Here is a 57,671-nt window from a genome sequence, read left to right as displayed (position 1 = left end):
GCCTGCGCGTAACGTTCCAGCTCGGCTCGAGTGACATCCAGCAACGGGCGAATCAACATGCCCTGCCCCACTGGCCTTTGCTGCGGCATTCCCGACAATCCGCGCACTCCCGCACCACGCAGCAGCCGGAACAGCAGTGTTTCCGCCTGATCATCACGGTGCTGACCAGTGATTAACGCCTCATTAGCTTGGGTCAGCGCACTGAACACGGCGTAACGCGCATCCCGCGCCGCCCGCTCCAGACTCGCGCCTGGTTGCACCGTCACCTGCTCGATCAGCAACGGCACTCCCAGCGCATCACACACGGACTGGCAATGTTGCGGCCACGCATCAGCCGCAGCCTGAAGGCCGTGATGGATATGGATAGCGCTTAGCGCGGGGATGGATTCGGTTTTTGCCAGATCGGCAAGCAGGTGCAGCAGGACGGTGGAATCGAGACCACCGGAAAACGCGATACGCCAATGAGCGGCATTGCGCCAAGGCTCAAGGTTGTGCAAAAGCCGTGAAGGCAAATCAATCATGGACTGCCCCATATTTAACTCTTTGCCCCAAAACAAATGTAGGAGTGAGCCTGCTCGCGATAGCGGTGTGACAGCCAACACATTGGTTGAATGTTACGCCCTCATCGCGAGCAGGCTCACTCCTACAGGGGTATTGCGCTCGACTTAGAGACCATAGCTCATCAGTCGATCATAACGGCGCTTCAGCAACGCTTCGTTATCGAACTTCTTCAGCATCGCCAGTTGCGAGCTCAGCTCGGCACGGATCGATGCAGCCGCAGCCGCCGGATCACGGTGCGCGCCGCCCAGAGGCTCGCCAATCACCTTGTCGACAATGCCCAGGCCTTTCAGACGCTCGGCGGTGATGCCCATTGCTTCAGCAGCATCCGGCGCTTTTTCGGCGGTTTTCCAGAGAATCGAAGCGCAACCTTCCGGCGAGATTACCGCGTAGGTCGAGTACTGCAGCATGTTTAGCTGGTCGCAGACGCCAATGGCCAGTGCACCACCGGAACCACCCTCACCGATAACGGTGGCGATGATCGGGGTCTTCAGGCGCGACATCACGCGCAGGTTCCAGGCGATCGCTTCGCTCTGGTTACGCTCTTCAGCGTCGATGCCAGGATAGGCACCCGGGGTGTCGATGAAGGTCAGGATCGGCATTTTGAAACGCTCGGCCATCTCCATCAGACGGCAAGCCTTGCGGTAGCCTTCCGGACGCGGCATGCCGAAGTTACGGCGCACCTTCTCACGGACTTCACGACCCTTCTGGTGACCGATGATCATCACCGGCTGGTCTTCCAGACGGGCGATACCGCCAACGATGGCCGCGTCGTCAGAGAAGTGACGGTCACCGTGCAGTTCGTCGAACTCGGTGAAGATATGCTCGATGTAGTCGAGGGTGTACGGGCGTTTCGGGTGACGCGCCAGGCGTGCGATCTGCCAGCTGGTCAGCTTGCCGAAGATGTCTTCGGTCAGCGTTTTGCTCTTGTCCTGCAGGCGGGAGATCTCATCGCCGATATTCAGCGAATTGTCATTACCGACCAAGCGCAACTCTTCGATCTTGGCTTGCAGGTCGGCGATCGGCTGTTCGAAATCTAGAAAATTCGGGTTCATAGGCGTCCGTCTTGGGTCGTGTCCCAAATGAGCTTGGGCCGGCCGGTTGTCTATTCGCGCCCTACCTTAAGGGAGAGGCGCGCTGAGGTCGAGATTAAAAATTCAGGTTGCGGGCAAGCGCCATGATGGCACTTGCCGGTCAACGGTATTGGAGGAAGACGTTGTCTCGCCCGAACTGGTCACGCAGGGCTTGAATCAACGCATCCGCCGGATCGATCCGCCAGGTCTCGCCGAACTGCAGCAAGGTCTTCGCATCCGGGCTGGTGTACTCCATGGTGATCGGGCACGCGCCGCGATGACGCTTGAGCAAATCCCCCAACCAGCGTAGCTGATCGCCTTTGAGATCCTGGGTTTGCAGCTTCAGGCGCAGGCTTTCGGCCAGATTGGTGCGCGCGTCTTCCATGCTCATCACACGTTTGACCCGCAGGCGCAGGCCACCGGAGAAGTCATCGTTGCTGACTTCGCCTTCGACCACCACCATCGCGTCGGTCTGCAACAACGACTGCGCAGAATGGAACGCATCGGCAAACAGCGACGCCTCAATCCGCCCCGAACGGTCGTCGAGGGTGATGAAACCCATCTTGTCGCCCTTCTTGTTCTTCATCACCCGCAGGGCAATGATCATCCCCGCCACGGTTTGCGTATCGCGCGCCGGCTTCAGGTCGATGATGCGCTGACGGGCGAAACGGCGGATCTCGCCTTCGTATTCGTCGATCGGGTGACCGGTCAGGTACAGGCCCAAGGTGTCTTTCTCACCTTTGAGGCGCTCCTTGAGAGTCAGCTCCTTGGCCTTGCGGTGCGACGCATACACGTCGGCGTCTTCCTCGACAAACAGCCCGCCAAACAGGTCGGCGTGACCAGAGTCGTGGGTACGCGCGGTCTGCTCGGCCGCCTTGATCGCCTCTTCCATCGCTGCCAGCAGCACGGCGCGGTTGCGGTCGATGTTGGCCTGATAAGCCTTCTGTTCGTCATGGAAGTACGGCCCCAGACGATCCAGCGCACCGCTGCGGATCAAGCCGTCGAGGGTACGTTTGTTGATGCGCTTGAGGTCGACCCGCGCGCAGAAATCGAACAGATCCTTGAACGGACCTTCCTGACGCGCCTCGGTGATCGCCTCAACCGGGCCTTCACCAACACCTTTGATCGCGCCCAGGCCGTAAACGATGCGGCCGTCGTCGTTCACCGTGAACTTGAACTCCGAAGTGTTCACGTCCGGCGCATCGAGGCGCAGCTTCATCGTGCGCACTTCCTCGATCAAGGTCACGACCTTGTCGGTGTTGTGCATGTCCGCAGAAAGTACCGCTGCCATGAACGGCGCCGGGTAGTGAGCTTTCAGCCACGCAGTCTGGTACGAGACCAGGCCGTAGGCGGCGGAGTGGGATTTGTTGAAGCCGTAACCGGCGAATTTTTCTACCAGGTCGAAAATGTTACCGGCAAGGTCGGCGTCGATGTTGTTGGTCGCGCAACCTTCAATGAAACCGCCGCGCTGCTTGGCCATTTCTTCGGGTTTTTTCTTACCCATCGCCCGACGGAGCATGTCCGCACCGCCAAGGGTGTAACCGGCCATGACCTGAGCAATCTGCATCACCTGTTCCTGATACAGGATGATGCCGTAAGTCGGTGCCAGAACCGGTTTCAAACCTTCGTACTGGTAATCCGAGTGCGGATACGCCAGTTCGGCGCGGCCGTGCTTACGGTTGATGAAGTCGTCCACCATGCCGGACTGCAGCGGGCCCGGACGGAACAGGGCCACCAGTGCGATCAAGTCTTCCAGGCAGTCGGGCTTGAGCTTTTTGATCAGCTCTTTCATGCCGCGCGATTCAAGCTGGAACACCGCGGTGGTTTCAGCTTTCTGCAACAGCGAGTACGTCGGTTTGTCGTCCAGCGGGATAAACGCGATATCCAGCGGCGGCTCGTTGACCTTGGCGCGATCACGGTTAATGGTTTTCAGCGCCCAGTCGATGATCGTCAGGGTCCGCAGACCGAGGAAGTCGAACTTCACCAGACCGGCCGCTTCAACGTCGTCCTTGTCGAACTGGGTCACCAGACCGTCACCGGCCTCATCGCAATAGATTGGCGAGAAGTCAGTCAGTTTGGTCGGCGCAATAACCACACCACCGGCGTGTTTACCAACGTTACGCACAACGCCTTCGAGCTTGCGCGCCATTTCCCAGATTTCCGCAGCTTCTTCATCAACCTTGATGAAGTCACGGAGGATTTCTTCCTGCTCGTAGGCTTTCTCCAGGGTCATGCCGACTTCGAACGGAATCATCTTCGACAGACGATCCGCCAGGCCGTAGGACTTGCCCTGCACCCGCGCTACGTCACGCACCACCGCTTTTGCGGCCATGGAACCGAAAGTGATGATCTGGCTTACCGCGTTGCGGCCGTACTTCTCGGCCACGTAGTCGATCACCCGGTCGCGACCGTCCATGCAGAAGTCGACGTCGAAGTCGGGCATGGATACCCGTTCCGGGTTAAGGAAACGTTCGAACAGCAGGTCGTATTCCAGCGGATCGAGGTCGGTGATCTTCTGTACATAAGCCACCAACGAACCGGCACCCGACCCACGGCCCGGACCTACCGGCACGCCGTTGTTCTTGGCCCACTGGATAAAGTCCATAACGATGAGGAAGTAACCGGGGAAACCCATCTGGATAATGATATCCAGCTCAAAATTCAGCCGGTCGACGTAGACCTGACGCTTGGCTTCGTAGTCTTCGGTGGTGTCCTTGGGCAGCAGCACCGACAAGCGTTCCTCCAGACCGTCGAAGGAGACTTTGCGGAAATACTCGTCGATGGTCATGCCATCGGGAATCGGGAAGTTGGGCAGGAAGTGAGTGCCCAGTTTCACTTCAATGTTGCAGCGCTTGGCGATCTCGACGGTGTTTTCAATCGCGTCGGGAATATCGCTGAACAGCTCGATCATTTCCTCGGCGCTTTTCAGGTATTGCTGATCGCTGTAATTCTTCGAGCGCCGTGGATCGTCGAGGGCACGGCCCTCACCGATGCACACGCGGGTTTCGTGGGCGGCGAAGTCTTCCTGCTTGATGAAACGCACATCGTTGGTCGCCACCAGCGGCGCGCCGAGCTTGTCGGCGAGGGCGACGGCACCGTGCAATTGTTCTTCATCGTTGGGACGGTTGGTGCGCTGGATTTCCAGATAGAAACGATCCGGGAATACCGCCATCCATTCGCGCGCCAACGCTTCAGCTTCAGCCGGGTTGCCGCCGATCATGGCCATGCCGATCTCGCCTTCTTTGGCGGCGGACAGCATGATCAGGCCTTCGTTGGCTTCAGCAACCCACTCGCGCTCGACGATGATCATGCCGTTGCGCTGGCCTTCGATGAAGCCGCGCGAGATCAACTCGGTGAGGTTGCGATAGCCCTTGGCGTTCATCACCAACAGGCTGAGCCGGCTCAGCGGTGCGTCCGGGTCCTTGTTCGACAGCCACAGGTCGGCGCCGCAGATCGGCTTGATGCCCGCGCCCATGGTGTTTTTGTAGAATTTGACCAGGGAACACATGTTGTTCTGGTCGGTGACCGCGACCGCCGGCATGTTCATGGCCGTCAGTGCCTTGACCAGCGGCTTGATCCGCACCAGCCCGTCGACCAGGGAGTATTCAGTGTGCAGGCGTAGATGAACGAATGAAGCCGGCATAGTGATCCTGTCCAGTTACATAGAGACAACAAGGCCCGGATTGTACCGGGCCTCGAACAAAACATCAGCCTTGCGACTAAACCTGCGTCAGACCTTCCAGCGCTTCGTAAGCCAGACGCACCGGGGCGAACGAGCGCCGGTGAATCGGCGTCGGGCCAAGACGCGACAAGGCTTCCAGATGAACGGGCGTCGGGTAGCCTTTATGGCCACCGATGCCGTAACCCGGATAGATCAATTCGAAGGCAGCCATTTCGCGGTCGCGGCTGACCTTGGCCAGAATCGACGCAGCAGCAATCGCCGGCACCTTGCCGTCGCCCTGCACCACCGCTTCGGCGCGCATCGGCAGTTGCGGGCAGCGGTTGCCGTCGATCATCGCCAGTTTCGGCTGAATGTGCAGGCCGGCCACCGCGCGCTGCATGGCCAGCATGGTCGCGTGCAAGATGTTCAGCTCGTCGATTTCTTCGACTTCGGCGCGCGCAATACACCAGCTCAAGGACTTTTCGATGATTTCGTCGTAAAGCTTTTCGCGCTTGGCCTCAGTGAGTTTCTTCGAGTCGTTGAGACCGAGGATCGGCCGGTTCGGATCGAGGATCACCGCCGCCGTCACCACCGCACCGCACAACGGGCCACGACCGACTTCATCAACGCCGGCCACCAGCTCTTCAACTTCGGCGACCAGGGTGAAATCCAGGCCCATCTGCATGCTTGTCTTGCTCATCGCGTTTGACCGATCAGGTTAAGGACGGCGTCCGCCGCCTGATTGGAGGCATCCAGCCGTAACGTGCGGTGGATCTCGTCGAAACCACGGGTCTGTTCTTCGCCACCTTCGATCAGTGGCGACAGGGTCTGTGCCAGCGCGTCGACTGTCGCATCATCCTGCAACAATTCCGGGACCAGCAGGCGCTGGGCCAGAAGATTCGGCAAGGACACGTAAGGGCTCTTGACCATGCGTTTGAGAATCCAGAACGTCAACGGCGCCAAATGGTACGCCACCACCATCGGCCGCTTGTACAACAGCGCTTCGAGAGTGGCGGTGCCGGAGGCGATCAACACGGCATTGCACGCTGCCAAGGCCAGATGGGATTTGCCGTCGAGCAAGGTCACCGGCAGATCACGCCCAACGAGCAGTTCTTCAAGTTGCGCACGGCGTTCAGGATTGGCGCACGGGATGACGAAGCGCAAACCCGGGCGCATCGCACGCAGACGTTCGGCGGTGTCGAGGAACAATGCCCCCAGACGGGAGACTTCGCCGCCGCGACTGCCGGGCATCAACGCCACCAGCGGGCCGTCGGGCAGGCCCAGCTCGGCACGCGCCGCAGCGCGATCAGCTTCCAGCGGAATGGTATCGGCGAGGGTGTGACCGACGAACCGAACCGGCACGCCCTTTTCTTCGTAAAATTTTGCTTCGAACGGCAGCAACGTCAACATCAAGTCGCAGCCTTCGCGAATCTTCAGCACACGCTTCTGCCGCCACGCCCACACCGACGGGCTGACGTAATGCACGGTCTTGATCCCGGCCTGACGCAGCTTGAGTTCGATATTGAGGTTGAAGTCCGGCGCGTCGATACCGATGAAGACATCCGGTTTCTCGGCGACCAGCGTGGCGATCAGATCCTTGCGACGCTTGAGCAACTCACGCAAACGGCCGAGAACCTCCACCAGGCCCATGACCGACAAACGTTCCATGGGAAAGTAGGACATCAGACCTTCAGCCTGCATCAACGGGCCACCGACGCCGATGAACTCGACGGCCGGATGCTGAGCCTTGAGCGCGCGCATGAGGCCGGCACCGAGAATGTCACCGGAAGCTTCACCCGCCACCAGCGCAATACGCAGATTGGCCATGATCAGCGCGTGATACCGCGAGTCGACGACTGGATGGAGTCGCGGAATATCGCAACTTCCGGGTATTGCGCAGCAGGTTCAGCCAGTTCGGCCAGCGCCTGCTCAACCGTCAAACCTTGGCGATAGACGGTTTTGTAAGCGCGACGCAGGGTATGAATCGCGTCTTCGCTGAAACCACGACGGCGCATGCCTTCGAAGTTCATGCTGCGCGCTTCTGCGGGATTGCCGAACACGGTGACGAACGCAGGAACGTCCTTGCCGATCGCAGTGCCCATACCGGAAAAGCTGTGAGCGCCGATGTGGCAATACTGGTGAACCAGGGTGAATCCGGAAAGGATCGCCCAGTCATCCACGTGCACATGCCCGGCCAACGCGGTGTTGTTGACCAGAATGCAGTGATTGCCGATGACGCTGTCATGCCCGATGTGGGCATAAGCCATGATCAGGTTGTGATCGCCCAGCGTGGTTTCCGAACGGTCCTGCACGGTGCCACGGTGAATGGTCACGCCTTCACGGATGACATTGTGGTCACCGATCACCAGGCGAGTTTCTTCGCCTTTGTACTTCAGATCGGGCGTGTCTTCGCCTACCGAGGAAAACTGGTAGATGCGATTGTGCTTGCCGATGCGGGTCGGGCCTTTGAGGATTACATGCGGCCCGATCACGGTACCCTCGCCGATTTCCACACCTGCGCCGATGATCGACCACGGGCCGACCTCGACGCCATCAGCCAGAACGGCCGACGGATCGATGATTGCGCGAGGGTCAATCAAACTCATAGCTTGCGTTCCGCGCAGATGATTTCAGCCGAGCAGACCGGCTTGCCATCAACCGAGGCCTGGCATTCGAACTTCCAGATCTGACGCTTGCAGCTGATGAACTTGGCTTCGAGGATCAGTTGATCGCCCGGCAACACAGGCTGGCGGAAGCGCAGCTTGTCGGAACCGACGAAGTAGTAAAGCGTGCCGTCGGCAGGCTTCACATCAAGCATTTTGAAACCGAGGATCCCGGCAGCCTGAGCCATCGCTTCGATGATCAGTACGCCCGGCATGATTGGATGCGCAGGGAAGTGACCATTGAAGAACGGTTCATTGATGCTGACATTCTTGTAGGCGCGAATGCGCTTGCCCTCAGTGTCCAGTTCCACCACCCGGTCCACCAGCAGGAACGGGTAACGGTGAGGCAGGTATTCGCGAATCTCGTTGATGTCCATCATTTCGGGGGGAAGCCTATGTAAAGATTGGGAGCGCGACTGACGCGCACTCCTCTAGCAAATCAAGGAGGCAGTCTAGAGGCTGTGCACACTTGATATGGAAATGGTATCAGCCATCAGATGAAGCATTGCCGTCAGGGGTCACTTCCCCTACGCGCTTTTCCAGCTGTTTCAAACGCCGCGCGATGTCATCGAGCTGACGGATGCGGGCCGCGCTTTTGCGCCATTCGGCCGCCGGTTGCATGGCTGTGCCGGAAGAATAGGCACCCGGCTCGGTAATCGAGTGAGTCACCATGGTCATCCCGGTCAGGAAAACGTTGTCGCAAATATCAATATGGCCGACCAGGCCAACACCGCCGGCCAGCATACAATGCTTGCCGATTTTGGTGCTGCCGGAGATCCCGACGCAGGCCGCCATGGCAGTGTGATCACCGACCTGAACGTTGTGGGCGATCTGGATCTGGTTGTCGAGCTTCACGCCATTGCCAATGACGGTATCGGCCAGCGCGCCGCGATCGATGGCGGTATTCACGCCAATCTCGACATCGTCACCGATGGTCACGCCACCGATCTGGGCAATCTTCTGCCAGATGCCTTTTTCGTTGGCAAAGCCGAAGCCTTCACCACCGAGCACCGCACCGGACTGGATCACAACACGCTTGCCGATGCGCACGTCGTGATACAGCGTCACGCGTGGGGCGAGCCAGCCGCCTTCACCGATTTCGCTGCGGGCACCAACAACGCAATGTGCACCCAGTGTCACCTGCGCGCCAATTCGCGCACCGGCTTCGATCACCACAAAAGGGCCAATGCTGGCGCTTGGATCAACCACCGCGTCCGCCGCAATCACCGCTGACGGATGGATACCCGCAGAGGCTTTTGGCTTGGGATCGAACAGGTGGGAGATACGCGCGTAAGCCAGGTAAGGATCAGGCACCACCAACGCATTACCGGCAAAACCTTCGGCATCGGCCTCTTTGAGCAACAGTGCTGCCGCCTGCGAGCCCGTCAGGTATTTGCGATATTGAGGATTTGCCAGAAAGCTCAACTGAGCTGGGCCAGCCTCTTGCAAAGTGGCTAGCCCAGTAATTTGCTTCTCAGGGTCGCCACGCAGGGTGGCGCCGAGGAACTCGGCCAACTGGCCGAGCTTGATAGTCACGGTCATGGGTTACTTCAGCTGATTCATGCGCTCGATTACCTGGCGCGTGATGTCGTACTGAGGCTTGACATCGATCACTGCGCCACGCTCGAACACCAGGTCAAAACCACCTTTCTTGATGACTTCTTCCACTGCGCTATCCAGTTTCGGCTTCAGTTGCTTGAGCATTTCGCGGTCGGCAACGGCCTTGGCTTCGTTCAGTTCCTTGGACTGGAACTGGAAGTCACGGGCCTTTTGCTTGAATTCCAGCTCCAGACGCTCGCGCTCACCTTGCTGCATTTTGTCACCACCGGCCATCAGACGGTCCTGAATGCCCTTGGCGCTGCTTTCCAGCGTCTTCAGCTTGGTCAGTTGCGGACCGAACTTCTTCTCGGCATCAACGGCGTATTTCTTGGCCGCATCGGATTCGAGCAAGGCCATCTGATAGTTCAGAACAGCGATTTTCATGTCGGCAAATGCCGGGCCTGCCACCATCAAGGAGGCCAGGAGAACCAATTGAGTCAACTTACGCACGATGCACTCCTACAAAATCCATTGTCGTTATCTTGGGTCAGACGCTTAGAACGTCTGGCCGAGGGAGAATTGGAACACTTGAGTTTCAGCCTCATCCGGCTTCTTGATCGGCATGGCCAACGCGAAGCTCAGAGGACCCAGTGCGGTGACCCAGGTCACACCCACACCCACGGAACTGGCCATGTTGCTCAGGCTGATGTCGTTGCACTTGGTGTTCGACGTCGAGCCGTTCGCATTGGTAGTGTCCTTGCACTGCGAGTCAAATACGTTACCCACATCCCAGAATACCGAAGTACGCAGGGAGCGCTGATCTTTTACGAATGGCAGCGGGAACAGAACCTCGACACCACCCTGGATCAGGACGTTACCACCGAACGGCAGCGGATCCTGGTCGGGGTCAGCCAGCGTGCCCGGGTTGGTACCACGGCTCGGCGTACTGCGTGGGCCGAGGGTGCTGTCCTTGAAGCCACGAACCGAGTTGAAACCACCAGCATAGTAGTTTTCATAGAACGGCAAGCCGTCAGTCCCGCCGTAACCGTCGCCATAACCCAATTCGGTGTGCAGACGCAGGGTGTAGTTCTCGCTGATCGGCTGGAACAGCTGACCGCGGTAATCAAGTTTGTAGAACGACAGGTCACTGCCCGGAATGGTGGATTCCAGAGTCAGGCTCTGGGAACGGCCACGGGTCGGCAATACACCTTTGTTCAGGGTGGACTCGGACCAGCCGGCCGACGCCTTGAAGTTCAGGTACTTGTCGCCTTCCTTGTTAACGAAGTCGAAAATCTCGTCAACGGTGTAGGTACCGGTCTTGATCTCGTCCTGTTGAACCGACAGGCCAAAGGTCAGACGCGAAGTTTCGCTGATCGGGTAGCCAACGTTGACGCCGGCACCCAGGCTGTCTACCGCATAGCTAGCTACATCGACGTCGAGGTCTTTGTAGTCAGTGGTGCGATAGAACGCGTTGTAACCCAGGCTCACGCCATCGGCGGTCCAGTACGGGTCAACGTAGCCGAAGTTGTAGCGGCTCTGGTATTCGCTGCGAGTCAGGCCGATGCTGACGCGGTTACCGGTACCGAGGAAGTTGTTCTGGGTGATCGAACCACCGAGGATCAGACCGGCGCTCTGGGCGAAACCGACGCTTGCGGTAATCGAACCGGAAGCCTGCTCTTCAACGCTGTAGTTAACATCTACCTGGTCGTCGACACCCGGAACAGCCGGGGTTTCAACGTTGACCTCTTTAAAGAAGCCCAGACGCTCAAGACGGGTCTTGGACTGGTCGATCAGGTAAGTCGAAGCCCAGCCGCCTTCCATCTGACGCATTTCACGACGCAGCACTTCGTCTTCGGACTTGGTGTTGCCACGGAAGTTGATGCGGTTGACGTAGGCACGCTTGCCCGGATCAACAGCGAACAGGATATCGACGGTGTGATCTTCATCGTGCGGCTGAGGTACGCCGTTGACGTTGGCGAAGGTGTAACCCTCGTTACCCAGACGACGGGTGATCAGCTCGGACGTGGTGGTCATCAGTTTGCGCGAGAACACCTGCCCCTTCTGCACGAGCAGCAGGGACTTGACCTGATCTTCAGGGACTTTCAGATCACCACTGAGCTTGACGTCACGAACGGTGTACTTCTCGCCTTCGGTAACGTTGACAGTGATGTAGACGTGCTTCTTGTCCGGGGTGATCGACACCTGGGTCGAAGCGATATCCATGTTGATATAGCCACGATCCAGGTAGTAGGAACGCAGACGCTCCAGGTCACCGGACAGTTTTTCACGGGCGTACTTATCATCGTTCTTGAAGAACGACAGCCAGTTGGTGGTCTTCAGTTCGAACAGGTCGGTCAGGTCTTCCTCAGGGAAAACCGTGTTGCCCACCACGTTGATGTGCTGAATCGCCGCAACGGTGCCTTCGTTGATCTTTACCTTCAGACCCACGCGGTTACGCGGTTGCGAGACCACTTCGGTATCAACGGTAGCCGAGTAGCGACCTTGCGCGACGTACTGACGCTGCAGTTCGTTACGCACGCCCTCAAGGGTGGCACGCTGGAAGATCTCGCCTTCGGCCAGACCGGACTGTTTGAGACCTTTCATCAAGTCTTCAGTGGAGATCGCCTTGTTGCCTTCGATCTCGATACTGGCGACCGACGGGCGTTCAACGACCGTGATTACCAGAACGTTGCCTTCGCGGCCCAGCTGGATATCTTGAAAGAAACCGGTTTTGAACAACGCACGAGTGGATTCCACCAGGCGACGATCATCCGCCTGCTCACCGACGTTCAACGGCAAGGCACCAAAGACGCTACCCGCGGAGACCCGCTGGAGGCCATTGACGCGAATATCAGAGATAGTGAAGGACTCGGCGTGAACTTCGGCGATCATCAATACGGTGAGAACCGCAGTTAGCAGCAGACGTTTCATGAAGTCCTTTCTTATTCCAACTGGCAATAAACAAACTGCCGCAAAATGCGGCAGATTCGCAATTCAGCGAAGCGTTACAGACGACCCAGATCGTTGACCAGAGCAAGCAACATCACCCCGACCACCAAACTGATACCGATCTGTATCCCCCAACCTTGCACCCGATCCGACAAGGGGCGACCACGCGCCCACTCGATCAGATAAAACAACAAATGCCCCCCATCCAGTACAGGAATGGGCAGCAAATTCAGAACGCCCAGGCTAATACTCAGATAAGCAAGGAAATTCAGGAAATCAGCGACGCCCGACTGGGCAGAAGCGCCCGCCACTTTAGCAATGGTTATCGGTCCACTCAAGTTTTTTACCGAGAGCTCGCCGAACAGCATTTTCTTCAGAGAATCGAGCGTCAGAATGCTCATGGTCCAAGTGCGACGGGCACCCTCACCAATCGCGGCCAACGGACCATAACTGACTTCGCGAATCATCTCCGGTGGCCAGTCGACAGCTTTTACGCCAGCCCCCAGATATCCGCTGGGCGATTTGCTCTCACCGCGCGCCGCAAGGGTCACAGGGACGTCGATTTGAGCATTGTCGCGCTCAATGCGCAGCATGATTTTGGTATCAGGGCGCGTACGTACCGTATCAACCACTTGCTGCCAGTCATTGAGCACCTGACCGTCGAGCGCCAACAGACGATCGCCGGTCTTTAGGCCGGCCGCCTGGGCCGGGCCTTTCGGATCAAGCTCGGCAAGCACCGGCGGCAAGGCCGGGCGCCATGGACGAATCCCCAGAGAGCGAATCGGATCCGGTTCATCTGCGCCTTTGAGCCAGTTATCCAGCTTCAGTTCTCGTGGTGAATCGACAGTCGTGCCCTGTTCGCGCACCAGCAACTGCAGGGAACCGCTTTCACCAAGGCGCCGGACCAATTGCAGATTGACGGCAGCCCAACCGGTAGTCGGCTCACCATCGACAGCAACAATTTCCTGACCAGCGTTCAAACCGGCACTGGCGGCGATACTGCCGGACTCAACTGCACCAATGACCGGGCGAATCTGCTCGCTGCCGAGCATGGCCAATACCCAAAAGAACACCAACGCCAACAGGAAGTTGGCAATGGGCCCGGCGGCAACAATGGCGATACGTTGACGCACGGATTTGCGGTTGAACGACTGGTCAAGCTGATCGACTGGCACTTCGCCTTCGCGCTCATCGAGCATCTTGACGTAGCCACCCAACGGTATCGCCGCGATTACAAATTCGGTGCCTTGCTTGTCATGCCAGCGCAGCAACGGCATGCCGAAGCCTACGGAAAAGCGCAGAACCTTGACGCCACAGCGACGCGCGACCCAGAAATGGCCGAATTCGTGAAAGGTGACCAGCACACCCAAGGCGATCAGGGTGCCGGCAATCATATAGAGCGCGCTCATCTACTTTCTCCGCAATCCTGTTCAGTGCCGCGTGTAGCCATTGTGTTGCAAATTTTATCGAGCGTGACGCTTCAACCATTGCTCAGCCAGGACTCGCGCCTTGGCATCAGCCGTAAACACGGCCTCGAGATCTGCCAATGCAACAACCGGCTCGAGGTTCAAGACTTCCTCGATGATACTCGCGATTTCCAGGTAACGGACCCGTCCGTCGAGAAACGCCGCCACCGCCACTTCATTGGCCGCATTGAGCATCGCCGGAGCGCTGTCGCCAGCCTCGGCAGCTTGCCGCGCCAGACGCAGGCAAGGGAAGCGCTCTTCATCCGGCGCCTCGAAATCCAGACGCGCGACGGCGAACAGATCCAGCGGTGCTACACCGGAATCAATGCGCTCCGGCCAGGCCAGGGCATTGGCAATCGGCGTACGCATATCGGGATTGCCCAACTGCGCCAGTACCGAACCGTCGACATAATCGACCAGCGAGTGAATCACGCTCTGCGGGTGAATCACCACCTCGACCTGCGAAGGCTTTGCATCAAACAACCAACAAGCCTCGATCAGTTCAAGACCTTTATTCATCATGCTGGCCGAATCGACCGAAATCTTGCGCCCCATGGACCAGTTAGGGTGCGCACACGCCTGATCAGGTGAAACATGCGCCAATTCACTCATGGGCGTCTGTCGGAACGGACCACCAGAGGCCGTGAGTAAAATCCGACGGACACCGACCGAGCTCAATCCACGAGCAAAATCCTGTGGCATGCACTGGAAAATCGCGTTGTGTTCGCTGTCGATCGGCAGCAGTACTGAACCGCTCTTGCGCACCGCTTGCATGAACAAGGCGCCGGACATCACCAGCGCCTCTTTATTGGCCAGAAGAATCTTCTTGCCCGCTTCAACGGCCGCCAAGGTCGGACGCAGCCCTGCTGCACCAACGATTGCTGCCATCACCGCGTCGACTTCCGGAGCAGCAGCGACCTGACACAGGCCCTCCTCCCCTACTAATACGCGGGTCGGCAAACCGGCGGCACGCAAATCGTCCTGCAAACTGCGCGCGGCAGTTGCCTCGGGCACCACAGCGAATTGCGGCACGTGGCGCACGCACAAGGCGAAAAGCTCGCTCAAACGCGTGAAACCACTCAACGCGAAAACCTGATAACGCTCAGGATGACGAGCAATGACATCGAGCGTGCTCAGGCCGATCGAGCCCGTCGCACCCAAAACGGTAATCTGTTGTGGGCGACTCACGGTGCAGCCATCCACAGCAGCACGGCGAAGACCGGAATGGCCGCGGTCAGACTGTCGATACGATCAAGCACGCCGCCATGACCGGGCAACAGATTACTGCTGTCCTTGATACCGGACTGACGCTTGAACATGCTTTCGGTCAGATCGCCAACCACGGAGATGAAGACGATCAGCGCAGCGCCAATCAAGCCTTTAAGCAACTCGGCGACGGTCCAGTCGCGGACAAACGCGACAATGGCGGTAATCAGCAGACTCAGCACCAGACCACCGTACACGCCTTCCCAGCTTTTACCCGGACTGACTTGCGGGGCGAGCTTGCGCTTGCCGAATTTGCGCCCGGAGAAGTAAGCACCAATATCGGCACCCCAGACCAACACCATCACCGCCATGATCAGCCAGTTACCTAGCGGGTACTGCTTGATCTGCACCAAACCCTGCCAGGCCGGCAACAGAATCAGCAAGCCAATGACCAGTTTGGTGGCAGCCGTGGACCAATGCTCGCTGGAACGCGGATACGTCAGCACAAGGTAAGTCGCCACCGCCCACCAGAGCACCGAAGCCCCCAGCACCCACGGTGCCAGGCCCGGCAGTACATACATGACGAACAACATCAATGCGACGACCGCAGCATACCCGACGCGGAACGATTGAGCGGTAAATCCCGCCAGACGCGCCCATTCCCAAGCCCCCAGACTCACGACCAGACCGATGAACAGGGCAAAACCCGAACCTTCGAGCAAGAAAAAACCGCACAAGGCGATCGGCAGCAGGATCAGCGCAGTGATGATTCGTTGTTTAAGCATTAAACCCGGGCTCCAGCTTCGACCTGTTCGCTCGTTTTACCGAAGCGACGCTGGCGCGAAGCGAAATCGGCCAGCGCATTACGCATGGCATCGTGTTTGAAGTCCGGCCAGAACAGGTCGGAGAAGTACAACTCGGCGTAAGCCAGTTGCCACAGCAAGAAGTTGCTGATGCGGTGTTCGCCACCGGTACGGATGCACAGGTCCGGCAATGGCAGATCGCCGGTCGCCAGACAGGTTTGCAGCAGATCCGGGGTGATGTCTTCCGGGCGCAGGTGCCCAGCCTGAACTTCACGCGCCAGACGCTGGGCAGCCTGTGCAATATCCCACTGACCGCCGTAATTGGCGGCGATTTGCAGGATGAAACGGTTGGCACCCGCCGTCATCGCTTCAGCTTCACGCATTGCTGCCTGAAGCTCCGGATGAAAGCGTGAACGATCGCCAATGATGCGCAGGCTAATGTTGTTGTCGTTGAGGCGCTTGGCCTCACGACGCAATGCCTTGAAGAACAGATCCATCAAGGCACTGACTTCATCGGCCGGGCGCTGCCAGTTTTCACTGGAAAACGCGAACAGGGTGAGCACCTCGACCTTGGCCTCGGCGCACACCTCGATGACGGCCCGCACAGCATCCACACCCGCTTTATGCCCGGCGACACCCGGCATAAAGCGTTTTTTCGCCCAGCGATTGTTGCCATCCATGATGATCGCGACATGGCGCGGCACCGCGGACGGCGCAGTCTGCTTGGTCTTGTCCATTAAAAGCTCGAACCTTATACGGCCATCAGATCCGCTTCTTTTTGCTTGGTAGCCGCGTCGATATCAGCTTCAGCCTTGTCGGTGATTTTCTGAATATCGGCAGCAGCACGACGTTCTTCGTCTTCGCTGATTTCTTTGTCCTTGACCAGTTTCTTCAGCTCACCCAAAGCGTCACGACGAATGTTGCGCACGGCAACACGCGCGTCTTCGGCAGCACTGCGCGCCTGCTTGGTGAAGCCCTTGCGGGTTTCTTCAGTCAGGGCAGGCATGGAGATCAGCAACAACTCGCCCAGGTTGGTCGGGTTGAGGTTCAGACCAGCGCTCTGGATTGCCTTGTCGACTGCGGCGAGCATGTTGCGCTCGAAGGCAACGACTTGCAGGGTGCGCGAGTCTTTTACAGTGATATTGGCCACTTGGGTGATGGAAGTGTCTGCGCCGTAGTACGGCACCATCACGCTACCCAGAATGCTTGGGTGAGCCTTGCCGGTACGAATCTGACCAAAGGCGTGGATCAGAGAGTCCAGGGATTTCTGCATGCGCTCTTGAGCGTCTTTTTTGATTTCGTTGATCATTGTTGACCTTCCTCGATCAGGGTGCCTTCAGCGCCGCCATGGACGATGTTCAGCAGGGCACCGGGCTTGTTCATGTTGAATACGCGCAGCGGCATTTTGTGGTCGCGGCACAGGCAAATAGCGGTCAGATCCATAACGCCCAGCTTGCGATCCAGTACTTCATCATAAGTCAGATGATCGAACTTCTCGGCATGCGGGTCTTTGAACGGGTCAGCGGTGTAGACGCCATCGACCTTGGTCGCCTTGAGCACGACATCGGCATCGATTTCGATTGCACGCAGGCAGGCTGCCGAATCCGTGGTGAAGAACGGGTTGCCGGTACCGGCAGCGAAGATCACGACGTCTTTGGAGTTCAGGTGACGCATGGCTTTGCGGCGATCGTAGTGATCGGTCACACCCACCATGGAAATCGCCGACATCACGATGGCCGAGATGTTGGCACGTTCCAGCGCATCGCGCATGGCCAGGGCGTTCATCACAGTGGCCAGCATGCCCATGTGGTCACCCGTCACCCGATCCATACCGGCTTTGCTCAGGGCTTCGCCACGGAACAGGTTGCCACCGCCGATCACCAGACCGACCTGTACGCCGATGCCGACCAGTTGGCCGACTTCCAGCGCCATCCGATCCAGCACTTTTGGATCGATCCCGAACTCTTCCGAGCCCATCAGGGCCTCGCCGCTAAGCTTGAGTAGAATGCGTTTATAGCGAGCCTGATAACCACTGCCCTGCTGAGCCATTGCGAATCTCTCCTGCGGCGTATTTAAAAATTCTTTGCGAGCTGTTTACAGCTGGCGTTCACTCTAGCTTGGCGCTGCTTCAGCGCCATCGGAACATGGCTTTGTAAGTCAGTTCCAAGTGGAAACCAATTAAAAATTGGCAACCCCATCTGAAAAGAGGCTGCGCGCGTAAGCGGGCAGCCTCTTTCGGGCGACAGTTGAAAAACCGTCTTATTGCTTGGCGGCAGCCAGCTGGGCAGCAACTTCTTCAGCGAAGTTGTCGACCGGCTTCTCGATGCCTTCGCCTACTTTGTAGTAAGTGAAGGAAACGATTTCTGCGCCGCCTTTCTTGGCCAGCTCGCCAACCTTGATTTCAGGGTTCTTGACGAACGCCTGCTCAACCAGGCTTGCTTCTGCCAGGAACTTGCTGATACGGCCTTTGACCATGTTCTCAACAATGTTTTCTGGCTTGCCTTTGATCTTCTCTTCGTTCAGCTGCAGGAACACAGCTTTTTCACGCTCGATCGCTTCAGCCGAAACTTGCGAAGGCAGCAGGAACTCAGGGTTGCTAGCAGCGACGTGCATCGCGATGTCTTTGGCCAGCTCGACGTCACCGCCTTTCAGAGCCACAACAACACCGATCTTGTTGCCGTGCAGGTACGAACCTACAACGTCACCTTCGATACGGGTCAGACGACGGATGTTGACGTTCTCGCCTACTTTGGCAACCAGCGCTTCACGAGCAGCTTCTTGCGAAGCGATCAGCGGAGCAGCGTCGGTCAGCTTGTCAGCGAAGGCTTTTTCAACGCTGGCAGCAACGAAGTTTTTGAAGTCGTCTTGCAGGGCCAGGAAGTCGGTCTGCGAGTTCACTTCCAGGATAACGGCAGCTTTACCGTCGTCCTTGATTGCGATTGCGCCTTCAGCGGCAACGTTGCCAGCCTTTTTCGCAGCCTTGATCGCGCCCGAAGCACGCATGTCATCAATGGCTTTTTCGATGTCGCCGTCAGCCTTTTCCAGGGCTTTCTTGCAGTCCATCATGCCTTCGCCGGTACGCTCGCGCAGTTCTTTAACCAACGCTGCAGTAATTGCTGCCATTTTCAAATTCCTCTTGGATAGGTTTTCAACCATTCCACCCGATCGAACGGGCGTTCAATTCTTCCCGAGCCCCACCTTGTAGCTGCTGCACGTTACAGGAGCTGTAGCTGCGCTGCCGACAAATGGTTTTCGAGGTGGCAAAAAGGGGGCCAAGCCCCCTTTTTGCTTACTGAGTTAACGCCAGGGCGCTAATTACTCAGCTGCAGCCTGAGTTTCTTCAGCTGCGAATTCTACAGTGCCGCCAGCAACATTGTTGCGACCACGGATCACTGCGTCAGCCATCGAACCCATGTACAGCTGGATAGCGCGGATTGCGTCATCGTTGCCTGGGATGATGTAGTCAACGCCTTCCGGGCTGCTGTTGGTGTCGACAACGCCGATTACCGGGATGCCCAGCTTGTTGGCTTCGGTGATCGCGATGCGCTCGTGGTCAACGTCGATCACGAACAGTGCGTCTGGCAGACCGCCCATGTCCTTGATGCCGCCCAGCGAACGATCCAGCTTTTCCAGGTCACGGGAGCGCATCAGCGCTTCTTTCTTGGTCAGCTTGGCGAAAGTACCGTCTTCGGCTTGAACTTCAAGGTCACGCAGACGCTTGATGGAAGCACGAATGGTTTTGAAGTTGGTCAGCATGCCGCCCAACCAGCGGTGATCGACGTACGGCGAACCGCAACGTGCTGCTTCTTCAGCAACGATCTTGCCAGCGGAACGCTTGGTGCCGACGAACAGAATCTTGTTTTTGCCCTGGGCCAGACGCTCTACGAAAGTCAGAGCTTCGTTGAACATTGGCAGGGTTTTTTCAAGGTTGATGATGTGAATCTTGTTACGCGCGCCGAAAATGTACTTACCCATTTTCGGATTCCAGTAACGGGTTTGGTGACCGAAGTGCACACCGGCCTTCAGCATATCGCGCATATTGACTTGGGACATGATAGTTCCTTAATAAGTCGGGTTTGGCCTCCACGTATCCCAATGACCAACCAATGGCATAAAGCCAAAAGCACCCAGGTCATCGTGTCGACACGTGTGTGGATTTAAGCTTTTCGGGGTATCCCCGGAAAGCGGCGCATTTTATACCACAGGGTGCGCAGAAACGGAACCCGGAATCTGTATTCGCACCAAGGACATGGGCGCAGCCCCCTTGGAATCGGCCCCGAACGCACCATTGTATAGAGAGAAGCGATACACGCGGGCGCTGAATTGCGCCGTGCGTCTGTTAGAATCGCGTTTTTCAGGGTCGCCAATCGAACACTCGCCACCCTATCCGTATCAGCAAGCGCCGCCGAGCGCAGAGAGAGCCTGTATGACCGTCAACCTCAAAACTCCCGAGGACATCGCTGGCATGCGTGTCGCCGGCAAACTGGCCGCCGATGTGCTGGAAATGATTGCCGAACATGTCAAGCCGGGCGTCACCACCGATGAGCTGAACCAGATCTGCCACGACTACATCGTCAACGTGCAGCAAGCCATCCCTGCCCCGCTCAACTACAAGGGCTACCCGAAGTCGATCTGCACCTCGATCAACCACGTGGTCTGCCATGGCATCCCGAACGACAAGCCGCTGAAAAACGGCGACACCCTGAATATCGACGTTACCGTGATCAAAGACGGCTACCACGGCGACACCAGCCGCATGTTCCACGTCGGCGAAGTGCCAGTCTGGGCCGAGCGTCTGTCGCAGATCACCCAGGAATGCATGTACAAGGCGATCGAGATCGTCAAACCCGGCTGCCGCCTCGGCGACATCGGCGAAGTGATCCAGAAGCACGCCGAGAAGAACGGTTTCTCGGTGGTTCGCGAGTTCTGCGGTCACGGCATCGGCAAGGTCTTCCACGAAGAGCCGCAGATCCTCCACTACGGCCGCGCGGGCACCGGCATGGAACTGAAGGCCGGCATGACCTTCACCATCGAGCCGATGATCAACCAGGGCAAGGCCGACACCAAAGTACTGGGCGACGGCTGGACCGCGATCACCAAGGACCGCAAGCTCTCGGCACAGTGGGAACACACCCTGCTGGTCACCGACACCGGCTACGAGATCTTCACTCTGCGCGCCGATGACACCATCCCGCGCGTCTCGGCCTGATCCAGACAACGCTCCCAGCCTTATAGAAGGAAAGCCAATCGATGCCGCAGGTGGATCCCGAACTCTTCGACCGCGGCCAGTTCCAGGCTGAACTGGCCCTGAAAGCGAGTCCTATCGCGGCGTTCAAGAAGGCGATCCGCCAGGCTCGCGAGGTGCTCGACACGCGTTTTCGCAATGGCCGCGACATCCGCCGCCTGATCGAAGACCGCGCCTGGTTCGTCGACAACATCCTGCAAAAGGCCTGGGAGCAGTTCAACTGGAGCGAAGACGCCGACATCGCGCTGGTCGCGGTCGGCGGCTACGGTCGCGGTGAGCTGCACCCGTATTCCGACATCGACTTGCTGATTCTGCTGGACAGTGCCGACCACGAAGTTTTCCGCGACTCCATCGAGCGCTTTCTGACGCTGCTGTGGGACATCGGCCTGGAAGTCGGTCAGAGCGTGCGCTCGGTCGACGAATGCGCCGAAGAGGCCCGTGCTGACCTGACCGTCGTCACCAACCTGATGGAAAGCCGCACCATCTGCGGTCCCGAGCGTCTGCGTCAGCGCATGCTCGATGTCACCAGCACCGCACACATGTGGCCGGCCAAAGAGTTCTTCCTCGCCAAGCGCGCCGAACAAAAGGCACGCCACCACAAATACAACGACACCGAATACAACCTGGAACCCAACGTCAAAGGCTCGCCCGGCGGCCTGCGGGATATCCAGACGATTCTGTGGGTGGCCCGGCGTCAGTACGGCACCCTGAACCTGCGCGCTCTCGCCGGCGAAGGCTTCCTGGTCGAAAGCGAAAACGCCCTGCTCGCCTCCTCTCAGGAATTCCTCTGGAAAGTGCGCTACGCCCTGCACATGCTGGCGGGACGATCGGAAGACCGCTTGCTGTTCGATCACCAGCGCACCATCGCCGGGCTGCTCGGCTTTGAAGGCGACGATGCCAAACAGGCCGTCGAAAACTTCATGCAGCAATATTTCCGTGTGGTGATGAGCATTGCCCAACTCAGCGACCTGATCATCCAGCATTTCGAGGAAGTCATTCTCGCGCCGGAAGACGAAGCTGCGCCGCAGCCGATCAACTCACGCTTCCAGTTGCACGACGGTTATATCGAGGCACGCAACGACAACGCGTTCCGCCGCACGCCATTCGCCATGCTCGAGATCTTCGTGCTGATGGCCCAGCAGCCGGAAATCAAAGGCGTGCGTGCCGACACTATTCGATTGCTGAGGGAAAACCGTCACCTGATCGACGACAACTTCCGCAACGATATTCGCAACACCAGCCTGTTCATCGAGCTGTTCAAGTGCAAGTTCGGCATCCACCGCAACCTGCGCCGGATGAACCGTTACGGCATTCTCGGGCGTTATCTGCCCGAATTCGGCTTTATCGTCGGGCAGATGCAGCACGACCTGTTTCACATCTATACGGTCGATGCGCATACGCTGAACCTGATCAAGCACCTGCGCAAATTGCAGTACACCCAGGTCTCGGAGAAATTTCCGCTGGCCGCCAAACTCATGGCCAAACTGCCTAAGCCCGAACTGATCTACATGGCGGGCCTGTACCACGACATCGGTAAAGGCCGGCATGGCGATCACTCGGAGATCGGCGCAGTCGATGCCGAGGCGTTCTGCCAGCGTCATCAGTTACCGGTGTGGGATAGCCGTCTGATTGTCTGGCTGGTGCAGAACCATCTGGTGATGTCGACCACCGCCCAGCGCAAGGACTTGTCCGACCCGCAGGTGATCCACGATTTTGCCTTGGCGGTTGGCGATGAAACCCGCCTCGACTATCTCTACGTGCTGACCGTGGCCGACATCAACGCGACCAACCCGACGCTGTGGAACTCGTGGCGCGCCAGCCTGTTGCGCCAGCTCTACACCGAGACCAAGCGCGCCTTGCGCCGTGGCCTGGAAAACCCGGTGGACCGCGAAGAGCAGATCCGCCAGACCCAAAGCGCCGCGCTGGATATTCTGGTGCGTGGTGGCACCGACCCGGACGACGTCGAGCAGTTGTGGGCGCAATTGGGCGATGACTATTTCCTGCGCCACACCGCCGGCGACGTGGCCTGGCACAGCGATGCGATCCTGCAGCAACCAGTCGATGGCGGGCCGCTCGTGCTGATCAAGGAAACCACCCAGCGCGAGTTCGAGGGCGGCACGCAAATCTTCATTTATGCACCGGACCAGCACGACTTTTTCGCCGTGACCGTGGCGGCGATGGATCAGTTGAACCTGAACATTCACGACGCCCGGGTCATCACTTCGAGCAGCCAGTTCACCCTCGACACCTACATTGTGCTCGACAACGAAGGCGAATCCATCGGCGACAACCCGGCACGGGTCAAGCAGATCCGCGAAGGCCTGACCGAAGCCCTGCGCAACCCAGACGATTACCCGACGATCATCCAGCGCCGCGTGCCGCGCCAGCTCAAGCATTTCGCCTTTGCGCCGCAGGTCACCATCCACAACGATGCGCAGCGTCCGGTGACCGTGCTGGAGTTGACCGCCCCTGATCGCCCGGGCCTGCTGGCACGGATCGGCGGGATTTTCCTCGAGTTCGACCTGTCGCTGCAGAACGCCAAGATTGCGACCCTCGGCGAGCGGGTGGAAGACGTCTTCTTCATCACCGACGCCCACAACCAACCGTTGTCCGACCCGTTGCTGTGCAGCCGTTTGCAGGATGCGATCGTTGAGCAACTGAGCGTCAATCAGGAACCCGATATCAAACTGTCGCGCCTCAGTATTTGATGGCGCCCCGGATTCAAATGGCTTTGCACGAGACCCAGCCCCAATGAACAACGCTCTGAACCAGCTCCAGCCGTACCCGTTCGAAAAGCTCCGCGCCCTGCTCGGCACCGTCACGCCGAACCCGGACAAACGCCCGATCGCCCTGTCGATCGGCGAGCCGAAACATCGCTCGCCAAGCTTTGTCGCCGAAGCGCTGGCCAACAGTCTGGATCAGATGGCCGTCTACCCGACCACCCTCGGTATCCCCGCCCTGCGCGAGGCCATTGCCGGCTGGTGCGAGCGTCGTTTCGGCGTGCCAAGCGGCTGGATCGATCCGGCGCGTAACGTGCTGCCGGTCAATGGCACCCGTGAAGCGCTGTTCGCGTTCACCCAGACCGTAGTCAACCGTGGCGATGATGCGTTGGTGGTCAGCCCGAACCCGTTCTACCAGATCTACGAAGGCGCCGCGTTCCTCGCCGGGGCCAAGCCGCACTACCTGCCGTGCCTGGACGAGAACGGCTTCAACCCGGATTTCGATGCCGTTTCGCCGGACATCTGGAAACGTTGCCAGATCCTGTTCCTCTGCTCGCCGGGCAACCCGACCGGCGCGCTGATCCCGGTCGACGCCCTGAAAAAACTGATCGCTTTGGCCGACGAGTACGACTTCGTGATCGCCGCCGACGAGTGCTACAGCGAGTTGTACTTCGACGAGCAAACGCCGCCGCCGGGCTTGCTGACGGCCTGCGTTGAATTGGGTCGCAAGGACTTCAAACGCTGCGTGGTGTTCCACAGCCTGTCCAAGCGTTCCAACTTGCCAGGCCTGCGCTCCGGCTTTGTGGCGGGCGACGCCGATATCCTCAAAGGCTTCCTGCTGTATCGCACCTACCACGGCTGCGCAATGCCGGTACAAACCCAACTGGCCAGCGTTGCCGCGTGGAACGACGAGGTCCACGTGCGCGCCAACCGCGCTCTGTACCGGGAAAAATTCGATGCCGTGCTGGAAATTCTCAGCCTGGTGATGGACGTGCAGCGTCCGGATGGCAGCTTCTATCTGTGGCCGAACGTGCAAGGTGATGACGCCGCATTCTGCCGCGACCTGTTTGAGCAAGAGCACGTGACCGTGGTGCCGGGTTCGTACCTGTCCCGTGATGTCGATGGCGTCAACCCGGGCGCAGGCCGTGTGCGCATGGCGCTGGTTGCCCCCCTGGCCGAATGTGTCGAAGCCGCCGAACGGATTCGCGCCTTCATCACTCGCCAGCAGTAATCATCAAAAGTCCGCACCAGGCATCTGGTGCGGACTCTTGATGGGTTATTTGACCTTCCCCAGATTGGCCTCACTCAAATCCAGATCGGCCAACACTTCTCTGAGGACGTCATCACCTATCTGGTGATGACGACTGAGGCTATAGAGTTCCAGACGCTGTGCCCTGAGCGCTTTCAGGCGCATGCGCCGCTCGAGTAAATCCATCTGAAACGCGAGGGCCTGCGCTTCGGCGGAATCGTTGAAAACGTCCAGTTGATGGCGATATTCGGACATGATCCGCGCCTTCAACTCGGCGGACAAAGCGGCCTGAGCAGCGTCCTGCGGAGTGGTTTCCTCTGTCTCGAGCGCATGAATCGCCGCTTCCGCGGTTTTGCGCCAGGCATCGCGCACTTCCTGGCGTCGCTTGTCGTCCGGGCTTTTTTCAATCCCGCGCAACAACAGCGGCAGCGCGATGCATGCCGAAATCAGCGACAGCAGAATCACCCCGGCGGCGATGAAGATCAGCAGGTCACGCTCGGGAAACGTATCCGTGCCCATCAACATCGGCACCGACATCACGCCGGCCAGCGTTACTGCACCGCGCACACCGCCGACAGTCAGCAGCCAGCAGGAGCGCGCGGTCGGGACTTGCGTCAGCTCGCCCTTGCCGCGCAAGCGGCGCAACAGCACCGATAAACGCCAGATGCTCTGCACCCAGATAAACCGCAACAAAACCAGCGCAAGAAAAATCGCCACGACATCGAGGCAGCGATAGAACAACGTCGGCCACAACGTCGGCTCGTGACTGACCACGGCTTTGATGATGTCCGGCAATTGCAGGCCGAGCAGGAGGAAAATCAAACCATTGAAAGCGAACTCCAGCAGCGACCAGACGCTGCGATTAAGCAATCGGGTGCTGGTCTGCCTTGGCAACAGATCGAGCCAGCTCTGCATCATCCCCGCCGCCACGGCCGAGAGAATGCCCGAGACGCCAAGACGTTCCGCCAGCACATAAGCCGCGAACGGCAGCAACAACATGAACACCACATGAGTCGCCGGATCATCCCAGCCACGGGCAATCATCCACGCCCGCAAGCGCCCGACCAGCCAGCTCAAGGCCACACCGACCGCCAACCCGCCGAGCGCCACCAGGACGAAAGTCAGGCTGGCATTGGTCAGCGAGAACACGCCTGTGATGGCCGCCACCAGGGCGAACTTGAAGGTCACCAGACCGGAGGCATCGTTCATCAGCGCCTCGCCCTGCAATATATGCATCAACGGGGTCGGCAAGCGGTTTTGCGAAATGGCCGACACCGCCACAGCGTCGGTGGGCGACAACACCGCCGCCAAGGCGAACGCTACCGGCAGTGGAATGGACGGCAACAGCCAATGAATGAAGTACCCGGCGCCGACCACAGTGAACAACACCAGCCCCACCGCCAGCGTGAGGATCGGCCCGCGCAAATGCCAGAACTCGCGCTTGGGCATGCGCCAGCCATCGGAAAACAGCAGGGGCGGCAGGAACAGAAACAGGAACAATTCGGGATCGAGGGCCACATGCAGACCCAAGGTCGGCCAGGCGAGCAAGGCGCCGGCGGCAATCTGGACCAGTGGCAGAGGCAGCGGAATGACCCGCCCAACCAGACGCGAAACGCTAACCAGCATCAGCAGGATCAGGACGGTGTAAGCAGTTTGCATATAGCGGAAATCTCAGACAATCGACAGCGTTGAACTGCCATATTAGCCGCTTAGGATGCGTCTGACCGCTGCACCTATGTCGCACGCACCAAAGCCAAACCTGTAGGAGCTGCAGCACGCTGCGATCGTTTGATCTTTGAAACAAAATCAAAAGATCGCAGCCTCGTTTCACTCGACAGCTCCTACAGGGATTTATGCAAGGAAATGAAGCCGGGCGCCCGAAACCGTTCGGTCATGGCATAATCCGACACCATTTTTCTCCAGCACCTGTAAAGGGGGCGATTCCTTGACCGTTTCAAGTAAAACGTTGCACCTTTTCGGCATCAAAGCCTGCGACACCATGAAGAAGGCGCGCACCTGGCTCGATGAACACGCTGTCAGCTACGACTTTCACGATTACAAAACCGCCGGCATCGACCGTGAGCACCTGACCCAATGGTGTGACGAACATGGCTGGCAAACGGTGTTGAACCGTGCAGGCACGACCTTTCGCAAACTCGACGACGAACGCAAAGCCGATCTCGACCAGTCGAAAGCCATCGAACTGATGCTCGCTCAACCCTCGATGATCAAGCGCCCGGTGCTCGATCTCGGTGATCGAACCCTGATTGGCTTCAAGCCAGATATCTACGCGGCCGCTCTGAAGTAAGCAGCCCGTCACTCTTTGTAGAGGTGTATTTACATGTCCAATTCCCTGTTCAGCATCGCCTTTGGTGTCGGCACTCAGAACCGTCAAGGCGCGTGGCTGGAAGTGTTCTACGCACAGCCACTGCTCAACCCTTCGGCCGAACTGGTCGCGGCGGTTGCGCCGATCCTCGGTTACACCGATGGCAACCAGGCCATCACCTTCACCACCGCTCAGGCGGCGCAACTGGCTGAAGCCGTGAAAGGCATCGACGCCGTACAAGGCAAGCTGCTGACACGTCTGGCGGAAAGCCACAAGCCGCTGGTCGCCACCCTGCTGGCCGAAGACGCGCAACTGACCTCGACACCTGAGGCTTACCTCAAGCTGCACCTGCTGTCGCACCGTCTGGTCAAGCCGCACGGCGTGAGCCTGGCCGGGATCTTCCCGCTGCTGCCGAACGTAGCGTGGACCAGCCAAGGCGCCATCGACCTGAGCGAACTGGCGGAAATGCAACTGGAAGCCCGTCTGCGTGGCGAGCTGCTGGAAGTGTTCTCGGTGGACAAGTTCCCGAAAATGACCGACTACGTGGTACCGGCTGGCGTGCGCATCGCTGACGCCGCGCGTCTGCGTCTGGGTGCTTACGTGGGCGAAGGCACCACCGTGATGCACGAAGGCTTCATCAACTTCAACGCCGGCACCGAAGGCCCGGGCATGATCGAAGGCCGCGTTTCCGCTGGCGTATTCGTCGGCAAGGGCTCGGACCTGGGCGGCGGTTGCTCGACCATGGGCACCCTGTCGGGCGGCGGCAACATCGTGATCAAGGTCGGCGAAGGCTGCCTGATCGGCGCCAACGCCGGTATCGGTATCCCGTTGGGCGACCGCAACACCGTTGAGTCGGGCCTCTATGTGACGGCCGGTACCAAGGTTGCGCTGCTCGACGAGCACAACAATCTGGTTAAAGTCGTGAAAGCGCGTGAGCTGGCCGGTCAGACTGACCTGCTGTTCCGTCGCAATTCGGAAACCGGTGCTGTGGAGTGCAAAACCCACAAATCGGCGATCGAACTGAACGAAGCGCTGCACGCTCACAACTAAGTGCTTGAATAATCCATTGTAGGAGTGAGCCTGCTCGCGATGCTTTTAGCGCCCTCACGGACGCCATCGCGAGCAGGCTCACTCCTACAGGATTTGGCGTACATCCCGCCCCTCTTCACCAGGGCTAAAAACTGTGATGATTCCCTCCCCGTGGCGTGCCGATTTCCCGGCCATCGCCGCGCTGCAACGGCAAGACCAGACCTATCTGGACAACGCCGCCACCACGCAAAAACCCCAAGCCCTGCTCGACGCACTGACGCATTACTACGCCAACGGCGCAGCCAATGTGCATCGTGCGCAACACCTGCCCGGCGCTCATGCCACGCAGGCGTTCGAGGACAGTCGGTTGAAGGTGGCCCAGTGGCTGAATGCCGGTGACAGCGGGCAAATCATCTTTACTCACGGCGCCACCAGTGCGCTGAACCTCCTGGCGTATGGCCTGGAACCTCTTTTTCAACCGGGCGATGAAATTGTCATCAGCGCCCTGGAGCACCACGCCAACCTGCTGCCGTGGCAGCAACTGGCACAACGGCGCAATCTGAAGCTGGTGATCCTGCCGCTGGATGCCGACGGCCTGATCGACCTTGCTGCCGCCGTACATTTGATCGGTCCGCGCACGCGTTTACTGGCGGTCAGTCAGTTGTCCAATGTGCTCGGCGCCTGGCAGCCGTTGCCAGCATTACTCGGCATGGCCAAGGCGCAGAACGCGCTGACCGTGGTCGATGGCGCGCAAGGCGTGGTGCATGGTCGGCATGACGTGCAGGCGCTGGGTTGCGACTTCTACGTGTTTTCCAGCCACAAGCTGTATGGGCCGGATGGTTTAGGCGTTCTGTTCGGGCTCAATGCAGCGCTTGAACAACTGAAGCCTTGGCAGTTTGGCGGCGAAATGGTGCTGGAAGCCAACTACCACGACGCGCGCTTCCGCCCTGCTCCGCTGGGTTTTGAAGCGGGCACACCGCCGATTGCCAGTGTGATCGGCCTAGGTGCGACGCTGGATTATCTGGCCGGTCTGGATCAGGACGCGGTGTCCGCCCACGAGGCTGCGCTGCATGACTATCTGCTGCGTGGCCTTGCCGCCCGTAACGGCATTCGTTTGCTCGGCAAGCCGCAATTGGCGCTGGCGAGTTTTGTTGTCGAGGGTGTGCATAACGCCGATCTCGCGCATCTTTTGACTGAGCAAGGTATTGCCGTGCGCGCCGGGCATCACTGCGCGATGCCGCTGCTGAAAAGCTTCGAACTGGCTGGGGCGATTCGGGTGTCGCTGGCGCTGTACAACGATTCCGAGGATCTGGAACGCTTCTTTGAAGCGCTGGATCAGGCGCTGGAGTTGTTGCGATGAGTTTGCCGGTTGAGGCCGCCGAGGCGCTGCAGACTTTTCAGAATGCAGCGGGCTGGGAACAACGGGCGCGGTTGTTGATGCAGTTTGGTGATCGTTTGCCGCCACTAAGTGACGCCGACAAGTGTGACGCTAACCGGGTGCATGGCTGTGAGAGTCAGGTCTGGCTGGTTGGTGAACTGCACGACGGTCACTGGCAATTCAGCGCCAGCAGCGATGCACGGATGATTCGTGGGTTGGTGGCGTTGTTGCTGTTGCGGGTTAACGGTTTGTCGGCCACTGAACTGCAGCAGGTTGATTTACCGGACTGGTTCAATCAGCTAGGGCTTTCGCGACAACTATCGCCATCGCGCAGTAATGGCCTCAATGCCGTGCTCCAGCGAATGAATGATCTGGCGCGCTAACTGATCGTTCCCATGCTCTGCGTGGGAATGCCTCATCGGACGCTCCGCGTTCGGCTCTGGATGGGACGCGGAGCGTCCCGGGCTGCATTCCCACGCGGAGCGTGGGAACGATCAAGGCCTCACCGATCAAACCTGAGGTTTGACTCGGTCAGCCGGGCGCCGAACACCCGCGACAATCTTGTCCACAGCCTTGGTCGCCGCAACCATGCCGAACGTCGCTGTGACCATCATCACCGCACCAAACCCGCCGGCGCAGTCGAGCTTCACGCCATCGCCGACAAAACTCTTCTGCAAACAAATACTGCCATCCGGTTTCGGGTAGCGCAGCTGTTCCGTGGAAAACACACACGGCACACTGTAATGGCGGGTCACGGTGCGCGAAAAACCATAATCACGACGCAACGTCGAACGCACTTTCGAGGCCAACGGGTCGTTGAACGTGCGGTTGAGATCGCACACCTGAATCAGCGTCGGATCGATCTGCCCGCCCGCACCGCCGGTAGTGATGATCTGGATCTTGCGGCGCTTGCACCAGGCAATCAGCGCAGCCTTGGCGTTGACCGCGTCAATGCAGTCGATCACACAGTCGATGTTCGGTGTGATGTATTCGGCCATGGTCTCGCGGGTGACAAAATCCGCCACGGCGTGCACGGTGCAATCCGGGTTGATCCCGCGCAGACGCTCGGCCATCACTTCGACCTTGGGCTTGCCGACGGTGCTGTCCAGCGCGTGCAACTGGCGGTTGGCGTTGCTGACGCAAACGTCATCAAGGTCGAACAGCGAAATCTCGCCGACGCCACAACGGGCCATGGCTTCCGCCGCCCAGGAACCGACGCCACCGACGCCGACAATCGCCACATGGGCCGCGCGCAAGCGCTCCATGCCTTCGATGCCATACAAACGGGCGATGCCTGCAAACCGCGGATCTTCTGTACTCATGACCATTACCCCAAAAACCGGCGCGCATTATAGGGCTACACAGCGACAAGTTTTAAGCTTCGAACTACAAGTGTAAGAACTTAAGTCAAAGTCGGCTGCCCAATGTCGGGCATTTCCCTGTCTGATGTACGACTTGCGAACTGCCGGTGTAGGATGCGCGCCCCTCGGGCGTATAGCCGACCGATCCTCCGTTCCACAGCCTTTGGAACCCGAAATAGCTATGTCATCGCGTAAATTTGGACTCAACCTGGTGGTGGTTCTGGCAATCGCCGCCCTGTTCACCGGTTTCTGGGCGCTGATCAATCGCCCGGTTTCCGCGCCGAACTGGCCGGAGCAGATCTCCGGTTTCTCCTATTCGCCGTTCCAGCAGGGACAATATCCGCAAAAAGATCAGTACCCGACTGACGACGAAATGCGCCGCGACCTGGAGATCATGAGCAAGCTGACGGACAACATCCGCATCTACTCGGTCGACGGCTCGCTGCAAGACATCCCGAAACTGGCTGAAGAATTCGGCCTGCGCGTGACATTGGGGATCTGGATCAGCCCCGATCAGGAACGCAACGAACGGGAAATCACCCGAGCCATCGAACTGGCCAACACTTCACGCAGCGTGGTTCGCGTGGTGGTCGGTAACGAAGCGATCTTCCGCAAGGAAATCACCGCCCAAGAGCTGAGCGTGCTGCTCGATCGCGTGCGCGCGGCGGTGAAAGTGCCGGTGACCACCTCCGAGCAATGGCACGTCTGGGAAGAACACCCGGAACTGGCCAAGCACGTTGACCTGATCGCTGCGCACGTTCTGCCGTACTGGGAATTCATCCCGGTCGACAAGGCCGGGCAGTTCGTTTTCGACCGCGCCCGCGATCTGAAAAAGATGTTCCCGAAAAAACCGCTGCTGCTCTCCGAAGTCGGCTGGCCGAGCAACGGTCGCATGCGCGGTGGCGCCGATGCGTCGCCGGCGGATCAGGCGATCTACCTGCGCACACTGGTCAACAAGCTCAACCGCCAAGGCTTCAACTACTTCGTGATCGAAGCGTTTGACCAGCCGTGGAAGGCCAGCGACGAAGGCTCGGTCGGCGCGTACTGGGGCGTGTTCAACGCTGCGCGTCAGCAGAAATTCAACTTCGAAGGCCCGGTGGTCGCGATCCCGCAATGGCGAGTGCTGGCAGTCGGTTCGGTGGTATTGGCGTTGCTGTCGCTGACCCTGCTGATGATCGACGGCTCGGCGCTGCGTCAGCGTGGGCGGATCTTCCTGACCTTTATCGCCTTCCTCTGTGGTTCGGTGCTGGTGTGGATCGGTTACGACTACAGCCTGCAATACAGCACGTGGTTCAGTTTGACGGTCGGCTTCCTCTTGGCACTGGGTGCGCTCGGAGTGTTTATCGTCTTGCTGACGGAAGCCCATGAACTGGCCGAAGCGGTGTGGATTCACAAGCGGCGGCGTGAGTTCCTGCCGGTCGAGGGCGACTCCAGCTATCGCCCGAAAGTCTCGATCCATGTGCCGTGCTACAACGAGCCGCCGGACATGGTCAAACAGACCCTCGACGCCCTCGCCGCCCTCGATTATCCGGACTACGAAGTCCTGATCATCGACAACAACACCAAGGACCCGGCGGTGTGGGAACCGGTGCGCGACTACTGCGCAACCCTCGGTCCGCGCTTCAAGTTCTTCCACGTCTCGCCCCTGGCCGGTTTCAAGGGTGGCGCGCTGAACTACCTGATTCCGCACACCGCCAAGGATGCCGAAGTGATCGCGGTGATCGACTCCGATTACTGCGTGCATCCGAACTGGCTCAAGCACATGGTGCCGCACTTCGCTGACCCGAAAATCGCCGTGGTGCAGTCGCCGCAGGATTACCGCGATCAGAACGAAAGCACCTTCAAGAAGCTCTGCTACGCCGAATACAAAGGCTTCTTCCATATCGGCATGGTCACTCGTAACGACCGTGACGCAATCATCCAGCACGGCACCATGACCATGACCCGCCGCTCGGTGCTGGAAGAATTGGGCTGGGCCGACTGGTGCATCTGTGAAGACGCCGAACTCGGTCTGCGCGTGTTCGAAAAAGGCTTGTCGGCGGCGTATTACCACGACAGCTACGGCAAGGGCCTGATGCCGGATACGTTTATCGACTTCAAGAAACAGCGTTTCCGCTGGGCCTACGGTGCGATTCAGATCATCAAACGCCACACCGGCAGTCTGCTGCGTGGCAAGGACACCGAGCTGACCCGTGGCCAGCGTTACCACTTCCTCGCGGGCTGGTTGCCGTGGGTCGCGGACGGCATGAACATCTTCTTCACCGTCGGCGCGCTGTTGTGGTCGGCGGCAATGATCATCGTGCCGCAACGGGTCGATCCGCCGCTGCTGATCTTCGCGATCCCGCCACTGGCGCTGTTCGTGTTCAAGGTCGGCAAGATCATCTTCCTCTACCGTCGCGCGGTCGGCGTGAACCTGAAAGATGCGTTTTGCGCGGCACTGGCCGGGCTGGCGTTATCGCACACCATCGCCAAAGCGGTGTTGTACGGTTTCTTCACCAGCAGCATTCCGTTCTTCCGCACGCCGAAAAACGCCGACAACCATGGTTTCTGGGTGGCGATTTCCGAAGCGCGCGAAGAGCTGTTCATCATGCTGCTGTTGTGGGGCGCGGCGCTGGGGATCTTCCTGGTCAACGGCATGCCGAGCAACGACATGCGTTTCTGGGTGGTGATGTTGCTGGTGCAGTCGCTGCCGTATCTGGCGGCGCTGATCATGGCGTTCCTGTCGTCGCTGCCTAAACCGGCCACGGCGCCTGAGCCGGCAACAGCATAATCAGTAACGGATACGTCAAACGGCGGCCTTCGGGCCGCCGTTTTGCTTTAGAATGACCGCCTTTTTCAATGCCAACAAACTCGGTAGGAGCTGCCGAAGGCTGCGATCTTTTGATCTTGCTGTTGATTTTAAAAAACAAAATCAAAAGATCGCAGCCTGCGGCAGCTCCTACAGGTTTACCGTGCGCACCCGGAGTTATTACATGACGGCCCACGCCGACCTTTCGCCGACCCTCCAACTCGCCATCGACCTGATCCGCCGTCCGTCCGTGACGCCGGTCGACGCCGATTGCCAGAAGCAGATGATGCAGCGCCTGGGCGATGCCGGTTTCAGCCTCGAGCCGATGCGCATCGAAGATGTGGATAACTTCTGGGCGACCCACGGCAACAACGACGGCCCGGTGCTGTGCTTCGCCGGCCACACCGACGTGGTGCCGACCGGCCCGGTCACGGCGTGGCAGATCGACCCGTTCAACGCGCTGATCGACGAACACGGCATGCTCTGCGGCCGTGGCGCGGCGGACATGAAAGGCAGCCTGGCGTCGATGACCGTCGCCGCCGAGCGCTTTGTCGCTGACTACCCGAACCACAAGGGCAAGGTCGCGTTCCTGATCACCAGCGACGAAGAAGGCCCGGCGCACCACGGCACCAAGGCTGTGGTCGAGCGTCTGGCTGCACGTAACGAGCGTCTGGACTGGTGCATCGTCGGCGAACCGTCGAGCACCACCCTGGTTGGCGACGTGGTGAAAAACGGCCGTCGTGGCTCGCTGGGCGCCAAGCTCACGGTCAAAGGCATTCAGGGTCACGTCGCCTATCCGCACCTGGCGAAGAATCCGATCCACCTCGCCGCTCCGGCGCTGGCCGAACTGGCCGCCGAGCACTGGGATCACGGCAACGATTTCTTCCCGCCGACCAGTTTCCAGATCTCCAACGTCAACTCCGGCACCGGCGCGACCAACGTGATTCCGGGGGATCTGGTGGCGGTATTCAACTTCCGCTTCTCCACCGAATCGACCGTCGAAGGCCTGCAGAAACGCGTGGCCGATATTCTCGACAAGCACGATCTGGACTGGCACATCGACTGGGCACTGTCCGGCCTGCCGTTCCTCACCGAACCAGGCGCACTGCTCGACGCGGTGTCGGCGAGCATCAAGGACATCACCGGTCGCGAGACTAAAGCGTCCACCAGCGGCGGAACGTCCGACGGCCGTTTCATCGCGACCATGGGCACGCAAGTGGTTGAACTGGGCCCGGTCAACGCGACCATCCACCAGGTCAACGAACGCGTACTGGCAGCCGATCTCGACGTACTGACCGAGATCTACTACCAGACCCTGATCAAGTTGCTCGCCTGATGCTCGCTTGCCCCATCTGCAGTGAACCGCTGAATGCGGTGGACAACGGCGTGGTCTGCCCCGCCGGCCATCGCTTCGACCGTGCGCGCCAGGGTTACCTGAACCTGTTGCCGGTGCAGCACAAAAACAGCCGCGACCCTGGCGACAACCAGGCCATGGTCGAAGCACGCCGGGACTTCTTGAACGCAGGGCATTACGCGCCGGTGGCCAAGCGTCTGGCCGAGCTGGCGGCGAGTTATGCGCCAGATCGCTGGGTCGATATCGGTTGTGGAGAGGGTTACTACACCGCGCAGATCGCCGAGGCCTTGCCGAACGCTGACGGCTACGCACTGGACATTTCCCGCGAAGCGGTCAAACGTGCCTGCAAGCGTAATCCGGCGATCACTTGGTTGATCGCCAGCATGGCCCGCGTGCCGTTGGCGTCGGGCAGTTGCCAGTTTCTCGCCAGCGTTTTCAGTCCTCTGGACTGGGAAGAAGCCAAGCGGCTGCTCAGTGTCGGCGGCGGTCTGATGAAAGTCGGCCCGACCAGCGGCCACCTGATGGAGTTGCGCGAACGTCTTTATGACGAAGTGCGCGAATACACCGACGACAAGCATCTGGCCCTGGTGCCGGAAGGCATGACGCTGGCGCACAGTGAAACCCTGGAATTCAAGCTGACGCTGGAAAAGCCTGAGGATCGCGCCAACCTGTTGGCGATGACACCCCACGGCTGGCGCGCCAGTGCCGAGCGTCGTGCCGCGGTGATCGAACAGGCTGAGCCGTTCGTGACCACCGTGTCGATGCGCTACGATTATTTCGTTCTTCAATAACTTTTGGTCTCGGGCGAGTGCCCGGGGCCGGCTAAATCCGCGAATGGATTTTTCAGACCCGCAGTGAGGACATCCATGCGCCAACCGGACATCGAGATTTACCTGAAAGACGCCGACGTCGACCACAAGGCCATTTCGGCCTGGCTGGGCGAAGCGTTGGGCCCGTGCAGTGACTGGGTACAGAAAGGCCAGACCTACAAATGCACGGCCGGCAACGTGCCGGTGACCTGGCTGCCGAAAGCCGTGGGCAAGTGGAACAGCCTGTACCTCGAAAGCGACCAGACCCCATGGGACGACGACATCGCCTGCGCCCGCGCCGCGTTTGCTGCGCTGAACGTCGAAGTGCGTTGCGCGCCGGGGACGTGGGTTGAAGAAGAAGGTGAGGAAACGGCGGATCGCTGGATGCGTATCAGCGCAGACGGTGAAGAAGAAATCACCTGGAAAACCGCTTAAAAGCAAAAGATCGTCCGATCGCGGCCCGAGCCTTCGGCAGCTCCTACAGGGTTATGTGTACAGCTGTAGGAGCTGCCGAAGGCTGCGATCTTTGATCGTTCCCACGCTCCGCGTGGGAATGCAGTCCGGGACGCTCTGCGTCCCAAAGCGAACGCGGAGCGTCCGTTGAGGCATTCCCACGCAGAGCGTGGGAACGATCATTACAGGCCTACAACATCCTCAGCCTGCAACCCCTTCTCGCCAGTAATCACTGCGTATTCAACCTGCTGGCCTTCAGTCAGCGACCGATGCCCTTCGCCGCGAATCGCGCGGTAGTGCACGAACACGTCCACCCCGTCTTCGCGCTGGATAAAGCCGTAGCCCTTGGCGTCGTTGAACCACTTCACATTGCCGGTTTCGCGTGTTGCCATCTGTTCATACTCCTTTTTTATTATTGGACAGGCTTTTCGCAGGAAAGCCTTTGCGGAACGTCAGCCTGCGTCCGACGTCCATAAAAGGCCCCCGGCGACAGACCGCCGAGTATATGACAGGTGCGGAAAGTCTCAACAGGAGATTACTTCGCCGCTTTTTTGCCGATTTTCGGTGAATACGGCAAACTGTCGCCCTCCCGAGCAACCGCTCGGTTTATCCACTCACGCAGAAGCCGTATGACCCGTTCCCCGTTCCGCCGTCTAGTGTTTGGCACCTTGCGCCGACTGTTGTACCTCTGGGTTCGCTCGGAGACGATCAACCAGTCGTCGCTCACCCTCAACCTCGACCGCAGTCGTCCGGTGTTCTACGTCCTGCAAAACCCTTCGCTGACCGATCTGGCCGTGGTCGATACCGAGTGCACCAAGGCCGGCCTGCCGCGTCCGGTGCTGCCGGTGTCGGTGGGTTCGCTGATCGAACCGGCGGCGTTTTTCTACCTGACGCCGGATCCGGACTGGCTCGGTCGCCAGGACAAGCGCGGCGCACCGCCGACCCTGACTCGCCTTGTCAGCGCACTGACGCAGAACGCTGCTGAAGACGCGCAGATCATTCCGGTCAGCGTGTTCTGGGGCCAGTCGCCGGACAGCGAAAACAGTCCTTGGAAATTGTTGTTCGCCGACAGCTGGGCGGTCACCGGGCGTTTACGTCGGCTGCTGAGCATCATCGTCCTCGGGCGCAAAACCCGCGTGCAGTTCTCCGCACCGATTCACCTGCGCGAGCTGATCGAGCACAACAAGGGCCACGAACGCACCGTGCGCATGGCCCAGCGCATCCTGCGCGTACACTTCCGGAACCTGAAAGCAGCGGTCATCGGCCCGGACATTTCGCACCGTCGCAACCTGGTCAAAGGCCTGCTCAACCAGCCATTGGTCAAGCAAGCAATCCTCGACGAAGCCGAGCGCGAAAACATCTCCGCGGAAAAAGCCAAGGCCCAGGCCTTGCGCTACGGCAACGAGATCGCCTCGGACTACACCTACACGGCGATCCGCTTCCTCGAAGTGGTGCTGAGCTGGTTCTGGAACAAGATTTACGACGGCATCAAGGTCAACCACATCGAAGGCGTGCAGAAAGTCGCGCAGGGGCACGAAGTGATCTACGTGCCTTGCCATCGCAGCCACATCGACTACCTGCTGCTCTCGTATTTGCTGTTTCGCAACGGCCTGACCCCGCCGCACATCGCCGCCGGGATCAACCTGAACATGCCGGTGATCGGCAGCCTGCTGCGCCGTGGCGGTGCGTTCTTCATGCGCCGCACGTTCAAGGGCAATCCGCTGTACACCTCGGTGTTCAACGAATATCTGCACACGCTGTTCACCAAAGGCTTCCCGGTCGAGTACTTCGTCGAGGGCGGCCGCTCGCGCACCGGGCGCATGCTGCAACCAAAAACCGGCATGCTCGCGATCACCATGCGCAGCTTCCTGCGTTCGTCGCGCATGCCGATCGTGTTTGTGCCGGTGTACATCGGCTATGAGCGCGTGCTGGAGGGTCGCACCTACCTCGGCGAATTGCGTGGCGCTAGCAAGAAGAAAGAATCGATCTTCGACATTTTCAAAGTCATCGGCGCGCTCAAGCAGCGTTTCGGTCAGGTCGCCGTCAACTTCGGTGAGCCGATCAAACTCGCAGAATTCCTCGACGCCGAGCAACCGGACTGGCGCCAGCAGGAACTCGGCCCGCAGTACAAACCAGCGTGGCTCAACGAAACCACCAATCGCCTCGGCGAAAAAGTCGCGCAGCATTTGAACGAAGCGGCGGCGATCAACCCGGTCAACCTGGTGGCGCTGGCGCTGCTGTCGACCACACGTCTGGCGCTGGACGATCGCGCCATGGCGCGAGTACTGGATCTGTACCTGGCGCTGCTGCGCAAAGTCCCGTATTCGCCGCACACCACGCTGCCGGAAGGCGACGGCCGTGCGCTGATCGAGCATGTGAAAGACATGGACCTGCTCGCCGAGCAGAACGATGCCTTGGGCAAAATTCTCTATCTGGACGAGCAGAATGCCGTCCTGATGACTTACTACCGCAACAACGTGCTGCACATCTTCGCGTTGCCTGCACTGCTGGCGAGCTTCTTCCAGAGCGCTTCGCGCATGAGCCGCGAACAGATCCTGCGCTACACCCGCGCGCTGTATCCGTACCTGCAATCGGAGCTGTTCATTCGCTGGACGCTGGACGAACTGGACGGTGTGGTCGATCAGTGGCTGGAAGCGTTCGTCGAACAAGGCCTGTTGCGTTTCGAGAAAGACGTCTATCTGCGTCCGGCGCCAAGTTCGCGGCATTTCGTGCTGCTGACGCTACTGTCGAAGAGCATCGCCCAGACCTTGCAGCGTTTCTACATGACCGTGTCCTTGCTGCTCAACAGCGGCCAGAACAGCATCAGCGCCGAAGAGCTGGAAGATCTCTGCACGGTCATGGCCCAGCGCCTGTCGATCCTCCACGGCCTCAACGCCCCGGAGTTCTTCGACAAGAGCCTGTTCCGTCACTTCATCCAGACAATGCTCGACCTCGACGTGCTGCGCCGCGACGAGGCCGGCAAACTGAGTTATCACGAACTGCTTGGCGAGCTCGCCGAAGGTGCAGCCAAACGCGTATTGCCGGCGGAAATTCGCTTGTCGATTCGCCAGGTCGCGCTGCATCGCAGTGAGGATGCTGCCGATCAGGTCGTCGCCCAACCCGAGACCTGATGCAAACCTGGTGGGAGTGAGTTTGCTCGCGAAGACGGAGTGTCAGACAACTGAAATGTTGAATGCTAAACCGCTTTCGCGAGCAGGCTCGCTCCTACAATTGAATGGAGAACACCATGAAAAAACTGACTCTGCTCGCCGCCGCTACACTGCTCAGCGCCTGCCAGTCGACCACACCTGCCGGCAAGGTAGGCCTCGACGGTGAAGTGTTCTACCTGCAGCGCATCGCCCTGCCTCCGAGCGCGACCCTCAGCGTCAGCCTGCAAGACGTTTCGTTGGCCGATGCGCCAGCCGTAGTACTGGACGAGCAAAAAGGTCCGGTCAAAGGCCAGGTGCCACTGCCCTTCCACTTGAGCTACGATCCAGCGCAGATCAAACCTGGCCACCGTTACTCGGTCAGCGCGCGCATTGAAGTCAACGGTGAGTTGATGTTCATCACCACCGAAAACCACGCCGTGCAACTCGACGGCAACGACCCGCAGCCGCTGAAAATCCGCGTCGACGCCGTTCGTTAATTCATTTTCCGCAACCCTTTTCCGCAACAAGGAAGCCGCCATGCTCCGCCCTACCCTTCGCTTCGCTGGCCTGTGCGCAGGCCTGATGATCTCCGCCAGCGCGCTGGCCCTGTCGCTCAGTGACCTGTCGCAAAAAGACGCCACCGGCGGCCTCAAGGATGCCCTGACCCAAGGCGCGCAAATCGCCGTCAAGCAACTGGGTACACCCGGCGGCTTCAGCAACAACCCCGACGTGAAGATCGAGCTGCCGGGCAAACTCGGCAAGGCCGCGAGCAAGATGAAAGCCTTCGGCATGGGCGCTCAGGTTGAAGAACTGGAAACCGCGATGAACAAAGCGGCGGAAAGCGCTGTAACTCAAGCCCAGCCCATCCTCGTCGACGCCGTGAAGAAAATGAGCGTGGCAGACGCCAAAGGCATCCTCAGCGGCGGCAAGGACTCGGCCACGCAATACCTCGACAAATCCAGCCGCGAACAGATTCGCGCCAAGTTCCTGCCGATCGTCAAACAGGCGACCGACAAGGTTGGCGTAGCACAGAAGTACAACTCGTTCGCTGGTCAGGCTGCTGCGTTTGGCGTTGTCGATGCGAAGAGCGCCAACGTTGAAAACTACGTGACCGAGCAAGCGCTGAATGGCTTGTTCGAGATGATCGGCAAACAGGAAGAAACCATCCGCCAGAACCCGGCTGCTGCGGCGACCAGTTTGGCGAAGAAGGTATTCGGCACGCTGTAATGTTCTGAACGACAAAAAGCCCGCTGACCTTCACCGGTTCAGCGGGCTTTTTTGTGGGCGTCAGTTTTGCGGGTCGACTTGATCGAGGACGCGATTCACCGAAAGCTCAGCGAGGGAAATCATCTGCTGAATACCCAGAAGCTGACTACACGTCGGGCCATTCAGGGTGAACGCCAGTTCGCTGGCCATGATGTTGGCTGAAGCCAGGGTTTCACAGGCGTGAGCGAGTAATGTTTCGGAATCGACTTCGGGAAGGACGGTGAAAATTGTGCTGGGATGGCTGACGGCTTTGGGGGGATTTGGTGTGGGTTTGAACATGGCGAAATCTCCTGAAGTAGTGGAGCCGCCACCGTTCGCTGCGAAACGAAAGTTAGGTGGCAGCTGTACGCAGGTTCGCAGACCGGGACTTCAGGCACCCGGCATACCCGAAGGTATCCCGCGCACAACCGCCATGACACAGGCATAAAAAAGCGCCCGCTTTCGGATGGTGGACGCTGTGCGTCTGAAGTTTAACCGGGCTGCGAAACCCGGTCGCTGATTTTTGCAGCGACAGACCTAGCCTAGAGATCGCGCTTCCGACGGACAACCTGAAAACCTTGTGGGAAGGTTCTGTGTTTTCGCAACACGGTTAAACAATTTTGCCTGTCCGATCGTCATCGCCAGCAGGCTGGCTCCCACAGGTTGGAAGGAGTCCATGCAGAGAGAAATTGGACAGCTGGCGGGCCGTCATCGCGAGCAGGCTCACTCCTACAGTTGGATCGTGAGCAATCCGCTGGAGATCGGTCGGCTGTCAGGCCGCCATCGCTGGCAAGCCAGCTCCCACAATTGGATTGGGTGTATGCAGGTAGAGATTGGGCGGCTGTCAGGGCGTCATCGCGAGCAGGCTCACTCCCACAGAAGAGCAAGAGCAGACCGCTTCTGCTCCTCACCACTCAACAGGATGAGCGTTAGCTCGGCTGCAGCTTTTGATCTTGATCTGAAGGCCCGTCGGCAGGCTGAGTGGAGGGATTGATCCGGGGGTGGGAGCGCAGCGACCGTTCGACGAAGTCGAACACATCGAGAGGAGGTGCAGCGAAGCAAACCGTAGGCGATGCCCCCGGATCGATCCCGGAGCGAAGGAACCCCGAGCCCCAGCGAGCGGGCCGAACGTCAGGACAAAGCCTTTTGGGTTACCTTTTCGGCGTTTGGAAAAGGTGACTCGCCGTAAGGGCGAAACCGCCAGCGGCAGCACCCACAAAAACGGATATTCACCCAAAACCCCAAGAACATGGTCGGCCCGAAGGCCGCCACGTCACAAAAGAATCAAGCGTCCTTACGCACCCGGAACCAAGCCGCATACAACGCCGGCAAAAACAACAGCGTCAGCGCAGTAGCAACAATCAACCCGCCCATGATCGCCACCGCCATCGGCCCGAAAAACACACTCCGCGACAACGGAATCATCGCCAGCACCGCCGCCAGCGCCGTCAACACAATCGGCCTGAAGCGTCGAACCGTAGCCTCGATAATCGCCTGCCAAGGCTTAAGCCCCGAAGCAATATCCTGCTCGATCTGATCCACCAGAATCACCGAATTACGCATGATCATCCCGGACAACGCAATCGTCCCCAACATCGCCACAAACCCGAACGGCTGACGGAACACCATCAAAAACAGCGTCACCCCGATCAACCCCAGCGGCGCCGTCAAAAACACCATCACCGTGCGCGAAAAACTGCGTAACTGCACCATCAGCAAGGTCAGCACCACCACGATGAACATCGGCACCCCGGCATTCACCGACTTCTGCCCACGCTCGGAATCCTCCACCGTACCGCCGACATCCAACAGATAACCATCGGGCAACTCGGCGCGAATCGAATCCAGCGTCGGCATGATCTGCTTCACCAACGTCGCCGGCTGCTCCTTGCCATAAATATCCGCGCGCACGGTCACGTTCGGCAGGCGATTACGATGCCAGATAATCCCCTCCTCAAAGCCGTATTCCAGCGTGGCAATCTGCGACAACGCCACACTGCGGCCGTTGTCCGTCGGCACCGCCAGACTCGGCAACAAGGACAATTCAGTGCGCTCATGCACCGTGCCGCGCAGCAGAATCTCGATCAATTCGTTGTCTTCGCGATACTGACTGACACTCGACCCGGTCAACGAACTCTGCAGGAATTTCGCCAGATTGGCCGTGCTTACACCCAATGCTCGCGCGCGATCCTGATCGATGTTCAGGTACACGACCTTGCTCGGTTCTTCCCAATCCAGATGCACATTGACCACATGCGGATTCTCGCGAACCTTGGCCGCGACCTTGCGCGCCAACGCCCGGACTTCTTCGATATGTTCACCGGTGACGCGGAACTGCACCGGATAGCCAACCGGAGGACCGTTCTCCAGACGCGTAACCCGCGAACGCAGGGCCGGGAATTGCTCGTTAAGCGTCTCGATCAACCAACTGCGCAGCGCTTCACGCTCCTCAATGGTTTTCGCCAACACCACAAACTGCGCAAAACTGGCCGCCGGCAATTGCTGATCCAGCGGCAGATAGAAACGCGGCGAACCCGTGCCGACATACGCCACATAATTATCAATACCGGCGTGACCCTTGAGCATCGCCTCCAGACGTTTGACCTCGCCAGTGGTATTGGCCAACGACGCGCCTTCAGCCAGTTTCAGATCAACCATCAACTCCAGTCGATTCGAGGCCGGGAAAAACTGCTGCGGGACGAAACGGAACAACATCACAGAGGCGATAAACAGCCCCACCGTCAGCACGATCACGGTCTTGCGGTGCGACACGCACCACTCCACCAAGCGCCGAACGCGCTGATAAAACGGCGTGCCATACGGATCAGCCTGACCATCGGCGGTACCGTGTTTGGCCGCATGGATTTTCGCCAGATCCGGCAGGAGTTTTTCCCCCAGATACGGTACGAACATCACCGCCGCGACCCAAGACGCGAGCAAGGCGATGGTCACCACCTGGAAGATCGAACGTGTGTATTCGCCAGTGCCGGATTGCGCCGTGGCAATCGGCAGAAACCCGGCGGCGGTGATCAAAGTACCGGTGAGCATAGGGAACGCGGTGCTGGTCCAGGCATAGCTCGCCGCGCGGATACGGTCAAAGCCCTGCTCCATTTTGATCGCCATCATTTCCACGGCGATGATCGCGTCATCCACCAGCAAGCCCAACGCCAGCACTAACGCGCCAAGGGAGATCTTGTGCAGGCCGATGCCGAAGTAATACATGCAGGCGAAGGTCATCGCCAGCACCAGCGGAATGGTCAGCGCCACGACCATGCCGGTGCGCACGCCGAGGGAGAAGAAGCTCACCAGCAAGACAATCGCCAGTGCCTCGACCAGCACCTGGACGAACTCGCCGACCCCGGTTTTCACCGCCGCCGGCTGATCGGAAACCTTACGCAATTGCATGCCGGCCGGGAGGTTTTTCTGGATGCGCGAGAACTCGCCTTCCAGCGCCTTGCCGAGCACCAGAATGTCGCCGCCATCCTTCATCGCCACCGCGAGACCAATCGCATCTTCGCCCATGAAGCGCATACGCGGCGCCGGTGGATCGTTGAAACCGCGACGCACGTCGGCGACATCGGAGATGCGGAACGTACGATCGCCGACGCGGATCGGGAAGTTTTTTATCTCATCGACCGTCTGAAAATTCCCCGAGACCCGCAGTTGCAGACGCTCGCTACCGGTTTCAAAGAACCCGGCGGTGGACACCGCGTTCTGCTCTTGCAGCGCTTGTTGCACCGCCGACAGCGGCAAGCCAAGGGTCGCCAGCTTGACGTTGGACAGCTCGACCCAGATCTTCTCGTCCTGCAAGCCGAGCAAGTCGACCTTGCCGACATCCTTGACCCGTTGCAGCTGGATCTGGATGCGATCGGCGTAATCCTTGAGCACCGCGTAATCGAAACCGTCCCCGGTCAGCGCATAGATATTGCCGAACGTGGTGCCGAACTCATCGTTGAAAAACGGCCCCTGAATATCCGGCGGCAAGGTCTGGCGAATATCACTGACCTTCTTGCGCACCTGATACCAGAGGTCGGGGATTTGCTTGGAATGCATCGAGTCGCGGGCAATGAACGTGACCTGCGATTCGCCGGGGCGCGAGAACGACACGATGCGCTCGTACTCGCCGGTTTCCATCAGTTTCTTTTCAATACGCTCGGTGACCTGCCGCGAGACTTCCTGCGCGGTCGCCCCCGGCCAACGGGTTTGAATCACCATGGCTTTGAACGTGAACGGCGGGTCTTCACTCTGGCCGAGTTTGGTGTAGGACAACGCACCGACGATGGCCAGCAAAAGCATCAGGAACAGTACGATCTGGCGATTACGCAGCGCCCATTCAGAAAGGTTGAAGCGCATCGGGACTTACTCCTTGTTCGCCAGATTGACGACGCGATTGGAGCGATCCACCGGACGCACCTGCTGCCCTTCGAGCAACACATGCACGCCAGCAGCCACCACCCAGTCACTGGCGTTCAAGCCTTCGAGCACCGGCACGGTTTTCTCGCCGAACGGGCCGATGCGCACCGGGGTTTTCTTCAAGGTGTTATTGGCGCTGACGACCCAGACGTAGGTCGCGCCGTTTTCGGCGGTGAGTGCCGAGAGCGGCACCGACAGGGAAACGCTGTCGGCCGATTGCACGAACACTCGGGCGCTCTGGCCCAGTTCGGCCGGGACTTTGCCGCTCACGAAAGAAATGCGCGCAGCGAAAGTGCGCGAGCGTGGATCGGCGGCGGGCGACAGTTCGCGGATTTGCCCGGCGAAGCGCTGGTTCTGTTGCGTCCACAGTTCGACGGTCACAGGCTGACCGACCTTGAAGCGCCCGAAGCTCTGCTCCGGCAGGCTGATCAGTACTTCGCGCTCACCATCAGTGGCAAGGGTAAACACCGTTTGCCCGGCGGCAACCACCTGCCCAACCTCGACCGAACGCTTGGCCACCACGCCATCCTGCGGCGCACGCAACACGGCGTAACTGGCCTGATTGGTCGAAACGTTGAATTCAGCTTTGATTTGTTTGAGACGGGCCTCACCGGAGCGGTAAAGGTTTTCGGCGTTGTCGTAGGCCGAGCGGCTGACCATCTGCCGATCCATCAGGGTCTTGTAGCGATCACGTTCGGCGCGGACCAGATTGAGATTGGCTTCGGCGGCAGCCACCTGGGCGCGAGTGGCTTCCAGTTGCAGGCGCACGTCCTGCGGATCGAGTTCGGCGAGTGGCTGATCAGCCTTCACGCGCTGACCTTCATCGACCAGTCGTCGGCTGACTTTGCCGCCAATGCGGAATGCCAGATCCGGTTCATAACGGGCGCGCACCTCGCCCGGATAACTTTCCATCGCCTGTGCCGAAGGCTCTGGCTGCACCACCATGGCTGGTCGCACGGCGACTTGCGTCGCCTCTTCCTGACCGCATGCTGACAAAAGGAACGCCAGACTCACTGGCAACGCGAGGGACAACGCATGGCGGAACATGGTGACGGACCTTTCGCTAATGGTGCTTGGAATAATTATACTGGCGGGTATGTTATTAATAGCAAACTCACCAGTCCAGTATTAAAAGCGAAGAATGTCGAACAATCTTTCAGCTCCAAACGGCCCGGGCCGCCCCAAGGATCTGGCCAAGCGCCAAGCGATCCTCGACGCGGCGAAAATTCTGTTTCTGAGTCATGGCTACGCCAACACCAGCATGGACGCGGTCGCAAGCGAGGCCGGCGTGTCGAAGCTGACGGTCTACAGCCATTTCAACGACAAGGAGACGCTGTTCTCCGCTGCCGTGGTGGCCAAATGCGAGGAGCAATTACCGCCGCTGTTCTTCGAATTGCCCGAAGGCATCGCCGTGGAAAATGTGTTGCTGAACATTGCGCGAGGCTTTCATCACCTGATCAACAGCGATGAATCGGTGAATCTGCACCGTTTGATCATGGCGCTCGGCAGTCAGGATCCGAAGCTGTCGCTGATCTTCTTCGAGGCGGGTCCGCAGCGCATGGTGCAGGGCATGGAACGGCTGTTGACGCGCATCCACGAGACCGGCGCGCTGAGCATTGATCTGCCGCGCAATGCCGCCGAGCATTTCTTTTGCCTGATCAAGGGTGCGGGGAATTTTCGGCTGTTGTATGGCTGTGGGGAGCCGTTGACTGAAGAGGCAGCGGAAAGCCATGTGCAGGAAGTGGTGGGGTTGTTTATGCGGGCGTACAAAGCCTGATTTCTGCGGTGTCGGCACTGACGCCATCGCTGGCAAGCCAGCTCCCACAAGGATTTGGGTTTGATTACAAATCGTGTACACACCACCAAACCCTGTGGGAGCTGGCTTGCCAGCGATGAGCGCGACTCGGTATCAAGCCTTGAGCGCTTTCTTCGGATAAATGTCATAGCGGCTCGATTTGCCATCCAGCGCATGACTCGGCTTCGGCCCCGCAATGCACGGCGCCTTGCGCGGTCGCTTGACCACCACCCGGTGCGTCGCCAGTGCCAACGCGGCTTCGAGCAACGCCGGCGCATCCGGATCATCGCCCACCAGCGGCCGGAACAGACGCATCTCCTTTTTCACCAGCGCGGTCTTCTCTCGGTGCGGAAACATCGGGTCGAGGTAGATCACCTGCGGCGCCTCACCCTCCCAGTTCTGCATGACTTCAATGGAGTTGCCCTTGAGCAATTTCATCCGCGCCACGATCGGCGCGACATCGAAATCTTCTGCGCCCCGCGCCAGGCCATCCTCCAGCAGCGCGCCGATCAGCGGCTGGCGCTCGATCAGGCTCATCTCGCAACCGAGGCTCGCCAGCACAAACGCATCCTTGCCCAATCCTGCCGTGGCATCCAGCACGCGCGGGCGCACGCCTTGGGCGATGCCGACAGCCTTGGCGATCATCTGCCCGCTGCCGCCGCCGTATAGCCGACGATGCGCAGCGCCGCCCTCAACAAAGTCGACCCGCACCGGCCCAGGTGCGTCCGGGCCGAGCTGTTGCAGTTGCAAACCCTGCTCGCCGACCTGCAAGGCGAACTCGCCGTCCGGCACGTCACGCGGCAGACCAAGGCGTTCGGCCCACTGCTCGGCTTGCGCTTCAAACGTCGGGCCGAGGGCCTGGACATGGATGCGGCAGGCCGCGGGTTGCTCGATCATGGAAAACACGCTCAAAAATTCAAGGATCGGCAAATACCGCCGATAATTCATTCAACGCGCATTTTGCCAGAGCTGAGCGTCAACCGAAAAAAATGTCAGGCATTCTTCCCACATCGATTGGCTACATCTCGCCCCATGGCGACTTTAGCCGTCACAACACTCAAGCACTGAGCGGCGTCAGTCACCTGTGGCAGGATTTCTTTGCCCAAGCGATGGCCGAACAGACGAGTGAAGTGGTGCCTGCCTGCGGTACATTTCCGCCGGTTGACCTGAGCAGCCCGGAAGAACCGACCATCGGCAGCGAGCTGCACGCGCACATCGTCAGCCAGCGCGAGTGCGATGTGGTGGAAACCGAAGTGCGCCCCCCAGAGCCGCTGTTCCTGCCAATCGCTGAATTCGAAATGGAACTGCTGGACAAGCCGTTCCCGCCATTCCCGCCAGAAGAACTGCAAGCTCAGCAGGCGCAGCAGGATTTCGACAGCAGTTGGGTTCGCCCGGTGGTGATCAACAATGGTCAGCCCGTTCCAGAGCCTGGCCCGGCCCCGCAGAAGAAACCGCTTTACCTGCCGATTGCCGAGTTCGATCTGGATCTGCTGCAGAAGCCTTACCCGCCGTTCCCGCCGGAAGAAATCGTCGAGCAACAGAAAGCACTGGACTTTGATAACGGTTGGGCGCGCCCGATCGTTCTGCAGAACCTGCGCCTCGCCGCCTAAGCCTCAGCGACACACGCTCCAGCGTCCGACATCGACATGAAAGTGATTGCGGTGGGCGGTGTTGTAATCCGGCCCCAAGACAACACTGAACGCCTCGCAGGCGCCATCGCGCACCTGACGCAGAAACTGCGCGTCCTGATTTTGCTTCGGCCAGTCCTTGAGCACGCTGATGCTGCGACCATCGGCCAGACGAAAACCGGCAATATCCAGCGCATCGGCACTGGCGTGGCGACTGAGCGCGCCGCTTTCGCGGTTGTAGACATTACGACAGGCGAAGCTGCCGAGGTGATCAATCCGCGCGACCTTTTGCCCGTAAACGGATTGTGCAGCAGGTCGCAGCGTGTGCTGTTCAAACATCGCGTAGGCCACCGCCAGCGGACAACTGGCGAGGAAACTGCTGCTCAACGCCACCTCACCGCCCTGTACGCGCAAGGCACCGATCAGCGGGCACTTGGCGTCGGGACTGTCGGCTTGCCGCATGACCCGCAGATCAGAGCTGTTCAACGCCTGGGCACAGAGTTCAGGATCACTGCGCAAACGCATCAGCTTGTAGCCGGTCAGCCAGTTGGGCGCGGCTTTTACATCCAGTGGCGCCCATGGATTCCATGACGGCGGCACGTCCAGCCAACCGCGCCACACACTGATCAACGCGCCGCCAGTGATCAGCAACACGGTCAGTGCGATCCACCGCCCCATGCTCAGCCTTTGAAGAATTGATTGGCTTTGGCGTACGGCATCGACTGCGAGGTAAACCCGAAAGTGCCGGATTGCTGGATTTCTTCAGCGGCACGGAAGAATTCGCCGAACGCCGCCAACGCCAGTGCCGAACCGGTACTGATGCGCCGCACGCCCATTTCTTGCAGCTCCTGCACGGTCAGTTTCAAACCGCCGGACATCAGCACATTGACCGGTTTTGGCGCCACTGCACGCACCACTGCCAGCACTTCTTCGGCGTTGCGCAAACCTGGCGCATACAACACGTCGGCCCCTGCCTCGGCGAAGGCCTGCAGGCGGCGAATGGTGTCGTTGAGATCGGGATGACCGTGCAGGTAGTTTTCCGCCCGCGCGGTGAGGATGAAGGGAAAGGGTAGCGTGCGCACCGCAGCGACAGCGGCTTCGATGCGCGCCACAGCGTGTTCGAAGCAATAGATTGGCGCATCCGCGCGGCCCGTGGCGTCTTCGATCGAACCACCAACAGCGCCGGCCTCGGCAGCACGCAGCAGACTCTTGGCGCATTCAGCCGGGTCATCGGCGAAACCGTTTTCCAGATCCACCGCTACCGGCAAATCGGTGGCGGCGACAATCGCGCGGACATTGGCCAAGGTCTCATCAAGGCTTAACACGCCGTCGGCCTTGCCTTGGGAAAACGCATAACCGGCACTGGTGGTCGCCAAGGCCTGATAGCCGAGACTGGCGAGCATTTTTGCCGACCCCGCATCCCATGGATTGGGAATCACGAAAACCCCCGATTGTTCATGCAGGGCTTTGAAGGCGTGGGCTTTACGGGCTTGGGCATCCATCGGCAGGCTCCTGGGCAGAAAAAAATCCGCTTCAGAGCAGGCCAAGTTGCTCCGCGGCGGGTTCTCTGTATAGCGCAGGCAGCGCTGGCAGGCCAGGCAAACGTTGCATCAGTTGTGCGTGAAAACGTTGCGCCAGCTTCGCCGCCAGCAGGTTATCGGCGGTGTGCAGGAAGATGTAAGGCGTGCGGCCCTCTTCGATCCACTCGGCGATTTTCGCCACCCACGGCACTAGGAACGGGTCGTTGGCTTTCAGTTCCGGATGGCCAATGAAGCGCACTTGCGGGAACTGGGTGAACGCCGCCGGGCGCGTCGGCACGCGTGGCTTTTTCGATTGCGCGTGGATTACCGAAGATTCAGTCGACAGGCAACTGAACAGCGCACGCGGGTCGAGGCAGATGCGCTCAACGCCACGATCCAGCAGCAGGCGATTGAGCAGACGTTCACTCTCGCCCTTGGCGAAGAACTGTTCATGGCGCACTTCCACCGCCAACGGGCAATCTAGCGCATCAATAAACGCCGCCAATTCCGGCAGGCGATGCGGCGTGAAGCTTTTCGACAATTGCAGCCACATCGGCGAGACGCGCTCACCGAGGGGTTTGAGTAATTGCAGAAATGTTTCGGCGGCGGTCAGTTGCTCGCGCAGGTCACCGCTGTGGCTGATGTCGCCGGGGAATTTGGCGGTGAAGCGAAAGTGCTCGGGCATGACCTCGGCCCAACGCTGCACCGTGGCGGGCGACGGGCTGGCGTAGAAGGTCGTGTTGCCTTCAACGGCGTTGAACACTTGGGAATAGAGACCGAGGAAATCGGAGGTTTTGGCGTCTACCGGGTACAGATACTCGCGCCAGGCGTTTTCGCTCCAGGACGGACAACCGAGGTAGTAAGGCAGATCCATCAGATATACAGATCGAGGCCCAGCACGTCTGCATCCCAATCGACAAAACCGGCGGTGCTCAGGTAGCTGGCGAGGGCCATCGCTACGCTTTTGCTCATGGCGCGGTGGTAAATCATGTCTTGTTGGCGGGCGGGCAGATTGCTCAGGCGTTGCGCGGCGGCTTTGGCGGCAGCACGGGCAGCCAGTTGCTCTTCAGTCGGAAATTCCAGCTCACCGTCGATGTCATCGACGGACTCATCCACGATCACATGGCCTTTGCGAGGCTTGCGCTTGATGGGGTAGGACTGAGAGGAAAGGCCGTCTATACGCATAATTTCATGCTCGGTATCAATGATGGCAATTTAGCGGCACTTGACCGACTTAGCAAACTGCCGAGTGATAACTAGAACACATAAAGCGCAAAAGGTTTAAAGCGAGGGGTTAGAAACTGACGATTGGCCAATTTGGAGGAAGCACAATTCCCTGTGGGAGTGAGCTTGCTCGCGAAGAGTCCAGCACATTCAACATTGATATTGACTTGCCGGACGCCTTCGCGAGCAGGCTCGCTCCCACAGGGTTTGTGGTGAATCAACGAGCCTTGGGGGTGGCGACTTTGTCGCGCAGGTAAACCGGTTGCGCGTCATCCGCCGGAATCGATTCGCCGCGCTCCCAAGCGAAGCGCGCCAAGGTCAGCAAGTCTTCGGCGTGGGGCAGCATGCCGGCGTCGGAGCCTGTCAGATTGACCGCGATGCGCTCGGCATAACCCCAACCGGTGCCAGCACCGAACCAGTCGCCACTGGCATCGGCCGGCAGCGCAGCAACTTCTGGTGGCAACACCGCTTCGGCACCGACCAGACGCATCTCCCCCGCCGTCTCGCGGTAGCAGCCCCAATACACTTCATCCATCCGCGCATCGATGGCCGCCGCGACCTGGCTCACGCCATGCTCGCGCAGCGCACGCTGGGCCAATACTGCAAGGTTGGACACCGGCAGCACCGGGCGATCCAGCGCGAACGCCAGCCCCTGCACCACACCAATGGCGATCCGCACGCCAGTGAACGCGCCAGGCCCACGACCGAAAGCGATCGCATCGACCGCTTGCAACGTGGTGCCAGCGTCGGCCAGAAGTTGCTGGATCATCGGCAGCAGTTTCTGCGCGTGCAGGCGCGGGATCACCTCGTAATGGCTCGTGACCTTGCCGTCATGCAGCAAGGCAACGGAGCAAGCTTCAGTCGCGGTGTCCAGGGCCAGCAAGGTGCTCATCGATGTTTCCAAAACAGGTGTGGGAAAAAGGGCGTCAGTATAAACAACTACGGCCCGCAAGCGGGCCGTGGATGATGCAGCCGATCAGACTTTTCAGCTCAGCGCTGCCAGCACCTTGGCGGTGATCGCATCAACCGAACCAACGCCCGGAATGTGGCTGTACTTGGGCTTGCCAGCGTTTTTGGCGGACAGGCTCTGATAGAACTCCACCAAAGGCTTGGTCTGCGAATGGTAGACCGACAGGCGATGACGCACGGTTTCTTCAGTGTCGTCCTTGCGCTGTACCAGCTCTTCGCCGGTGATGTCATCTTTGCCCGCGATTTTTGGCGGGTTGTAGACGATGTGGTAAACGCGGCCGCTGGCTTCGTGAACACGACGGCCGGCGATGCGTTGAACGATTTCTTCGTCTTCAACAGCGATTTCAACCACTGCATCCAGCTCAACGCCGGCAGAAACCAGAGCTTCAGCCTGCGGAATGGTGCGCGGGAAGCCGTCGAACAGGAATCCGTTGGCGCAGTCTGGCTGAGCGATGCGGTCCTGAACCAGTGCGATGATCAGGTCATCCGACACCAGGCCGCCGGCATCCATAATGCTCTTGGCTTGAACGCCCAGTGGAGTACCGGCCTTGACCGCTGCACGCAGCATGTCGCCGGTGGAAATTTGTGGAATGCCGAATTTTTCGGTGATGAACTTAGCCTGAGTACCTTTACCGGCCCCGGGAGCTCCCAGCAGAATGACGCGCATTAGATGTGCTCCTCAATTTTTTTATAAAAAGCTTTTACAAAACAAAGGATTCGCCTCTTGGGACGGATCCTGAAAATACGGGTCGTGGCCGCATAGACGGCCAAAGGCTGATCAAGATACACAGCAGGCTGCGCCCACACAAGACGCCAAAAGTCGGAGAAACCGACGTCCCCCGCGACCTCGCGACGCGGTCACCCAAGTCGCAACCCCATCATTAACTGTCGCCTGACGGCACTTTCGCCGGTCAGGCGACGCGACAGCCAAGTCTTCGTTCGGCTACCGCGCCCCCGACAAAAACCTTAGCCGGTATTTCGCAAACCAGCGGCAATCCCCGCCACAGACACCAGCAACGCCTGTTCCACCGGGCTGCCCTGCTCGACATCCTGCTGCCGCGAACGGGCCAGCAGTTCGGCCTGCAATAGATGCAGCGGGTCGAGGTAGGTGTTGCGCAGACGGATAAATTCAAGGGTGTCAGGGCTATGTGCCAGCAGCTGCGACTGGCCAGTCAGGCCGAGCACCACCGCGCACGCCTGCGACAATAGGTCGCGTAACTGCGCGCCCAACGGCAGCAGATCAGGCTCGACCAGACGCTGATCGTAGGACAGCGCAATATCCGCATCAGCCTTGGCCAGGACCATTTCCAGCATGTCGATACGCGTACGGAAGAACGGCCATTGTTCGCGCATCTGCCCGAGCAACTCGCCCTCACCGCGCTCCAGCGCCTTGCTCAGCGCCGACTCCCACCCCAGCCACGCCGGCAGCATCAGCCGCGTTTGCGTCCAGCCGAAGATCCACGGAATCGCCCGCAGACTTTCGATCCCGCCGGCGCGGCGTTTGGCCGGACGACTGCCCAGTGGCAAGCGACCCAACTCCTGCTCTGGCGTGGACTGACGGAAGTACTCGACGAATTGCGGATTTTCCCGCACGACCTGGCGATAAGCGCTGACGCCATCGGCGGCCAATTCGTCCATCAAGTGACGCCACTCTGGTGTCGGCGGCGGCGGAGGCAGCAGCGTTGCTTCAAGCACCGCCGCTAGATACAGATTGAGGTTTTGCTCGGCGATGTCCGGCAGGCCGAATTTGAATCGAATCATTTCCCCCTGCTCGGTGGTGCGGAAACGCCCGGCCACCGAGCCCGGCGGTTGCGACAGAATCGCCGCATGCGCCGGGCCACCGCCCCGGCCCACGGTGCCGCCGCGACCGTGGAACAGCAGCAGTTCGACTTGTTGCTCGCGGCAGATTTCCACCAAGCGTTCCTGCGCGCGATATTGCGCCCAGGCCGCTGCCGTGGTGCCAGCATCCTTGGCCGAGTCGGAATAACCGATCATCACTTCCTGCGGGCCTTGCAGCCGTGCACGGTAACCCGGCAGCAGCAACAGCCGCTCCATCACCGGCCCGGCGTTGTCGAGGTCAGCGAGGGTTTCGAACAGCGGCACCACGCGCATTGGCCGCAGCACGCCAGACTCTTTGAGCAGCAGTTGCACGGCGAGCACATCAGAAGCAGCGCCGGCCATGGAGATCACGTAGGAACCGAGCGAGGCGCCCGGTGCGGCAGCGATTTCCTTGCAGGTGTTGAGCACTTCGGCGGTGTCAGCGGACGGTTTGAAATGCGCTGGCAGCAGTGGCCGACGATTGCTCAGTTCGCGGGTCAGGAAGCTGATGCGCTGCTCTTCGTCCCAATCTTCGTAGCGACCGAGGCCGAGGTAATCGGTGATTTCAGTCATCGCCGAGCTGTGGCGCGACGAGTCCTGGCGCACATCCAGACGCACAAGGAACAAGCCGAAGGTCACCGCCCGACGCAGGCAGTCGAGCAACGGACCATCAGCGATCACGCCCATGCCGCACTCGTGCAGCGAGTTGAAGCACAGCTCCAGCGGATCGAGCAGATCGCGGTTGTTGTGCAGCACGTCTGCCGGCGCTGGCGTCGGTGCAGTCAGCGCAGCGTGTGCCCAATTGCGCGTGGCGCGCAGGCGTTCGCGCAGTTGTTTGAGCACCGCACGATACGGTTCGGCGCTGTCGCCGGCCTTGGCTTTGAGGGCGTCGCTGGCTTGTTGCATCGACAGTTCGGCTGCCAAATGATCGACATCACGCAGGTACAAATCGGCGGCCATCCAGCGCGCCAACAGCAACACTTCGCGAGTCACCGCAGCGGTAACGTTGGGGTTACCATCACGGTCGCCGCCCATCCATGACGCGAAGCGAATCGGCGCGGCTTCCAATGGCAGACGCAGGCCGGTCGCTTCATACAACGCCTTGTCGGCCTTGCGCATATGGTTGGGAATCGCCTGCCACAGCGAATGCTCGATCACCGCGAAACCCCATTTGGCTTCATCGACTGGCGTGGGGCGCGTGCGGCGGATTTCTTCGGTGTGCCAGGCTTCGGCAATGAGCCGCTGCAGGGTGTTTTGAATCTGTTCGCGTTCGGCTGTGGTCAGGTCGCGATGGTCCTGCGCGGCGAGTTGCGCGGCGATCGCGTCGTATTTCTGGATCAGCGTGCGCCGCGCCACTTCCGTGGGGTGCGCGGTCAACACCAGTTCGATTTCCAGCCGCGCCAGTTGCCGCGCCAGCGATTCGGCACTGTGGCCTTCGTTGCGCAAACGCGCGAGCAATTCCGGCAGCACGCGGGATTCGAACGGCGCCGGCTGCGACTCCTCGCGACGATGAATCAACTGATACTGCTCGGCGATGTTCGCCAGGTTGAGAAACTGGTTGAACGCGCGCGCCACGGGGAGCAATTCGTCTTCGCTCAATTGATTGAGGCTGGCGCTCAGTTCGGCGTCCATCGAACCACGCCGATCGGCCTTGGCGCCCTTGCGGATCTGCTCGATCTTGTCGAGGAAAGCCTCGCCGTACTGATCTCGAATGGTGTTGCCCAGCAGCTCTCCGAGCAGGTGAACGTCTTCGCGCAAGCGTGCATCAATATCGGTCATCAGCAATTCCCCAGCAGTAATCCGGACGGCTTAGAAACGAGTGCATGACCTAGAGAGTGCCGCTCTACGACGCTTCTTACAAGCAGCCGACGAAGGGACGTTAAACCTTGTGGGCGAAAGCTAGTCTCAACAGTAAGCCGCACAACGGCTTGCCGCCGGCCCCGGCGGACACTCACCCAGACCTGCCATGAGCAGGTGCGAAATGAGGTCATCATGAAAATTCGTGAACTCGCCCAGCATTGGGAAGAAAACGCCAAAGGTCGCCTGACCGACACTGGCTACGCGATTCATCTGGACGTTGAAGCTGCTGCGCGTCTGGGAGCGATTACCGAGATGTACCCCAAACGTCATGTCGAAGAGTTGCTTGGCGAACTGATCGGCGCGGCGCTTGAAGAGTTTGAAGCGAGCCTGCCGTATGTGAAGGGTTCGACGGTAGTGGCGACCGATGAGGAAGGTGATCCGTTGTATGAAGACGTCGGGCCTACGCCGCGTTTTCTGGCCCTTTCGCGCCGGCATTTGCATGACCTCTCGGCCGCAGCAGGCAAGCAAAAACACTGACACCACACAGATCAAACTGTAGGAGTGAACCTGCTCGCGATGGCGGATTTTCAGTCGACATTTTTGTTGTCTGATACACCGCTATCGCGAGCAGGCTCACTCCTACAAAGATCGTATTCCAGTTCAAAATCAGTGTGTTTTCGGGATCCGAAAACTCCGCGCGTACCACTCTCCCCCGTCAAAGTTCCCGGCCCAGAGCCTTGTCCATTCAGTCAAAAATTATTTTGGCGATAGGCCATCTTTTCTGAACTTTTGAAAAACGCCTCCGGTCGGAACCTGTAACCACGCCTGGAACGAGCGTTTCAAAAACGCCTTTCACACGACGCTTTCGGCTCCTCGACCAGGATGGATTCAGTTGTTTTCAGGAGATGCCTAATGGAGTTGAAGACCATGAAAAACCAAACCTCGTTTACCCACCTGCGCGGTCTGAAACTGGCGGCTCTGGCCATCGGCACCAGCTTCGTACTGGCCGGTTGCGCCGGTAACCCACCGACCGAGCAATACGCCGTGACCCAGTCGGCTGTGAACAGCGCCGTCAGCGCTGGCGGTACCGAGTTCGCTGCCGTTGAGATGAAGCAAGCGCAGGACAAACTGAAACAAGCCGAAATCGCCATGCACGACAAGAAGTATGACGAAGCTCGCATCCTGTCCGAGCAAGCCGAGTGGGACGCTCGCGTCGCCGAACGCAAGGCTCAGGCCGCTAAAGCCGAACAGGCTGTGAAGGATTCCCAGAAAGGTGTTCAGGAACTGCGTCAGGAAAGTCAGCGCACCGTGCAGTAAGCGCGCATCCCGACCGCAAAGCTGAATCTCTTACCGATAGAAAGGACGACAAATTATGCGTAAGCAACTGATGATCCCCGCTCTCCTCGCCGCAAGTGTTGCTCTGGCTGCCTGCTCCACCCCGCCTAACCCGAACCTGGAACAGGCACGCACCAACTACGCC

At 59.3% G+C, this 57,671-nt stretch carries 51 protein-coding genes (2 of these 51 cut by a window edge); 19 read left to right on the top strand and 32 right to left on the bottom strand.

Annotated features, from left to right (window positions below; translation table 11 throughout):
* The 18 genes from tilS to rpsB all read right to left on the bottom strand — a co-directional run.
* Nucleotides 1-533 carry the 5' end (the start) of a tRNA lysidine(34) synthetase TilS gene (tilS, locus tag CKW26_RS23965; protein WP_095050405.1) on the bottom strand. The gene continues 796 nt to the left of window position 1, outside the view, so 533 of the gene's 1,329 nt are visible here — the first part of the coding sequence; its start codon is at nucleotides 531-533; the stop codon falls past the left edge of the window.
* 132 nt (nucleotides 534-665) lie between these two features.
* Nucleotides 666-1,613, bottom strand: coding sequence for an acetyl-CoA carboxylase carboxyltransferase subunit alpha (locus CKW26_RS23960; protein WP_038357918.1), 948 nt, complete (start codon nucleotides 1,611-1,613; stop codon nucleotides 666-668).
* Between the two features lie 139 nt (nucleotides 1,614-1,752).
* Nucleotides 1,753-5,274: a DNA polymerase III subunit alpha gene (dnaE, locus tag CKW26_RS23955; protein ID WP_038357916.1), complete on the bottom strand. Its 3,522-nt coding sequence runs from the start codon at nucleotides 5,272-5,274 to the stop codon at nucleotides 1,753-1,755.
* A 76-nt stretch (nucleotides 5,275-5,350) separates the two neighbouring features.
* A complete protein-coding gene (rnhB, locus tag CKW26_RS23950) occupies nucleotides 5,351-5,977 on the bottom strand; it encodes a ribonuclease HII (RefSeq protein WP_093436573.1) in 627 nt (208 codons plus the stop codon).
* A gap of 11 nt (nucleotides 5,978-5,988) precedes the next feature.
* Complete coding sequence (gene lpxB / locus CKW26_RS23945) at nucleotides 5,989-7,119, bottom strand: lipid-A-disaccharide synthase (RefSeq protein WP_095050404.1); 1,131 nt, start codon at nucleotides 7,117-7,119, stop codon at nucleotides 5,989-5,991.
* A gap of 2 nt (nucleotides 7,120-7,121) precedes the next feature.
* The gene (gene lpxA / locus CKW26_RS23940) at nucleotides 7,122-7,898 is read right to left on the bottom strand and encodes an acyl-ACP--UDP-N-acetylglucosamine O-acyltransferase (RefSeq protein ID WP_038357910.1); all 777 of its coding nucleotides are present in this window, start codon (nucleotides 7,896-7,898) and stop codon (nucleotides 7,122-7,124) included.
* Entirely contained in the window at nucleotides 7,895-8,335 is a 441-nt protein-coding gene (fabZ, locus tag CKW26_RS23935) for a 3-hydroxyacyl-ACP dehydratase FabZ (protein WP_003222142.1), read from the bottom strand. Before fabZ ends, lpxA begins: the two co-directional genes overlap by 4 nt.
* A gap of 106 nt (nucleotides 8,336-8,441) precedes the next feature.
* A complete protein-coding gene (gene lpxD, locus CKW26_RS23930; protein WP_095050403.1) occupies nucleotides 8,442-9,497 on the bottom strand; it encodes a UDP-3-O-(3-hydroxymyristoyl)glucosamine N-acyltransferase in 1,056 nt (351 codons plus the stop codon).
* A 3-nt stretch (nucleotides 9,498-9,500) separates the two neighbouring features.
* Nucleotides 9,501-10,004 (bottom strand): OmpH family outer membrane protein, encoded by a 504-nt coding sequence (locus tag CKW26_RS23925; RefSeq protein WP_007908849.1) that lies wholly within the window; start codon nucleotides 10,002-10,004, stop codon nucleotides 9,501-9,503.
* 45 nt (nucleotides 10,005-10,049) lie between these two features.
* Nucleotides 10,050-12,425, bottom strand: coding sequence for an outer membrane protein assembly factor BamA (gene bamA / locus CKW26_RS23920; RefSeq protein WP_095050402.1), 2,376 nt, complete (start codon nucleotides 12,423-12,425; stop codon nucleotides 10,050-10,052).
* A 74-nt stretch (nucleotides 12,426-12,499) separates the two neighbouring features.
* Nucleotides 12,500-13,852, bottom strand: coding sequence for a sigma E protease regulator RseP (gene rseP / locus CKW26_RS23915; protein ID WP_095050401.1), 1,353 nt, complete (start codon nucleotides 13,850-13,852; stop codon nucleotides 12,500-12,502).
* A 54-nt stretch (nucleotides 13,853-13,906) separates the two neighbouring features.
* Nucleotides 13,907-15,097: a 1-deoxy-D-xylulose-5-phosphate reductoisomerase gene (gene ispC, locus CKW26_RS23910; RefSeq protein ID WP_095050400.1), complete on the bottom strand. Its 1,191-nt coding sequence runs from the start codon at nucleotides 15,095-15,097 to the stop codon at nucleotides 13,907-13,909.
* Entirely contained in the window at nucleotides 15,094-15,900 is an 807-nt protein-coding gene (locus CKW26_RS23905; RefSeq protein WP_093436592.1) for a phosphatidate cytidylyltransferase, read from the bottom strand. The genes ispC and CKW26_RS23905 overlap by 4 nt, the downstream gene beginning before the upstream one ends.
* On the bottom strand, nucleotides 15,900-16,655 hold the full coding sequence (gene uppS, locus CKW26_RS23900) for a polyprenyl diphosphate synthase (RefSeq protein ID WP_007908854.1): 756 nt from the start codon (nucleotides 16,653-16,655) through the stop codon (nucleotides 15,900-15,902). The genes CKW26_RS23905 and uppS overlap by 1 nt, the downstream gene beginning before the upstream one ends.
* Nucleotides 16,656-16,669: 14 nt before the next feature.
* Complete coding sequence (frr, locus tag CKW26_RS23895; protein WP_095050399.1) at nucleotides 16,670-17,227, bottom strand: ribosome recycling factor; 558 nt, start codon at nucleotides 17,225-17,227, stop codon at nucleotides 16,670-16,672.
* Complete coding sequence (gene pyrH, locus CKW26_RS23890) at nucleotides 17,224-17,967, bottom strand: UMP kinase (protein WP_003222124.1); 744 nt, start codon at nucleotides 17,965-17,967, stop codon at nucleotides 17,224-17,226. Before pyrH ends, frr begins: the two co-directional genes overlap by 4 nt.
* Nucleotides 17,968-18,177: 210 nt before the next feature.
* Nucleotides 18,178-19,041: a translation elongation factor Ts gene (gene tsf, locus CKW26_RS23885; protein ID WP_093436595.1), complete on the bottom strand. Its 864-nt coding sequence runs from the start codon at nucleotides 19,039-19,041 to the stop codon at nucleotides 18,178-18,180.
* 192 nt (nucleotides 19,042-19,233) lie between these two features.
* Complete coding sequence (gene rpsB, locus CKW26_RS23880; RefSeq protein ID WP_003222119.1) at nucleotides 19,234-19,971, bottom strand: 30S ribosomal protein S2; 738 nt, start codon at nucleotides 19,969-19,971, stop codon at nucleotides 19,234-19,236.
* A 373-nt stretch (nucleotides 19,972-20,344) separates the two neighbouring features.
* Here rpsB and map point away from each other — a divergent pair, with 373 nt between their 5' ends.
* From map to dapC, 3 genes are read left to right on the top strand one after another with little or no spacing between them, the layout of a single operon-like run.
* Nucleotides 20,345-21,127 (top strand): type I methionyl aminopeptidase, encoded by a 783-nt coding sequence (map, locus tag CKW26_RS23875; protein ID WP_007908857.1) that lies wholly within the window; start codon nucleotides 20,345-20,347, stop codon nucleotides 21,125-21,127.
* A 41-nt stretch (nucleotides 21,128-21,168) separates the two neighbouring features.
* Nucleotides 21,169-23,871 carry a [protein-PII] uridylyltransferase gene (locus tag CKW26_RS23870; protein ID WP_095050398.1) on the top strand — a complete coding sequence of 901 codons (2,703 nt, stop codon included), beginning with the start codon at nucleotides 21,169-21,171 and terminating at the stop codon, nucleotides 23,869-23,871.
* Nucleotides 23,872-23,914: 43 nt separating this feature from the next.
* Entirely contained in the window at nucleotides 23,915-25,114 is a 1,200-nt protein-coding gene (dapC, locus tag CKW26_RS23865) for a succinyldiaminopimelate transaminase (RefSeq protein WP_095050397.1), read from the top strand.
* Nucleotides 25,115-25,159: 45 nt separating this feature from the next.
* On the opposite strand, the gene CKW26_RS23860 is transcribed toward dapC, so the two are convergent.
* Nucleotides 25,160-26,791: a Na+/H+ antiporter gene (locus CKW26_RS23860; protein WP_095050396.1), complete on the bottom strand. Its 1,632-nt coding sequence runs from the start codon at nucleotides 26,789-26,791 to the stop codon at nucleotides 25,160-25,162.
* A gap of 286 nt (nucleotides 26,792-27,077) precedes the next feature.
* Between CKW26_RS23860 and CKW26_RS23855 the strand changes: the two genes are divergently transcribed.
* From CKW26_RS23855 to CKW26_RS23840, 4 genes are all read left to right on the top strand, one after another.
* Complete coding sequence (locus CKW26_RS23855; protein WP_003222107.1) at nucleotides 27,078-27,440, top strand: ArsC family reductase; 363 nt, start codon at nucleotides 27,078-27,080, stop codon at nucleotides 27,438-27,440.
* 33 nt (nucleotides 27,441-27,473) lie between these two features.
* Nucleotides 27,474-28,508, top strand: a complete 1,035-nt coding sequence (dapD, locus tag CKW26_RS23850; RefSeq protein WP_095050395.1) for a 2,3,4,5-tetrahydropyridine-2,6-dicarboxylate N-succinyltransferase — start codon at nucleotides 27,474-27,476, stop codon at nucleotides 28,506-28,508.
* A 133-nt stretch (nucleotides 28,509-28,641) separates the two neighbouring features.
* A complete protein-coding gene (locus tag CKW26_RS23845; protein ID WP_095050394.1) occupies nucleotides 28,642-29,847 on the top strand; it encodes an aminotransferase class V-fold PLP-dependent enzyme in 1,206 nt (401 codons plus the stop codon).
* On the top strand, nucleotides 29,844-30,248 hold the full coding sequence (locus CKW26_RS23840) for a SufE family protein (protein WP_095050393.1): 405 nt from the start codon (nucleotides 29,844-29,846) through the stop codon (nucleotides 30,246-30,248). Before CKW26_RS23845 ends, CKW26_RS23840 begins: the two co-directional genes overlap by 4 nt.
* Before the next feature lie 126 nt (nucleotides 30,249-30,374).
* On the opposite strand, the gene tcdA is transcribed toward CKW26_RS23840, so the two are convergent.
* Nucleotides 30,375-31,193, bottom strand: coding sequence for a tRNA cyclic N6-threonylcarbamoyladenosine(37) synthase TcdA (gene tcdA, locus CKW26_RS23835; RefSeq protein WP_095050392.1), 819 nt, complete (start codon nucleotides 31,191-31,193; stop codon nucleotides 30,375-30,377).
* A 214-nt stretch (nucleotides 31,194-31,407) separates the two neighbouring features.
* Between tcdA and CKW26_RS23830 the strand changes: the two genes are divergently transcribed.
* From CKW26_RS23830 to CKW26_RS23815, 4 genes are all read left to right on the top strand, one after another.
* Nucleotides 31,408-33,996 (top strand): glycosyltransferase, encoded by a 2,589-nt coding sequence (locus CKW26_RS23830; protein WP_095050391.1) that lies wholly within the window; start codon nucleotides 31,408-31,410, stop codon nucleotides 33,994-33,996.
* Nucleotides 33,997-34,198: 202 nt separating this feature from the next.
* Entirely contained in the window at nucleotides 34,199-35,350 is a 1,152-nt protein-coding gene (gene dapE, locus CKW26_RS23825) for a succinyl-diaminopimelate desuccinylase (protein ID WP_095050390.1), read from the top strand.
* Nucleotides 35,350-36,159, top strand: a complete 810-nt coding sequence (locus tag CKW26_RS23820; protein WP_095050389.1) for a putative RNA methyltransferase — start codon at nucleotides 35,350-35,352, stop codon at nucleotides 36,157-36,159. Before dapE ends, CKW26_RS23820 begins: the two co-directional genes overlap by 1 nt.
* 75 nt (nucleotides 36,160-36,234) lie before the next feature.
* Complete coding sequence (locus CKW26_RS23815; RefSeq protein ID WP_093436628.1) at nucleotides 36,235-36,612, top strand: hypothetical protein; 378 nt, start codon at nucleotides 36,235-36,237, stop codon at nucleotides 36,610-36,612.
* A 200-nt stretch (nucleotides 36,613-36,812) separates the two neighbouring features.
* On the opposite strand, the gene CKW26_RS23810 is transcribed toward CKW26_RS23815, so the two are convergent.
* The gene (locus CKW26_RS23810; protein ID WP_007908870.1) at nucleotides 36,813-37,022 is read right to left on the bottom strand and encodes a cold-shock protein; all 210 of its coding nucleotides are present in this window, start codon (nucleotides 37,020-37,022) and stop codon (nucleotides 36,813-36,815) included.
* A gap of 237 nt (nucleotides 37,023-37,259) precedes the next feature.
* Between CKW26_RS23810 and plsB the strand changes: the two genes are divergently transcribed.
* From plsB to CKW26_RS23795, 3 genes are all read left to right on the top strand, one after another.
* The gene (gene plsB / locus CKW26_RS23805; RefSeq protein ID WP_095050388.1) at nucleotides 37,260-39,761 is read left to right on the top strand and encodes a glycerol-3-phosphate 1-O-acyltransferase PlsB; all 2,502 of its coding nucleotides are present in this window, start codon (nucleotides 37,260-37,262) and stop codon (nucleotides 39,759-39,761) included.
* Nucleotides 39,762-39,877: 116 nt separating this feature from the next.
* Nucleotides 39,878-40,276: a YbaY family lipoprotein gene (locus CKW26_RS23800; RefSeq protein ID WP_093436640.1), complete on the top strand. Its 399-nt coding sequence runs from the start codon at nucleotides 39,878-39,880 to the stop codon at nucleotides 40,274-40,276.
* 40 nt (nucleotides 40,277-40,316) lie between these two features.
* Entirely contained in the window at nucleotides 40,317-41,006 is a 690-nt protein-coding gene (locus tag CKW26_RS23795) for a DUF4197 domain-containing protein (RefSeq protein WP_007908873.1), read from the top strand.
* A gap of 60 nt (nucleotides 41,007-41,066) precedes the next feature.
* Here the strand turns inward: CKW26_RS23795 and CKW26_RS23790 are convergent, their stop codons facing one another.
* The 3 genes from CKW26_RS23790 to CKW26_RS23780 all read right to left on the bottom strand — a co-directional run bounded on the left by CKW26_RS23790 (nucleotide 41,067) and on the right by CKW26_RS23780 (nucleotide 46,484).
* The gene (locus tag CKW26_RS23790) at nucleotides 41,067-41,324 is read right to left on the bottom strand and encodes a DUF6124 family protein (protein ID WP_095050387.1); all 258 of its coding nucleotides are present in this window, start codon (nucleotides 41,322-41,324) and stop codon (nucleotides 41,067-41,069) included.
* A gap of 984 nt (nucleotides 41,325-42,308) precedes the next feature.
* Nucleotides 42,309-45,377, bottom strand: a complete 3,069-nt coding sequence (locus CKW26_RS23785) for an efflux RND transporter permease subunit (RefSeq protein WP_095050386.1) — start codon at nucleotides 45,375-45,377, stop codon at nucleotides 42,309-42,311.
* A gap of 6 nt (nucleotides 45,378-45,383) precedes the next feature.
* Entirely contained in the window at nucleotides 45,384-46,484 is a 1,101-nt protein-coding gene (locus CKW26_RS23780) for an efflux RND transporter periplasmic adaptor subunit (protein WP_095050385.1), read from the bottom strand.
* 94 nt (nucleotides 46,485-46,578) lie between these two features.
* Between CKW26_RS23780 and CKW26_RS23775 the strand changes: the two genes are divergently transcribed.
* Nucleotides 46,579-47,214: a TetR/AcrR family transcriptional regulator gene (locus CKW26_RS23775; protein ID WP_007908881.1), complete on the top strand. Its 636-nt coding sequence runs from the start codon at nucleotides 46,579-46,581 to the stop codon at nucleotides 47,212-47,214.
* A 132-nt stretch (nucleotides 47,215-47,346) separates the two neighbouring features.
* On the opposite strand, the gene CKW26_RS23770 is transcribed toward CKW26_RS23775, so the two are convergent.
* Nucleotides 47,347-48,129: a class I SAM-dependent methyltransferase gene (locus CKW26_RS23770; RefSeq protein WP_095050449.1), complete on the bottom strand. Its 783-nt coding sequence runs from the start codon at nucleotides 48,127-48,129 to the stop codon at nucleotides 47,347-47,349.
* A 92-nt stretch (nucleotides 48,130-48,221) separates the two neighbouring features.
* Between CKW26_RS23770 and CKW26_RS23765 the strand changes: the two genes are divergently transcribed.
* Nucleotides 48,222-48,842, top strand: a complete 621-nt coding sequence (locus tag CKW26_RS23765; RefSeq protein WP_093436665.1) for an energy transducer TonB — start codon at nucleotides 48,222-48,224, stop codon at nucleotides 48,840-48,842.
* 3 nt (nucleotides 48,843-48,845) lie between these two features.
* Here the strand turns inward: CKW26_RS23765 and CKW26_RS23760 are convergent, their stop codons facing one another.
* The 7 genes from CKW26_RS23760 to ppc form a co-directional block, all read right to left on the bottom strand.
* Nucleotides 48,846-49,538, bottom strand: a complete 693-nt coding sequence (locus CKW26_RS23760) for an extensin family protein (protein WP_095050384.1) — start codon at nucleotides 49,536-49,538, stop codon at nucleotides 48,846-48,848.
* 2 nt (nucleotides 49,539-49,540) lie between these two features.
* The gene (locus tag CKW26_RS23755; RefSeq protein WP_095050383.1) at nucleotides 49,541-50,362 is read right to left on the bottom strand and encodes an oxaloacetate decarboxylase; all 822 of its coding nucleotides are present in this window, start codon (nucleotides 50,360-50,362) and stop codon (nucleotides 49,541-49,543) included.
* A gap of 31 nt (nucleotides 50,363-50,393) precedes the next feature.
* Nucleotides 50,394-51,254, bottom strand: coding sequence for a DUF72 domain-containing protein (locus CKW26_RS23750; protein ID WP_095050382.1), 861 nt, complete (start codon nucleotides 51,252-51,254; stop codon nucleotides 50,394-50,396).
* On the bottom strand, nucleotides 51,254-51,565 hold the full coding sequence (locus CKW26_RS23745) for a hypothetical protein (protein WP_095050381.1): 312 nt from the start codon (nucleotides 51,563-51,565) through the stop codon (nucleotides 51,254-51,256). Before CKW26_RS23745 ends, CKW26_RS23750 begins: the two co-directional genes overlap by 1 nt.
* A gap of 256 nt (nucleotides 51,566-51,821) precedes the next feature.
* Entirely contained in the window at nucleotides 51,822-52,496 is a 675-nt protein-coding gene (gene tsaB, locus CKW26_RS23740; protein WP_095050380.1) for a tRNA (adenosine(37)-N6)-threonylcarbamoyltransferase complex dimerization subunit type 1 TsaB, read from the bottom strand.
* 93 nt (nucleotides 52,497-52,589) lie between these two features.
* Nucleotides 52,590-53,240 carry an adenylate kinase gene (adk, locus tag CKW26_RS23735; RefSeq protein WP_095050379.1) on the bottom strand — a complete coding sequence of 217 codons (651 nt, stop codon included), beginning with the start codon at nucleotides 53,238-53,240 and terminating at the stop codon, nucleotides 52,590-52,592.
* A 299-nt stretch (nucleotides 53,241-53,539) separates the two neighbouring features.
* Complete coding sequence (ppc, locus tag CKW26_RS23730; RefSeq protein WP_095050378.1) at nucleotides 53,540-56,170, bottom strand: phosphoenolpyruvate carboxylase; 2,631 nt, start codon at nucleotides 56,168-56,170, stop codon at nucleotides 53,540-53,542.
* Nucleotides 56,171-56,383: 213 nt separating this feature from the next.
* On the opposite strand from ppc, the gene CKW26_RS23725 reads away from it, so the two are divergent.
* From CKW26_RS23725 to CKW26_RS23715, 3 genes are all read left to right on the top strand, one after another.
* The gene (locus CKW26_RS23725) at nucleotides 56,384-56,728 is read left to right on the top strand and encodes a pilin assembly protein (protein WP_095050377.1); all 345 of its coding nucleotides are present in this window, start codon (nucleotides 56,384-56,386) and stop codon (nucleotides 56,726-56,728) included.
* A 375-nt stretch (nucleotides 56,729-57,103) separates the two neighbouring features.
* The gene (locus CKW26_RS23720) at nucleotides 57,104-57,508 is read left to right on the top strand and encodes a DUF4398 domain-containing protein (RefSeq protein ID WP_093436697.1); all 405 of its coding nucleotides are present in this window, start codon (nucleotides 57,104-57,106) and stop codon (nucleotides 57,506-57,508) included.
* A gap of 55 nt (nucleotides 57,509-57,563) precedes the next feature.
* A protein-coding gene (locus CKW26_RS23715; protein ID WP_038357819.1) for an OmpA family protein crosses the window boundary here: on the top strand, nucleotides 57,564-57,671 show its 5' portion. The gene runs 681 nt beyond the window's last position; the window shows 108 of its 789 coding nt (coding positions 1-108); it begins with the start codon at nucleotides 57,564-57,566; its stop codon lies beyond the right edge, outside the window.

It is taken from the genome of Pseudomonas sp. Irchel s3h9, assembly GCF_900187475.1.
Lineage (GTDB): Bacteria > Pseudomonadota > Gammaproteobacteria > Pseudomonadales > Pseudomonadaceae > Aquipseudomonas > Aquipseudomonas neuropathica.
The sequence above is the reverse complement of the archived record's forward strand: the minus strand, read 5'-3'. Positions and strand labels throughout refer to the sequence as shown.

Coding starts and splice junctions, on each gene's coding strand:
- CKW26_RS23725 (WP_095050377.1), top strand. CDS start 56,384: ATGAAAATTCGTGAACTCGCCCAGCATTGGGAAGAAAACGCCAAAGGT.
- rpsB (WP_003222119.1), bottom strand. CDS start 19,971: ATGTCCCAAGTCAATATGCGCGATATGCTGAAGGCCGGTGTGCACTTC.
- CKW26_RS23780 (WP_095050385.1), bottom strand. CDS start 46,484: ATGTTCCGCCATGCGTTGTCCCTCGCGTTGCCAGTGAGTCTGGCGTTC.
- CKW26_RS23720 (WP_093436697.1), top strand. CDS start 57,104: ATGGAGTTGAAGACCATGAAAAACCAAACCTCGTTTACCCACCTGCGC.
- plsB (WP_095050388.1), top strand. CDS start 37,260: ATGACCCGTTCCCCGTTCCGCCGTCTAGTGTTTGGCACCTTGCGCCGA.
- bamA (WP_095050402.1), bottom strand. CDS start 12,425: ATGAAACGTCTGCTGCTAACTGCGGTTCTCACCGTATTGATGATCGCC.
- dapD (WP_095050395.1), top strand. CDS start 27,474: ATGTCCAATTCCCTGTTCAGCATCGCCTTTGGTGTCGGCACTCAGAAC.
- CKW26_RS23770 (WP_095050449.1), bottom strand. CDS start 48,129: ATGATCGAGCAACCCGCGGCCTGCCGCATCCATGTCCAGGCCCTCGGC.
- CKW26_RS23810 (WP_007908870.1), bottom strand. CDS start 37,022: ATGGCAACACGCGAAACCGGCAATGTGAAGTGGTTCAACGACGCCAAG.
- CKW26_RS23960 (WP_038357918.1), bottom strand. CDS start 1,613: ATGAACCCGAATTTTCTAGATTTCGAACAGCCGATCGCCGACCTGCAA.
- tcdA (WP_095050392.1), bottom strand. CDS start 31,193: ATGGTCATGAGTACAGAAGATCCGCGGTTTGCAGGCATCGCCCGTTTG.
- CKW26_RS23870 (WP_095050398.1), top strand. CDS start 21,169: ATGCCGCAGGTGGATCCCGAACTCTTCGACCGCGGCCAGTTCCAGGCT.
- CKW26_RS23785 (WP_095050386.1), bottom strand. CDS start 45,377: ATGCGCTTCAACCTTTCTGAATGGGCGCTGCGTAATCGCCAGATCGTA.
- tsf (WP_093436595.1), bottom strand. CDS start 19,041: ATGGCAGCAATTACTGCAGCGTTGGTTAAAGAACTGCGCGAGCGTACC.
- lpxA (WP_038357910.1), bottom strand. CDS start 7,898: ATGAGTTTGATTGACCCTCGCGCAATCATCGATCCGTCGGCCGTTCTG.
- CKW26_RS23755 (WP_095050383.1), bottom strand. CDS start 50,362: ATGGATGCCCAAGCCCGTAAAGCCCACGCCTTCAAAGCCCTGCATGAA.
- CKW26_RS23800 (WP_093436640.1), top strand. CDS start 39,878: ATGAAAAAACTGACTCTGCTCGCCGCCGCTACACTGCTCAGCGCCTGC.
- CKW26_RS23860 (WP_095050396.1), bottom strand. CDS start 26,791: ATGCAAACTGCTTACACCGTCCTGATCCTGCTGATGCTGGTTAGCGTT.
- pyrH (WP_003222124.1), bottom strand. CDS start 17,967: ATGGCTCAGCAGGGCAGTGGTTATCAGGCTCGCTATAAACGCATTCTA.
- fabZ (WP_003222142.1), bottom strand. CDS start 8,335: ATGATGGACATCAACGAGATTCGCGAATACCTGCCTCACCGTTACCCG.
- ppc (WP_095050378.1), bottom strand. CDS start 56,170: ATGACCGATATTGATGCACGCTTGCGCGAAGACGTTCACCTGCTCGGA.
- CKW26_RS23795 (WP_007908873.1), top strand. CDS start 40,317: ATGCTCCGCCCTACCCTTCGCTTCGCTGGCCTGTGCGCAGGCCTGATG.
- rnhB (WP_093436573.1), bottom strand. CDS start 5,977: ATGCAGATGGGCCTGGATTTCACCCTGGTCGCCGAAGTTGAAGAGCTG.
- CKW26_RS23750 (WP_095050382.1), bottom strand. CDS start 51,254: ATGGATCTGCCTTACTACCTCGGTTGTCCGTCCTGGAGCGAAAACGCC.
- CKW26_RS23775 (WP_007908881.1), top strand. CDS start 46,579: ATGTCGAACAATCTTTCAGCTCCAAACGGCCCGGGCCGCCCCAAGGAT.
- dapE (WP_095050390.1), top strand. CDS start 34,199: ATGACGGCCCACGCCGACCTTTCGCCGACCCTCCAACTCGCCATCGAC.
- lpxD (WP_095050403.1), bottom strand. CDS start 9,497: ATGACCGTGACTATCAAGCTCGGCCAGTTGGCCGAGTTCCTCGGCGCC.
- map (WP_007908857.1), top strand. CDS start 20,345: ATGACCGTCAACCTCAAAACTCCCGAGGACATCGCTGGCATGCGTGTC.
- tsaB (WP_095050380.1), bottom strand. CDS start 52,496: ATGAGCACCTTGCTGGCCCTGGACACCGCGACTGAAGCTTGCTCCGTT.
- CKW26_RS23745 (WP_095050381.1), bottom strand. CDS start 51,565: ATGCGTATAGACGGCCTTTCCTCTCAGTCCTACCCCATCAAGCGCAAG.
- lpxB (WP_095050404.1), bottom strand. CDS start 7,119: ATGGCCAATCTGCGTATTGCGCTGGTGGCGGGTGAAGCTTCCGGTGAC.
- adk (WP_095050379.1), bottom strand. CDS start 53,240: ATGCGCGTCATTCTGCTGGGAGCTCCCGGGGCCGGTAAAGGTACTCAG.
- rseP (WP_095050401.1), bottom strand. CDS start 13,852: ATGAGCGCGCTCTATATGATTGCCGGCACCCTGATCGCCTTGGGTGTG.
- CKW26_RS23815 (WP_093436628.1), top strand. CDS start 36,235: ATGCGCCAACCGGACATCGAGATTTACCTGAAAGACGCCGACGTCGAC.
- CKW26_RS23840 (WP_095050393.1), top strand. CDS start 29,844: ATGAGTTTGCCGGTTGAGGCCGCCGAGGCGCTGCAGACTTTTCAGAAT.
- CKW26_RS23905 (WP_093436592.1), bottom strand. CDS start 15,900: ATGCTTAAACAACGAATCATCACTGCGCTGATCCTGCTGCCGATCGCC.
- CKW26_RS23820 (WP_095050389.1), top strand. CDS start 35,350: ATGCTCGCTTGCCCCATCTGCAGTGAACCGCTGAATGCGGTGGACAAC.
- CKW26_RS23830 (WP_095050391.1), top strand. CDS start 31,408: ATGTCATCGCGTAAATTTGGACTCAACCTGGTGGTGGTTCTGGCAATC.
- CKW26_RS23760 (WP_095050384.1), bottom strand. CDS start 49,538: ATGGGGCGGTGGATCGCACTGACCGTGTTGCTGATCACTGGCGGCGCG.
- dapC (WP_095050397.1), top strand. CDS start 23,915: ATGAACAACGCTCTGAACCAGCTCCAGCCGTACCCGTTCGAAAAGCTC.
- CKW26_RS23765 (WP_093436665.1), top strand. CDS start 48,222: ATGTCAGGCATTCTTCCCACATCGATTGGCTACATCTCGCCCCATGGC.
- frr (WP_095050399.1), bottom strand. CDS start 17,227: ATGATCAACGAAATCAAAAAAGACGCTCAAGAGCGCATGCAGAAATCC.
- dnaE (WP_038357916.1), bottom strand. CDS start 5,274: ATGCCGGCTTCATTCGTTCATCTACGCCTGCACACTGAATACTCCCTG.
- CKW26_RS23790 (WP_095050387.1), bottom strand. CDS start 41,324: ATGTTCAAACCCACACCAAATCCCCCCAAAGCCGTCAGCCATCCCAGC.
- uppS (WP_007908854.1), bottom strand. CDS start 16,655: ATGGACAAGACCAAGCAGACTGCGCCGTCCGCGGTGCCGCGCCATGTC.